This window comes from Prevotella lacticifex, from assembly GCF_019973375.1.
In the GTDB taxonomy this organism is placed as follows: Bacteria; Bacteroidota; Bacteroidia; order Bacteroidales; family Bacteroidaceae; genus Prevotella; species Prevotella lacticifex.
The window spans coordinates 1778661-1836331 of the sequence record NZ_BPTV01000001.1 but is presented as its reverse complement, the minus strand read 5'-3'; the positions used below and the strand labels follow the sequence as shown (position 1 = coordinate 1836331).

36 protein-coding genes, 2 tRNA genes, 2 rRNA genes and 1 riboswitch (1 of these 41 only partly in view) are annotated in these 57671 nt (G+C 51.0%); of the genes, 13 read left to right on the top strand and 27 right to left on the bottom strand.

Features of this window, described 5'->3' with window-relative positions; all coding sequences use genetic code 11:
* Both LDN30_RS07205 and LDN30_RS07200 read left to right on the top strand, forming a co-directional pair.
* A protein-coding gene (locus tag LDN30_RS07205; RefSeq protein ID WP_223926064.1) for an aconitate hydratase crosses the window boundary here: on the top strand, positions 1–59 show its end. Its footprint begins 2206 nt before the window's first position; 59 of the gene's 2265 nt are visible here — the last part of the coding sequence; its start codon lies off the left edge, out of view; the stop codon is at positions 57–59.
* A gap of 18 nt (positions 60–77) precedes the next feature.
* Positions 78–1424, top strand: a complete 1347-nt coding sequence (locus LDN30_RS07200; RefSeq protein WP_223926063.1) for a citrate/2-methylcitrate synthase — start codon at positions 78–80, stop codon at positions 1422–1424.
* Between the two features lie 164 nt (positions 1425–1588).
* On the opposite strand, the gene LDN30_RS07195 is transcribed toward LDN30_RS07200, so the two are convergent.
* The 16 genes from LDN30_RS07195 to tilS all read right to left on the bottom strand — a co-directional run bounded on the left by LDN30_RS07195 (position 1589) and on the right by tilS (position 22770).
* A complete protein-coding gene (locus tag LDN30_RS07195) occupies positions 1589–2272 on the bottom strand; it encodes a thiamine diphosphokinase (RefSeq protein WP_223926062.1) in 684 nt (227 codons plus the stop codon).
* Positions 2269–2886: a nicotinamide riboside transporter PnuC gene (gene pnuC, locus LDN30_RS07190; protein ID WP_223926061.1), complete on the bottom strand. Its 618-nt coding sequence runs from the start codon at positions 2884–2886 to the stop codon at positions 2269–2271. The genes LDN30_RS07195 and pnuC overlap by 4 nt, the downstream gene beginning before the upstream one ends.
* Entirely contained in the window at positions 2886–5234 is a 2349-nt protein-coding gene (locus LDN30_RS07185; protein WP_223926060.1) for a TonB-dependent receptor, read from the bottom strand. Before LDN30_RS07185 ends, pnuC begins: the two co-directional genes overlap by 1 nt.
* A gap of 30 nt (positions 5235–5264) precedes the next feature.
* A riboswitch (TPP riboswitch) is annotated at positions 5265–5363 on the bottom strand.
* A gap of 965 nt (positions 5364–6328) precedes the next feature.
* The gene (locus LDN30_RS07180; RefSeq protein WP_223926059.1) at positions 6329–6760 is read right to left on the bottom strand and encodes a BRO-N domain-containing protein; all 432 of its coding nucleotides are present in this window, start codon (positions 6758–6760) and stop codon (positions 6329–6331) included.
* Positions 6761–6831: 71 nt separating this feature from the next.
* Complete coding sequence (locus LDN30_RS07175; protein WP_223929105.1) at positions 6832–7509, bottom strand: hypothetical protein; 678 nt, start codon at positions 7507–7509, stop codon at positions 6832–6834.
* Positions 7510–7515: 6 nt separating this feature from the next.
* The gene (locus LDN30_RS07170) at positions 7516–9522 is read right to left on the bottom strand and encodes an NAD(+) synthase (protein WP_223926057.1); all 2007 of its coding nucleotides are present in this window, start codon (positions 9520–9522) and stop codon (positions 7516–7518) included.
* Between the two features lie 3 nt (positions 9523–9525).
* The gene (locus LDN30_RS07165) at positions 9526–10734 is read right to left on the bottom strand and encodes a DUF2027 domain-containing protein (protein ID WP_223929104.1); all 1209 of its coding nucleotides are present in this window, start codon (positions 10732–10734) and stop codon (positions 9526–9528) included.
* Between the two features lie 36 nt (positions 10735–10770).
* On the bottom strand, positions 10771–12036 hold the full coding sequence (locus LDN30_RS07160; protein ID WP_223929103.1) for an S-adenosylmethionine:tRNA ribosyltransferase-isomerase: 1266 nt from the start codon (positions 12034–12036) through the stop codon (positions 10771–10773).
* Between the two features lie 62 nt (positions 12037–12098).
* Positions 12099–12794 (bottom strand): phosphatase PAP2 family protein, encoded by a 696-nt coding sequence (locus tag LDN30_RS07155; protein WP_223929102.1) that lies wholly within the window; start codon positions 12792–12794, stop codon positions 12099–12101.
* 5 nt (positions 12795–12799) lie between these two features.
* The gene (locus LDN30_RS07150; protein ID WP_223929101.1) at positions 12800–15358 is read right to left on the bottom strand and encodes a BatD family protein; all 2559 of its coding nucleotides are present in this window, start codon (positions 15356–15358) and stop codon (positions 12800–12802) included.
* A gap of 41 nt (positions 15359–15399) precedes the next feature.
* Positions 15400–17124 (bottom strand): tetratricopeptide repeat protein, encoded by a 1725-nt coding sequence (locus tag LDN30_RS07145; RefSeq protein WP_223929100.1) that lies wholly within the window; start codon positions 17122–17124, stop codon positions 15400–15402.
* Positions 17125–17135: 11 nt separating this feature from the next.
* Positions 17136–18134 (bottom strand): vWA domain-containing protein, encoded by a 999-nt coding sequence (locus LDN30_RS07140; RefSeq protein ID WP_223926051.1) that lies wholly within the window; start codon positions 18132–18134, stop codon positions 17136–17138.
* A 1-nt stretch (position 18135) separates the two neighbouring features.
* Positions 18136–19194 carry a BatD family protein gene (locus tag LDN30_RS07135; protein ID WP_223929099.1) on the bottom strand — a complete coding sequence of 353 codons (1059 nt, stop codon included), beginning with the start codon at positions 19192–19194 and terminating at the stop codon, positions 18136–18138.
* 120 nt (positions 19195–19314) lie between these two features.
* Positions 19315–20187: a DUF58 domain-containing protein gene (locus LDN30_RS07130; protein ID WP_223926049.1), complete on the bottom strand. Its 873-nt coding sequence runs from the start codon at positions 20185–20187 to the stop codon at positions 19315–19317.
* Between the two features lie 106 nt (positions 20188–20293).
* On the bottom strand, positions 20294–21289 hold the full coding sequence (locus tag LDN30_RS07125) for an AAA family ATPase (protein WP_223929098.1): 996 nt from the start codon (positions 21287–21289) through the stop codon (positions 20294–20296).
* Between the two features lie 125 nt (positions 21290–21414).
* Positions 21415–22770, bottom strand: coding sequence for a tRNA lysidine(34) synthetase TilS (tilS, locus tag LDN30_RS07120; RefSeq protein WP_223929097.1), 1356 nt, complete (start codon positions 22768–22770; stop codon positions 21415–21417).
* 706 nt (positions 22771–23476) lie between these two features.
* On the opposite strand from tilS, the gene LDN30_RS07115 reads away from it, so the two are divergent.
* The gene (locus LDN30_RS07115) at positions 23477–24076 is read left to right on the top strand and encodes a porin family protein (protein WP_223929096.1); all 600 of its coding nucleotides are present in this window, start codon (positions 23477–23479) and stop codon (positions 24074–24076) included.
* A 181-nt stretch (positions 24077–24257) separates the two neighbouring features.
* Positions 24258–24905, top strand: a complete 648-nt coding sequence (gene nth / locus LDN30_RS07110) for an endonuclease III (protein WP_223929095.1) — start codon at positions 24258–24260, stop codon at positions 24903–24905.
* Positions 24906–24913: 8 nt separating this feature from the next.
* On the opposite strand, the gene LDN30_RS07105 is transcribed toward nth, so the two are convergent.
* The 3 genes from LDN30_RS07105 to LDN30_RS07095 all read right to left on the bottom strand — a co-directional run bounded on the left by LDN30_RS07105 (position 24914) and on the right by LDN30_RS07095 (position 29700).
* The gene (locus tag LDN30_RS07105) at positions 24914–25624 is read right to left on the bottom strand and encodes a DUF2461 domain-containing protein (protein ID WP_223929094.1); all 711 of its coding nucleotides are present in this window, start codon (positions 25622–25624) and stop codon (positions 24914–24916) included.
* 18 nt (positions 25625–25642) lie between these two features.
* A complete protein-coding gene (locus LDN30_RS07100) occupies positions 25643–26755 on the bottom strand; it encodes a clostripain-related cysteine peptidase (protein ID WP_223929093.1) in 1113 nt (370 codons plus the stop codon).
* A gap of 239 nt (positions 26756–26994) precedes the next feature.
* The gene (locus LDN30_RS07095) at positions 26995–29700 is read right to left on the bottom strand and encodes a valine--tRNA ligase (RefSeq protein WP_223926042.1); all 2706 of its coding nucleotides are present in this window, start codon (positions 29698–29700) and stop codon (positions 26995–26997) included.
* A 107-nt stretch (positions 29701–29807) separates the two neighbouring features.
* On the opposite strand from LDN30_RS07095, the gene mazG reads away from it, so the two are divergent.
* The 3 genes from mazG to LDN30_RS07080 are packed head-to-tail and all read left to right on the top strand — an operon-like array spanning position 29808 to position 32216.
* Complete coding sequence (gene mazG, locus LDN30_RS07090; RefSeq protein ID WP_223929092.1) at positions 29808–30716, top strand: nucleoside triphosphate pyrophosphohydrolase; 909 nt, start codon at positions 29808–29810, stop codon at positions 30714–30716.
* 7 nt (positions 30717–30723) lie between these two features.
* Positions 30724–31290: a lipocalin-like domain-containing protein gene (locus tag LDN30_RS07085; protein ID WP_223929091.1), complete on the top strand. Its 567-nt coding sequence runs from the start codon at positions 30724–30726 to the stop codon at positions 31288–31290.
* A gap of 11 nt (positions 31291–31301) precedes the next feature.
* On the top strand, positions 31302–32216 hold the full coding sequence (locus LDN30_RS07080; RefSeq protein ID WP_223929090.1) for a ribonuclease Z: 915 nt from the start codon (positions 31302–31304) through the stop codon (positions 32214–32216).
* 140 nt (positions 32217–32356) lie between these two features.
* Here the strand turns inward: LDN30_RS07080 and LDN30_RS07075 are convergent, their stop codons facing one another.
* The 6 genes from LDN30_RS07075 to hflX form a co-directional block, all read right to left on the bottom strand.
* Positions 32357–33100, bottom strand: coding sequence for a YebC/PmpR family DNA-binding transcriptional regulator (locus LDN30_RS07075; RefSeq protein ID WP_223926038.1), 744 nt, complete (start codon positions 33098–33100; stop codon positions 32357–32359).
* A gap of 122 nt (positions 33101–33222) precedes the next feature.
* A complete protein-coding gene (gene pheT / locus LDN30_RS07070) occupies positions 33223–35691 on the bottom strand; it encodes a phenylalanine--tRNA ligase subunit beta (protein WP_223929089.1) in 2469 nt (822 codons plus the stop codon).
* A gap of 639 nt (positions 35692–36330) precedes the next feature.
* Positions 36331–37989 carry a fumarate hydratase gene (locus LDN30_RS07065; protein WP_223929088.1) on the bottom strand — a complete coding sequence of 553 codons (1659 nt, stop codon included), beginning with the start codon at positions 37987–37989 and terminating at the stop codon, positions 36331–36333.
* Between the two features lie 116 nt (positions 37990–38105).
* On the bottom strand, positions 38106–41015 hold the full coding sequence (locus LDN30_RS07060; RefSeq protein WP_223926035.1) for a M16 family metallopeptidase: 2910 nt from the start codon (positions 41013–41015) through the stop codon (positions 38106–38108).
* A 62-nt stretch (positions 41016–41077) separates the two neighbouring features.
* On the bottom strand, positions 41078–42922 hold the full coding sequence (locus LDN30_RS07055; RefSeq protein ID WP_223926948.1) for a DUF4954 family protein: 1845 nt from the start codon (positions 42920–42922) through the stop codon (positions 41078–41080).
* A gap of 111 nt (positions 42923–43033) precedes the next feature.
* The gene (gene hflX / locus LDN30_RS07050) at positions 43034–44278 is read right to left on the bottom strand and encodes a GTPase HflX (RefSeq protein ID WP_223926034.1); all 1245 of its coding nucleotides are present in this window, start codon (positions 44276–44278) and stop codon (positions 43034–43036) included.
* A 372-nt stretch (positions 44279–44650) separates the two neighbouring features.
* On the opposite strand from hflX, the gene LDN30_RS07045 reads away from it, so the two are divergent.
* Positions 44651–45466 carry an SGNH/GDSL hydrolase family protein gene (locus LDN30_RS07045; protein WP_223926033.1) on the top strand — a complete coding sequence of 272 codons (816 nt, stop codon included), beginning with the start codon at positions 44651–44653 and terminating at the stop codon, positions 45464–45466.
* Between the two features lie 1578 nt (positions 45467–47044).
* Here the strand turns inward: LDN30_RS07045 and LDN30_RS07040 are convergent.
* On the bottom strand, positions 47045–47608 hold the full coding sequence (locus LDN30_RS07040) for an energy transducer TonB (protein WP_223926032.1): 564 nt from the start codon (positions 47606–47608) through the stop codon (positions 47045–47047).
* A 23-nt stretch (positions 47609–47631) separates the two neighbouring features.
* Entirely contained in the window at positions 47632–49794 is a 2163-nt protein-coding gene (locus LDN30_RS07035; protein ID WP_223926031.1) for a Tex family protein, read from the bottom strand.
* 172 nt (positions 49795–49966) lie between these two features.
* Here LDN30_RS07035 and LDN30_RS07030 point away from each other — a divergent pair, with 172 nt between their 5' ends.
* The 5 genes from LDN30_RS07030 (at position 49967) to LDN30_RS07010 (ending at position 57671) form a co-directional block, all read left to right on the top strand.
* The gene (locus LDN30_RS07030) at positions 49967–52273 is read left to right on the top strand and encodes a transglycosylase domain-containing protein (RefSeq protein WP_223926030.1); all 2307 of its coding nucleotides are present in this window, start codon (positions 49967–49969) and stop codon (positions 52271–52273) included.
* Positions 52274–52701: 428 nt separating this feature from the next.
* Positions 52702–54232 (top strand): 16S ribosomal RNA (locus LDN30_RS07025).
* Positions 54233–54410: 178 nt separating this feature from the next.
* Positions 54411–54484, top strand: a tRNA-Ile gene (locus tag LDN30_RS07020).
* Between the two features lie 64 nt (positions 54485–54548).
* A tRNA-Ala gene (locus LDN30_RS07015) sits at positions 54549–54622 on the top strand.
* Positions 54623–54865: 243 nt separating this feature from the next.
* Positions 54866–57671 (top strand): 23S ribosomal RNA (locus LDN30_RS07010).
* The 16S and 23S rRNA genes sit together here with 2 tRNA genes alongside, the layout of an rRNA operon.

The window sequence follows — 57671 nt, the reverse complement described above, 5'->3', positions numbered from 1 at the left end:
AGATAGAATGGTTCAAGGCTGGTTCGGCACTGAACTACGCCAAGGAGCACATGAAATAGAAACAGAAAGGGATAACAATGAACAAGGAATATCTTATATACAAACTCTCCGACGAAGTAAAGAACTCCTGCAAGATACCAAAAGAGGCCTTTACGCAGTACGGCGTCAAGCGTGGACTGCGTAACGAGGACGGCTCCGGAGTGCTTGTCGGACTGACGAATATCGGTAATGTCGTGGGCTATGAGCGCGACGACAAAGGACAGCTGCACCCATGCGAGGGAAAGCTCTACTACCGTGGCTATGAGCTCAACGACCTCGTGGAGCCACTGCTGAAGGAGAAACGTTTCGGATTTGAGGAGATAGCTTATCTGCTCCTCTCCGGACAGCTCCCCGACAAGGAGGAGCTCCAGGCCTTCACCGAGCTGCTCAACGACAATATGCCTCTCGACCACCGCACCATCGTGCACATCATTGACCTCGAGGGATCGAACATCATGAACATCCTCGCGCGCTGTGTGCTCGAGATGTACACCTTCGACCCCAATCCCGACGATATCAGCCGCGACAATCTCATGCGGCAGTCGATAGAGCTGATAGCCAAGTTCCCGACAATCATCGCCTACGCTTACAACATCTACCGCCACAGCGTACAGGGCCGCAGTCTGCACATCCGTCATCCTAAGGAGAACCTCAGCATTGCCGAGAACTTCCTCTACATGATTAAGCACTACGACTACACCGAGCTCGACGCGCGGATGCTCGACCTGCTGATGATTGTCCAGGCTGAGCATGGCGGTGGTAACAACTCGACGTTCACCGTCCGTGTGACATCATCGACGCGCACCGACACCTACTCGTCCATAGCCGCCGGCATCGGATCGCTCAAGGGACCGCTCCATGGTGGTGCCAACATCAAGTGTATCAACATGTTCCATCACCTCAAGGAGGCTATCAAGGACTGGACCAACGTCGATGAGCTCGACACTTATCTCAACCGAATGCTCGCTAAGGAAGCTTACGACCACACAGGACTCATCTATGGCATCGGCCACGCCGTCTACACCCTCAGCGACCCACGCGCCATGGAGCTCAAGCGGCTTGCCGGACTCCTGGCCAAAGAGAAGGGTAGGGAAGAGGAGTACAACTTTCTCCGTCTCATCGAGGAGGAGGGAATAAAGTGCCTTATGGCTCACCGAAAGTCGGACAAGCCCGCTTGTGCCAACCTCGACTTCTACAGCGGATTCATCTACGAGATGATTGGACTGCCGCAGGAAATATATACTCCTATCTTCGCCATGAGTCGTATCGTCGGTTGGACTGCCCACCGCATCGAGGAACTCAACTTCGAGGGACGGCGCATCATCCGACCAGCATACAAGAATATCCTCGGACAGAAAGAGTATATTCCCATCGACAACCGATGAGGCAACTGATGTGAAAACCGCTGTGGCGGACTGAATAAAAAAGCACCATTCCCAAGTGTCTTTGGGAGTGGTGCTTTTTCTGTTGTCTTTGTTAATCTACTTCCCGGCCACGTTCCCAAAATGGGAATCCGCTTTATGACCAGATGCCGAGAATGAGCGGGAGTCTACTTGGCGTAGGTTTTCTTGTCGAACGTGCGGTAGACGAGATAGTCGCCGTCGCCGTTGATGGAGAAAGCATTGCCCGTGGCTTCGTTGAGAGTGCCCTGCCACAGCGAGTTGAAGGGATAGATGTTCCATTTCAAACCTTTTGACGACAGATGCCTGCAACCACCATTGAAGACGCTCACCTGCTGCCCCTCGAAAGACTCGAAGTCGGTGGCTCCGCGTGCGGCTACGAACCATCCGTAATCGGTAATCATACAGGGGCTGATGCCGAGCTGGTCCGTGTAGTACATCATCAGCGCAATATTGCCGATAGTGTGGTCCTCGCGTTTCCCCGTGGCTCCGATATAGGCTATTGTCTTGGAGCGGTAGTTGTCGACGGCAAACCGCGTGGCCTTTGTCAGGTCGTTGTAGTCCTGCTCCTCCACGTGGTGCCAGAGGGTGCTGTATTGCTCCTTGAGTGCCGATGGCAGACTGTCGCCGTCACCGACAACGGCTGTTGGCCGCAGCTGGCGGTTGGCGGTGCTGTGGCTGTTGTAGTCGACAATCTCCTTCAGCGCGCTGTCGCAGGCTATCAGCGTCGTTGCTGTGTGCAACAGCGTCAGTGCCGGCTCGCTCTGTGGGAAGTCGCCGGCAGCGAGAATGACAGCGTCGAAAGTACTGTCCTTGGTGATAATCTTGTTCATGGCCGGCACGTCGTTTCGTTGTCAGCAGCTTCGGCCATCATCATCTCCCGCCACTTGAAGTATCCTGCCACGGCAATGACCGTGTAGAGGGCGTAGAGTCCGGCTGTGAAAGGAATATCCTTGTAGACGTAGAGGGCCGCGAGCTCAGCGTCGACGACAATCCACACTATCCACTGCTCAATGTATTTCCTTGCGAGCCACCACAGTCCGATGATGCTCAGGGCATTGCCGAAACTGTCGAGAACGGGCACCGTAGAGTTTGTCCACTGCTTGAGAATGACGAATATTGCGCCCCACGCTACGGCGAATACAGCCACCGACAGGGCCGCCGTCCGTGCGCTGACCCCCGTTATGGGCATTTCCTTCGCCTCCTTGCCGTGGGTTCTGCCGAGCATCCAACTGACGAATCCGTATGCAGCGGCGAGGGCATAGTAAACCTGCATCCCCATGTCGGCATAGAGTCCGGCATCGAGATAAACAAAAATATAGACCACCGGCATTATTACGCCGGTGATCCATAGTAAGATGCTCGCCTTATATTCCTGGTAGACATAGACGAGGCCGATGATGGTCCCGAGAATGTCGAGCCAGTGGTCGGACAGGAACTGCTCCATCAGAATCGGAGAGTGATATTACCCATCATCGTGAATCCGGCCGCGGGTATGAAACCAATCTGATAGTAGCGTGGGTCGCTGTCCTTCATGTTCTTCTTGTCGTAGGCCGAGTAGACCCATCCTGATGTGGCATAGTGACGGTCGAAGATGTTGAACAGGTCGACACCGAATACAGCCTCTTTCATGCCGATGAACTTGCGGCCGACGTTGAGGGTGTAGTTCAGGCTGACATTGGTCTGCGTGAACCAGGGCAGCGAGCGGTCGTCGTTCTTTGTGTTGTCGAGATACTGACTGCTGACGTAGTTGGTGTGCCACAGACCGCGGAAGCCCTTGTAGTGAACGTCGAGGAATCCGTTGAGGATTGCTGCCGGCGAGAAAGCAAGGTCGGAGTTGCTGTAGTGGATGGTGCGGTAGCCGTTGTCGGCATTCCAGTCCTCGGCATATTCGGTGAAGTCCTTGATCTTATTCTTCGACAGGGCTGCGTTGCCGGCGATGGTCATCCACGACAGCGGGCTCCAGTCGGCGGTAATCTCGGCACCGAGGCGGTAGCTGTTGTCGATGTTTGTCGTGAGGTACTCGCCGATGTCACTCTTCATTCCCGTCTGCACGAACTGTCCCGTGTAGTCCATATAGTAGAGGTTGGCTCCTGCGTGCCAGTTGCTGCCGGTGTACTGGTATCCCATTTCGATGTCCATGAGTCGTTCTGGGCTTGGAGCGGGATAGTTGCCGTTGTCGGTGAAGTTGTTGCGCTCCGGCTCACGGTTGGCGTAGGCGATGGAAGCGTAGGCCTTGTGGCCGTCCTTGTGGAAACTCATTCCGGCCTTCGGGTTGACGAAGAAGTAGTTCTTGTTTATCTTCAGCATCTGATTGCTGTAGCTGCCGTCGGCGTTGGCAACGAACTTGTCGTTGTAGCCGTCGGTCTTGTAGCGCACGTAGCGGAACTGCACGTCGGCAAAGGCGTCGAAGTATTCGTTAAGGTGCTGTGTGGCCTTGAGGAACGCACTGTAGTCGTCCTTGTGGGCATCCGAGTTGTAGTACATATAGTTCTTGTCGTTGGGACGGAACTTCTGGTCGACGGCCTCGTTGGCGATGTATGTCAGATAGCCGAAGTGGTTGCCGCGGAACTGCTGGAGGTTCAGACCCCCGATGACATCCCAGTTCTCGTCCTTGTAGTTGGCGTTGTACACCAGTCCGTAGGTGTGCTGGCTCAGACCCTTCTTGCGGATGAAGTCGGTGCGCTTGACCTTGTTGCCGTCGGCATCGCTGAAGGTGAGTCCGAACTTCGCAAGCTTGTAGTTCGGCCGGAACTCATTGTAGTAGCCGTAGCCGTAGGTGTAGTGGATGGCCACATTGTGCGACCAGTGGTCGGTCGGGCGCCACACTGCCGAGAGAATGTTGTGGTCTTGATAGAAGTTGTCGGTGGTCTTCCGCCACAGGCTGCCGTCGCGCAGCTGATAGCGGTGGGTGTTGACCTTTCCGTTGTCGTCGATGTCCATACCCTCATAGAGCGAGTTGAACTTTCCGAGTCCCATCTTGTACATATCCTCATAGGTGCGCACGCCGTAGCTCATCAGCGATACGTCGTCGTTGCCCGCCGTCACACCGTTCCAGGCTTGTCCTGTCTTCTCGAAGTTGCCGACGTTCTTGTAGCTCACCTCGAACTTGTCGCCGTAGTATGTCAGTGCACCGAGATATGATCCGCTCCGGCCCTCAGTGCCGTGGACGTAGCCGTCGGTGGCTGTCTCGTGGTATGCACCGTCGAACACCCAGTGATCCTTCAGCAGTCCCGTCGAGAAACTTGCTCCGGCGTTGTAGGTGTTGAAACTGCCGTAGCTGCCCGTGAGCTCGAGGCTCGGTTTCAGACTCGGCGTTGCCGTTGCCAGCGAGATACTGCCGCCGAAGGCACCGTCACCGTTTGTCGACGAGCCGATACCCCTCTGCACCTGAACTGAGCCGAGCAGGGCAGCGTAAGAGTTCATGTTCGCCCAGAACACCGTCTGGTCCTCCGGTGAGTTCAGAGCAACACCGTCGAGGGTGACGTTGATTCGTGAGCCTGCCGCACCACGGATGCGCATGTAGGCTGTACCGGTGCCAAGGCCGTTCTCGCCCCACGCCAGCACACCCGGTGTGCGCGCAAGGAGGTAAGGCAGCTCAAGACCCGACTTCGAGAAACTCTGCAGGTCGCTGAGCTTGATGTTCGCCACTGCGAATGGGGCATTCTCCGGAGCACGCACAGCCTTGACGACAACCTCGTTGAGCTTCTGAGCCTTCAATGTGTCGACGTTCTCCTGAGCGTTAGCTCCCGCAGCACATGCCAATGCTGCCGTTAAGAGTACAATCTTTTTCATTGTTACCTTAAAAATTTTAATAAGACTTTTAAAGGGATTTCCTTCCTTCCCTACGCCGGCATTACCCGGATCAGGTTCGAGGGTATATTCTCAGCAAGGCCAATGGACCAAGCACCCCTTAGTTAGCCATCGCGCTAACCAAATGCAAAGTTACCTAAAAAAATCATAACAGCAAAAATCTTATCGCCATTTTTTCTCTCGCTGCTGAGTCGATTGAACACGGGGGGACTGAGTGGAATCGTAGGAAGGTGTAGGCGTGTAGGAAACTATAGAAGCTATAGAAACTATAGAAGCTATAGAGGCTATAGAAGTTATAGAAACTATATTTGTGTTTCTTAATCGACAAAACTTCAGAAAAACCGCCTCTTATTCGACAAAATTTCCACCACGAGGACGTTTTTGCGTTTCTTATTCGACAAAACTTCAGAATTCTTTATTGCTATCCGACGAAATTGCCTGACTCCTGCGACTCCTCAAAGGTGTCGCTGATTCGATGGTCCCTATCTCCTCCATCTAATGCTGTAAGTAGAGCACCGCACCGTTCCACATTTTATCTCCTCAGTCTAATGCTGTAAGTAGAGCACCGCACCGTTCCACATTTTATCTCCTCCATCTAATGCTGTAAGGAGAGGATAGCAAACTCCCCAGTACTATATCCCCATGTCGCCATATCCCCCTGCAACGACTCCACAAAGTTATAACATCCTTTTTGCTTTTCCAAATTTCAGCCGTCTATTGCCGTTAAAATCCGTTAACGGCAGCCCGAAATCATCATTTTCCTCCTTATTGCCCTTATAGCGGCTGCCGGTCATGCGGTTATCCTATTGCTGTCTATAATTTCCTATGATTTCCTATTTAGTCCTATGATTTCCTATTTAGTCCTATGGTTTCCTATCGAGTCCTATGGCTCCCTATAGTTTCCTATGGTTTCCTATAGTTTCCTATGATTTCCTATAGGGCGGGATTTATCCCCGTCCTACCAACAGCGGACAAGATACAAAGCAAAGACACCGCAGCAGCGAGGGTGGGGATAACCCCTACCCCTACTGATTGAGTGCTGCAAGCGTCTTAACATCAGATGGTTACGCAGAATATTAGACATGGTTGTGCGTCGGAAATAAATGCAGAGATTCGGTCTGGCGACCGACCGGACGGCCATAAAGGCCGCCCCTGCAAGTGGATAGGTGCAGCACAAGTAATGATGCCAAACTCCGGATGCGCGATGTGATGTGCTTCATGGTGGGAGTCGTGACGTAGGCTCCGTGGCATCGGATGGTGGGCAGCACCTCTGCGGTTATCCAATGCTTGAACTGCTTTGCCTGCGGCAGCTTAGAGGAGAGGACGAGGGAGTAGAGGCCCGACTCGTTGATGATGATCATTTCTTGTTTTCCAGAGGGTGTTTCCATTTTGGAAACACCTCGGTCTTCATCGTCAACCTTCTTAGAAACAGCTGCTCTTGGGCTTTCATATCCCAAAGCCACAGCCACGTCCTTTCCCACGAACCACGGCTCGCCGTCATTACGCAACTGCGGGGGCAGGGATAAACCACATTCCCCTGCGGATATGTGCAAGATGCTAATTGTCAATGTGTTGTCCTTTATTTTATCCTCATGACATAGATATCGTCCCAGATGATGAAATCGACGATGACGTTAACGTCGGACCGTGAGAAACGCAGCACATTCGTTTGTCCGGCGACGTTGCTCATCCGGAATCCCATCTGCCGCAGCTGAGCCGCAAAATGTCGGTAGTAGCCTTTCCACCAGAAGACATACATTGCGGGGCTGTCGGGTTGCACGCCGTCGATGACCGCAAAGCTGTAGAGGTCGTGATGTGAGAAACGCCGGTAGGGCTGCGCGACTGTGGTGCGGGTAGTGTCGATGGCCACATGATAGCCCCACAGCTTTACGTTTGCATCGTGGGCGGCTATCGGCCGCAAGCCATACTTGCGGAAAGGCGCAAAGGCACTGCCCCTCGTCGTTTTCACCCGCTGATACTGCAACAGTGCCGTGACGGGAATCTGAAGAGCCGTTGTCGGCGGTAGGTCGTATGGTGAGTCCCAGTCGCCCGGAACTTTGCCGACAGCCACTGTCAGTCCGCTATAGCAAGTCACTGACAACCCACTGCCGATAGCCGTTGTCATTCCACTGCCAACAGCCACTGTCGCTCCGCTGCCACCTAATGCCGGTCCGCTGCCTACAGTCATTCCGCTGCCGACAGCCGGTGCCGCAAAGAGGGCCATGAGGATTACGATTACTGCCTTTGCTTTCATCATGCTGGTTTACTTCCCGATAGCGTCGCACTCAGAGAGCCATTCAGAGCAGACTGAGTCGGACGACATTCGCCAGTCGCCGCGCGGTGACAGCGAGACGCTGCCCACCTTCGGTCCGTCGGGCAGACAGCTGCGCTTGAACTGCTGGGCGAAGAACCGGTAGAGGAAGGTGTGGAGCCAGTGCTTGATGACTCCATCGGCATACTTCCCGCCGAAGGCTGCCTTGGCGAGGAGCATAATCTTGGCCGGATGGAAACCGAAGCGCAGGAAGTAGTAGAGGAAGAAGTCGTGGAGCTCATAGGGTCCCACAAGGTCCTCAGTCTTCTGAGCTATTTCGCCGTTGTCGTCGGCCGGTGTGAGCTCCGGCGAGATTGGTGTGTCGATGATGTCGAGCAGCACTCGTGTTATTACATCCTGACGGTCATCACCGTCACCATTGTCAGCAGTCTTTGCCGTTGCGCTGTTGGCCACAGACAGATGTCCCGTTGTGGCTACATACCTCACGAGATGGCGTATGAGTGTCTTTGGTATGCTCACGTTGACGCCGTACATCGACATGTGGTCGCCGTTGTATGTGCACCATCCGAGGGCCAGCTCGCTGAGGTCGCCGGTGCCGATGACGAGTCCTCCCACCTGGTTGCTGATGTCCATGAGAATCTGCGTGCGCTCTCGGGCCTGCGAGTTCTCGTAGGTGACATCGTGGACGGCCGCGTCGTGACCGATGTCACGGAAGTGCTGTCTGACGGCCTCGGCAATGTTTATCTCGCGGATGGTGATGCCGAGTTCGCGCATGAGCGTCATGGCGTTGTTGTAGGTGCGGTCGGTAGTTCCGAATCCCGGCATGGTGACCCCTACGATGCCTCGTCGGTCAAGGCCGAGGAGATCGAAGGTGCGCACGCATACCAACAGTGCGAGTGTGGAGTCGAGTCCGCCGCTGATGCCCACGACGACATGCTTTGCGTGGGTATGGTCGAGGCGCTTGGCGAGTCCCATGACCTGGATGGAGAATATCTCCTCGCAGCTTGCCGACATATCGCCGGTGGCTGGAATGAACGGATGAGGGTCGACGGTGCGCAGCAGTTTCCATTCCTTCTCGGGGTTGCTGGGCACCTTGGCATCGACGAGGCGCGGCTCTCCGGCCACCATCCGCGGGCTTTGAGCGTTGACGTAGGTCGAATTTGTCCGGCGCTCCGAGCGCAGCCGCTCTACATCAATCTGACTGATGACGAGCTGGGAGGTGAGACTGAACCTCCGTGACGTGGCCAGTGTCTTTCCGTTCTCGAAAATCATCGCGTTGCCGCCGAAGACCATATCCTGCGTGCTCTCGCCGAAACCGCATCCTGCATAGACATATCCGCTGATGGTGCGTGCGCTCTGCTGGGTGAGCAGCTGGCGCAGATAGTTGTGCTTGCCGATGAGCTCATCGCTTGCCGAGAGGTTGAAGATGATGTCGGCACCGGCGAGGGCCAGCCTTGTGCTTGGCGGTTCGGGCGACCACACATCCTCACAAATCTCGATGCCGAAGCGTGCACCACCGGGGAGCCTGAAGAGTTGCGGGTCGGGGGTGACGACGACATTCTTTCCGGCGTAGCGGATGGTTGTCGTGTGGAGGTCCTGCGACGATGCGAACCACCTCTGCTCGTAGTACTCGCTGTAGTTTGGCAGGAACGTCTTGGCCACGACACCGAGGATGTCGCCGCTCTGGATGACTACGGCGCAGTTGAGCAGCAGTGATCCCACGGCTATCGGTGCTCCGACGATGGCTACGATGTCGAGCTGACGGGTGAACTCGAGGAGCCGGAGGACACCGCTCTCGGCGGCATCGATGAGAGTATCCTGGCGGAAGAGGTCCTGACAGGTGTATCCGGTGAGACTGAGTTCGGGGAAGACGATGACCTCAACGCCCTTTCCGTCGGCCTCGGCCACAGCCGACTCGATGTTGAGGAGGTTGAAGCCCACGTCGGCAACCTTGACCGACGGTATGGCAGCGGCTACTGTGATGAATCCGTATTTCATTATTTATCTTATTGTTACCTGCGTAGCACCATAGCCATACTCCTGGAAGCTGGCATCCTGATACTGGCAGTTCTTGTATTTGTAGTTGAGCTCGTGGATGATGGCGTGGCGCAGCACACCCTCGCCCTTTCCGTGGATGAAGATGAGTTTCTGTCCCTTGCGGTCCTTATACTGCTCGATGGTATGGCGGAAGACATCAAGCTGGTATTCGAGGATGTCGCCACTCGACATTCCGGCTGTGGTGTCGAGAATCTCGTCGGCATGGAGGTCAATGACAATCTTGTCGCCCTGGAGCACTTGTTTCACCTTGTGGCTCTTGCTCTGCGCGTTGTCGTAGCGGCGCACGAGAGGCTGTCGCTGAGCCGACGGTGTGCGCGCCGGCGACTTGCTGCCCGTAGCCGGTTCCTCCTTGGGGGCATACATCTCGGCCTTGAGCTTTTCGGGGTCGACGGCGAGGGGATGAACGGGCTTATCGTTCTCGATGATGGGGTAGAGCAGGGCGGGTACGTCGAAGAAGTCGGTGTCGCGGAAGGCATGTAGCTTGAAGAATTTCACTGCGTCTATGCGGAACCTCACGTCGACGGCCGGTTTGATGATGAACGACTTCTCGCGCTTGAAAGCTATGAGCTGCATGGCTGCGTGGGCGATGTCGTTGAACTGTGCGAATCCTATACGCTCGACGAAGAGTTTCGTGTTCGGCTCAATCTCACCCGCTGCCCTCAGAGTCCAGTTGTTGTTCTCGGCCGTGAGGTAGGTGTAGGTGATGAAATAGTTGGAGTCGTTGACGATGTAGGTCTCGAACTGCGTGTTCGAGAGATTTTTAATGTCCATGGGCACGAAAGCGAGGTAGACGGAGAGTTTGTCGCCGTCCTTGCGTTCCTTCGGTTTCGGATTGAAATTGACCGATGGGTCGTTGGCAGCGCTGTTGTCGTCGTCGGAGTCGGTATCATCGGTTGTGTCGTCGTCGGTTGCCGACAGCCGTTGGCGGATGCTGGTGTTGTCGGGAGTGTCGTTTGTCTCGGCCGACTTCATGGTCTCGACGAGGTGAGCCGAACTGTAGTCATCATCGGTGACGACGACAACCTCGTTGATTGGTGTTGGAATCTCGAATCCGTCCTCGTCCTCGACGAGAACTATATTGTTGCCTTTGAAACCGGAGATGCGTCCGCCGCCGGTCTCGCTGAGGAATCTTACTTTATCTCCTATTTTCATACTGATTATTCTGTTTCTATGTTGTGGTGTTTCGGGTTATGGCATGATGAGATTGCAGTCGCCGTAGCTGAGGAAGCGGAATCCGTGGCCGAGGGCATAGTCGTAGATTCGGCGCCAGTCGCCGTGGACGAACGCGCTGACGAGGAGCAGCAGTGTGGACTGCGGCTGATGGAAGTTTGTGACGAGAATCTTCACAATCTTGTATGTGTAGCCCGGTGCGATGATTATCTGCGTGCTGCTGTGGAGAGCCTCGAGATTATCGCGGTCGAGATAGTCGAGGATATTCTGTATGCTCTGTCTGACGCTCACGGGTTTTCCGTCGACGATGACGAGTCCCTCGTCGTTGTGCGGCAGGTCGTAGGGTTCCCACTGATTGACGTGCAGTTCCTCTTCGGTGGCATCGGGATTGGTGACGAGCTTCACCCCCATGTAGTAGAGGCTCTCGAGAGTGCGCACCGATGTTGTGCCGACGGCAATGGCCTTGCAGTCGTGGGCCAGCAGGCGCTCGAAGGTGTGGCGGTGTACGACGATATACTCGGTGTGCATATTGTGGCCCGAAATCTCCTCACTCTTGACGGGCTTGAACGTCCCGGCACCCACGTGGAGGGTGAGCTCGTCGCGCTGGATGCCGTAGTCGTCGATGTCGTGGAGCACTTTCTCGGTGAAGTGGAGTCCGGCCGTAGGTGCTGCCACAGAGCCTTTAATCTTCGAGTAGACGGTCTGATAGGTTGTCTTGTCGCTGTCCTCGGTCTTGCGGTTCAAGTATGGCGGTATTGGCAGTTCGCCGACGGCATCGAGAATCTCGGCGAAGGATACTGAGGGGTTGTCCCAGTCGAAGTTGACCCAGTAGTTAGTTCCTCCGCTCTTCTCCGTTGTACGGCTTCGGTCCATGGTGACGGTGAGTGTGAGCTTTTGACCGTGAATCTCGAAGTCGCGCTCCAATGGTCCGTCCTTCCACTTCTTGAGGTTCCCGACCATGCAGAGCCAAGCGCAGTGGCCGGTAGTCTGGAACATCAGCTCGTAGTCGGTGGGGTCGGCAGGCTCCATGAGAAACACCTCGATGAGTGCTCCCGTCGACTTGCGGAAGTGGATGCGGGCCTGGATAACCCTTGTGTTGTTGAAGATCATGAGGGCTCCCTTTGGCAGGTGCTTGGTAATGTTGTAGAAGATGTCCTCGCTCACCTGTCCGTGGTTGTAGATGAGCAGCTTTGAGTGGTCGCGTTCCTTGAGTGGGAACTTTGCTATGCGCTCATCAGGGAGGTTGTAGTCGAAGTCGGAGATGTGTATGTTTTTTGTATCCATTATGTTTTTTGTTTGTTTCGATTTTGATTTGCGGGGTGAGAGTTATGTTTGTGGGGGTCCGTCTACCGTGCCCAGAGACATGAGAGCATGATAAGGACGACGACGGTGATGACAAGGACGGAGAGTACCATGTCGATGTCGGCCAGGCTATATCCCGAACGCGTGTACTGACTGGAGATGAAGTGGAGCCGAGGACTGACCTTGTAGTATAATCGTCGGTAAACGGCGTAGGCTATGGCTCCGGCGCAACAGCCCCAGATTATACCGACGACGATATCCGACATGTAGTGTGCTCCGAGGTAGAGGCGTGTCCAACAGTTGCCCACAGCCCACAGGAACATGAATGTCGAAAACGTGGTGTTGCGTATAATCAGCGTCAGGAGCATGGCCAGGGCGAAGGTGTTGGCAGCATGTGCCGAGAAGAAGCTGTAGCCCGAGGGGTGATAGCCGTTAACGACGTTGACGACGGAAGCCATCGACGGGTCGTTGACAGGGCGCAGACGGCCTACGAGAGGCTTGACGATGCCGTCGGCGAGTCCGTCGGAGAGCAGAAAGCCAAGGGCGACGGCCCCGATGAGGAGCATCACCTGCGATGTCTTCTCGTTGTTCTTCACCACGAGGATGATGAGTGCAATGAAGAGCGGCACCCATGCCACGGTGTTGGTGAAGAGTAGGGCGAACTCGTCGAGGAACATCGAGTGGCTGCCGTTGAACAGGGTTAGGAAAAATCTGTCTATACTGTCAATCGTCTGAGGCATAAATGTTAAATTTCTTCAAGTTGTTTTGTTGTTATCCATCCCTCGCGTCCGTCGGCAAGGCGGATGGATCGCCAGTTGGCCAGCGACTTGTCGATGATGTCGACGCGTGTGCCCTCGTGGATGACGAATGCTGAGCCAGCGTTTGCCGAGGGGCCGTTCTTCACTGTCACCGCAGGGGAGGTGATGATGGCTCCGGTGCGGTTGATGAGAAGATCGCGCTGTTCGAAGGCGAAGATATTGGCCAGGATGAAGATGACGATAAAGGTTATGGAGGCATAGAATCCTCCGGCCCTCACCTTGTCGTTGCCGTGGAAGAGATAGAAGAGCATGGCGATGATGGCTATGAGCAGCGACAGACAAGCGGTGTAGGCCCATCCGTCGACACTCATGAGATTGACCAGTGCCTTATACCAGGTGACGAAGAACATCTCGGACTGCGGCGTAATCTTGTCGATGGTCTTCGACCGCGCCATCTCGAGGTTGAACCTAATGTCGGCATCGCCCGGCGACAGCAGATGTGCCCTTTCGTAAGCCAACAGCGCCTGGGTTATGTTGTCGGTGCGATAGTAGGCGTTGCCGAGATTATAGTATATGTCGGCCGAGACTCCGTCCTTGAGAAGCTCCTGGTAGTCGGCGATGGCCTGGGTGTAGTTCTTCTTTGCATACTCGTTGTCGGCGTTCTGCTTGGTGATGGCTCCGGCGCTGAGGGGCAGCAGCATCATTGCGGCCACGAGCATCAGCATCAGCGCTGAGCCGCTGCCTGCATGTTGCTGGGCTTTCGTCCGCTCGTTGAGTGAGTTTTCTATTTCCATGATAGCAGTCATTGCGCTTTCCATGGTGCGGTCCATGTTGCCCTTGGTATCGCCGGGGGCATAACGCTCGAACTCGCACTCGTGGAGAGCTCCTGTGAACTTATTTATCGTATTGTCGTCGACACCGAGGGTGCTCAGTTTCTCGCTGATATTATCGCTGCTGAGGTGCTCGACGGGGATGCTGAGCTTGTCGCTGACGTAGCCCCAGAGGGCTCTCATCACCTCGTCGTAGAACTCGCTGCTCTTGCCCTTGAGCATCAGCTCGTCGGCACGGCGCAGACGGCGGGTGGCTATCTTGTTGGCGTTGTTGCGCTTCATTCCGACGATGTCGGAGCGCATGAGGACGGTCTTTCGGAAACTGTAGAACAGAAAAGCGAAGACGGCTAAGAGCACGATGATTATAGCCCAGTAGGCTACGGAGCCGAAGAAAAAGTCGCCAATCTTGTGCACCGAGGTGTTGCCGGTCTTTATCGGTCGAATGTCCTTGTTCTCGTCGCTGTCGAAGTCGCTCATGCCACCATTGCCGTTGCCTTTGTCCACCTTGATGGTGAAGGGCTGTGTGGTGATGGTCTTGTAGCTGTTGCTGCCTGTATCGTAGTAGGTGAAGCGGATGGCAGGGATGGTGTATGTCCCCTCCTTACGCGCCACGAAGAGATAGTCGTAAATCATGTTTCCCTCGACACCGGCTTCCGAGAGCTTTGTCTTGTCGGTGATCTTAGTGTCGTATTTGTCGAAGTCGGAAGGAATTTGAACAGCAGGCTCCTTGACGAGCTTGAGGTTTCCCGTTCCGCTGAGTACAAGACGGAGATTTATAGGGTCGCCGGCGCGCACCTCTGTCTTCGCGAGTTGGGCCGAGATATTGAATTTTCCGACACCTCCGGAGAAGTCCTTCGGTTTTGCCGGCAGTGGATCGACTTGTATTGTTATGCCCGGGGCAGTGACGTCGCGCGGCACTTCCTTATAGCCTCCACCGGTGAAGAAAGCGTCCTCACTGCGGTCCTCCTCCATGACGATGCCGTGATAGGTTATCGACGGAATCTTCAGTGATCCGGTCATTTGCGGGTACATTATATATTGGCTCCACGTGACGGTGTTGTAAGTCTTGCCGCGGAAAGTCTCCATGTGGAAGTTCTTTTGCTGGGGGAGCTTCACTTCCTGAGTGTGGAATCCCTTGAGATCGGGCATGGCTCCGTTGAGCTGAGTGAGGTTGAGGGTGGTGTAGACTTTATACGTAAGCATCACGGGCTCCTGCTCGTGCACATGGGTCTTGCTTGCGCTTACGAGGATGAAAAGGTCGCCGTGACCTGGATTGCCCACGGTCTTCTCTTCTCTGCCTCCGCCACGCGACTGTGCTGTTGCTGCTGCCGGTGCTGAGCCGTTGACGCGCACACGCATGCTCTCGGTGCTCATCCGTCGGCCGTTGGCAACGACCATAGCGGGGGGGATGGTGAAGTTGCCGCCGCGTGTGGCCATGGCGACATACGATACGGTGACGGTGGTGGAACCGCTGAGATGGCCGTTGACATACTGATAGCTCGACACCTCCGACTGGTTGGGACCGTAGAGAATCTCTATGCCCTCGGGGATGTTACCCAACCGAAAGGCTGAGACATCGGATGCGTCAATGACATATTCTATCTGGAACTTGCTGCCGACCTCCACCGACCTTGGGGCACTACAATGGACGCGCTGGGCGCTGATAGTTGTAGTGACCAGTAGAAATATGTAAAGTATGTATTGTCTTAATCTCATAAACTCGAGTGTTTTGTTTCTTCAGCTGATTAATGAATGCGTTACCAGTTTTTGTCGAGGTTTCGGTTCGACGGTTGCTGCATGGCTTTTTTGAGCTTGGCCTCCGTTTGGTTCTCCTCGTTCATGGCAGCCTGGAGAAGTTGTTCGGCGTTCTCCTTGCTCATCTCGCCGCTTTGCTGCTGGTTGTTGTTCTGTTGCTGGTTATTGTCGTTCTTGTTTTTATTCTGATTATTGTTCTGTCCGTTTTTATTCTTGTTCTTGTCTTTGTCCTTGTTGTCGTTCTTGTTCTTCTTGTCGTTTCCGTTCTTTCCTCCGTTCTGTTTCTGCTTCTTCTGCATCTGCTTGCAGAGGACGTAGTTGTAGCGAGCGTTGGAATGGTTGGGGTTCAGACGCAGACAATTTTTATAAGCTTCGATGGCATTGTCATAGTTTTTCAACGTCTGCCAAGCCACCCCCATATTATAATAGCCCTGTGAACGGATGGTTTTGTTGGGCTCCGTTTTCACGGCTTGCTCATACTGCTTTATGGCATCGCTGTCGCGGTGCTCCTTCTGTAGTGCGCAGCCGAGGTTATACTGTGCCCGGGCGTTGCCCGGATTTGTGGCCAATGCCTTGCGGTAGGCCACCTCAGCCTCAGCATATTTGTGGGTGTTATAGAGGTTGTTGCCCTGACGAATGAGGTCGCGGTCGGTTTGTGCGTTGGCTCCCTGTGCAGCGATTATGGCGAGGAGCAGAACGACGGTGTGGCGCTTGTGCAGCAGCCAGTGGCCGCGGTTGCTCTTGCCCTTGGTCTTAGAAATCAGCACTTCGGCGATGAGCAGGAGCAGAACAATGATGGCAACGGCCTGGAACTGTTCGTCGAAGTCGCTGTAAACCACATTGTTTATCTCTCCTTTCTGTAGTTTGTCGAGTTCGCTGTTGAGGCGCTCCTCAGCTATTCCGCTGTTGTCGACGTGGATGTAAACACCTTTGCCGGCAGCGGCTATCTGCTTACACATATTCTCGTTGAGGGCTGTCATCACGGTGTTGCCGCTCTTGTCCTTCAAGTATTGTCCGTTGCCGAGAGGAATGGGTGCTCCCTTGGGGTCACCGATGCCGAGGATATAAACGTTCATCCCCGCTTCGTTGGCTTTCTTAGCCATTTCCTCAGCTCCGCCCTCATGGTCCTCGCCGTCGGTGATGACGATGATGGCTTTTCCCGTCTTGCTGTCCTGGGTAAAACTGTGCATGGCTAAGTTGATGGCTCCGCCGATGTCGGTGCCCTGAGTCTGGATGAGCGACGGATCAATGTTCTGAAGGAACATCTTAGCCGATACAAAGTCGCTGGTGATAGGCAGTTGCACGAAGGCGTCGCCGGCGAAAACGATGAGTCCAATCTTGTCGTCGTTGAAATGGTCGACAAGGTTCTCCACCATCATCTTGCTCTTTTCGAGTCGCGACGGTGCCACGTCCTGAGCGAGCATCGAATTGCTGATGTCGAGGGCGATGATTGTTTCTATTCCTTCCCGCTTGTTGTTGCTGATGTCGCGTCCCATCTGCGGACGCGCCACCATGACGATGATAAGGGCGAGGGCAGCCATGAGCAGCCAGAACTTCACCTCGGGACGCACCTTCGAGACGTTTGGCGCGAGTTGGGCTACGAGCTGCGGATTGCCGAAACGCCGGATGTTCTTTCTCTTCGCTCTGAGGGCAAAGATGCGGACTATCGCCAACAGAGGTATCAGCAACAGCAGCCAGAGGTATGTAGGATCTTGAAATCTGAACATTTTTTCTTTCTTTATGGTATTCTACGGAACACGGTCATACGGAGCAGAATCTCAAGGAGAAGTGAGATGAGCGCCGCAAAAGCAAACGGCTGATATATGTCGTAAAGCTTTGAATAGGAGGATGTTGAGAGCTTGCTCTTCTCCAGTTTGTCGATGTCGTTGTAGATATTCGACAGCTCAGCGCGGCTCGATGCACGATAGAAGTTGCCGTTGGTCATCGTGGCGATGTCCTTCAGGGTTTTATAGTCGATTTCACCCTGCTGTTGGACGTATTGCTTTTGTCCGTTGACGATCACCGGAACGCGTGCCATCTGATTCGTGCCGAAGCCGATAGTGTAGATTCTTATGCCGAAGGTCTTGGCCATCTGAGCGGCGGTCATCGGCGAAATGTCACCGACATTGTTGCTGCCGTCGGTGAGGAGGATGATTATGCGGCTCTTGGCCTTGGAGTCTTTCAGCCTCGAGATGGAATTCGACAGTCCCATTCCTATTGCTGTTCCGTCCTGAATCAGTCCGCTCATGACGAGGTTGGGGTTGACGTTGCGCATGAGATTGAGGAGCGAGGCGTGGTCGGTGGTCATAGGGCACTGCGTGAAAGCTTCACCGGCGAAGATTGTCAGTCCGATGTTGTCATTGGGCCGGTCGCTGACGAAGTCGGCAGCCACATCGCGTGCCACCTCAAGCCGGTCGGGCTCTACATCTTCCGAGAGCATACTGTAGGAGATGTCCATACACAGCATGATGTCGATGCCTTCGGTCTCCGACTTGTTCCAAGCGTTGTAGCTCTGTGGACGCGCCAAGCAAATGACGATGAGTGTGTAGGTGAGACACCGCAGCAGCATCGGCACATTGATGAGGCGCACGCGCAGACTTGTGGGTGCGAACTCGTAAGCCCGCGTGTCGCTCATGCGCATTGTCGGCTCTCCCTTCTTCCGATAGAGGAAATACCATAGAACGTATGGTACAAGGAGGAGAAGCAACAACAGATATCCTTTGTTTGCAAATTCCATATTATCCAATTATTTCAATTACCCTCCAGAGGATGTAAGCCAAGATTGCAGCTGCTGTAATAACGAGTAACGCTATCGACAGTCTGACGCCCTTGCGCTTACGCATCTTCGTGCGGTCCTTCTCTGAGAGTTTCGTCCCCACCTTCTCAACGGTCGGAGCATTTTCCTCTTTCGTGCTATCGATGAACTTTACGACACTCGTAAGGTAGAGGTCGTTGATATTGTTCTGAACCGAGTACTTTGCGAACTTCACGAGGTCGGCTGTCTCAAAAACTTGTCGGAGCTCCTCAATCTTCGACTTGTCCTCTTCGTTCTCCAGTCTGTAGAGTATCTCCGAGCTCGTCATCTCCTTGGCCCTGATGCCGAAACGGTCGTTGAGATACTGCCGTAGGGTGTCGGTGAGGGCTGTGTAATATTCCTTTTGATCGGTGCTCTCGTCGAGATGCTCCGACTTTATTTTTTCTATCTGCTGTAAAGCTTTTTCGTGAGGCAGTAGACGACGGATGAAGCGAACACGCGAGATGATTGGTTTGCCCGCTCTCAGCCGCACGTAGAGATAATATATAATCACAAGAATGATTATCACCACAATGCTCAGCCAGAACAGCGGACTCCACTCGCTCCAATCGTAGGGGTTGCCCACGACTCCATGCATTGGCTTTATGCTGTCGGCATGTGCCGTATCCACCTTTATGGTGTTCACTTTCAGGGGAATGTAGTTGGTCTTGAAGTCCTTTCCTGCAACCTTCACGTCGAGCGACGGAACGTTGTATTTTCCCTCGTCCCAAGCCGTGAGATAATAGATGCAGCTTATCTCGGCCGATGTTGTGTCGCCCTCGGTGCGCACTACCTCTATGCCGGGAGCCATCTCCGTCTCATCCTTGAACTGGGGAAATTTCACTCCTTCGCCCCACGACACTCCGCGGACGGTGACTGTGAGCCGCGTCTGACTGCCAACGAGAATCTGCGTGGAGTCCAAACGCGCGTCAACCGACACCTGAGCCAAGCACGAGGCCGTGATGGCGATCATAAAGCATATTATAGATAAGAAACGTTTCACAATCTTGAGTTGTATTTCTTTAAAGTTTTTCCTCCTTACGGATTCGTTCTGTCCTCAGCCGCTGGTACGGAAGCCATCCCCCGTCAATCCTATGGATGCGAGAAATGTCCTGTACTTTCGTTATCGCTCCCTGTTCTTGAAGAAAATCATCAATTTTCTGACGAAATCCTCATTGGTCGAAATTGACACCGTGTCGACATTACTCTTGGTGAATATCTCCTTCAGCATGTACTGCCGCTGCATGAAATAGGTCTTGTGGGCCATTCGCAGGCGCTTGTCGCTGGTGTCGATGTACATTTCATGTCCCGATTCGGCGTCGACAACCCTCATGATTCCAACATTGGGGAGCTCCTTGGCACACTGGTCATAAACTTGTATTGCTCCCACGTCGTGTTTGTGGTTGCATATCGTGAGAGCGTTCTCAAAGTCGGGTTTCGTGAAGAAGTCGCTGAGAATGAACGCCGTACAGTGGCGCTTCATGACTCTTGTGAGGAACTCTATGGCCATCTTCAAGTCGGTGCGCTTGCTCTTCGGCTGAAATTTGAGCATCTCCCTGATAATGAAGAGGATATGTTTGCGGCCACTCTTCGGAGGAATGTACTTCTCAATGCGGTCGGAGAAGAAGATAACCCCGATTTTATCGTTGTTCTGAATGGCCGAGAAAGCCAAGGTTGCGGCAATCTCAGCCACAAGGTCTTTCTTCATCTGACGCTGCGTACCGAAGTCGAGCGACCCCGAGATGTCGATGAGCAGCATAACCGTGAGCTCGCGTTCCTCTTCGAAAACTTTCACGTAGGGACGGTGAAAACGTGCCGTAACGTTCCAGTCGATGTCGCGGATGTTGTCGCCATACTGATACTCGCGCACCTCCGAGAACGCCATTCCGCGCCCTTTGAACGCAGAATGGTATTGGCCGGCGAAGATGTTCTGACTCAGTCCGCGGCTTTTAATCTCTATTTTCCTGACCTTTTTAATTAAATCGGATGATTCCATTGTCGTTAATTAGGTCGCAATGACGCGATTATTTATTTAGAAAATTGAATGCCTGTTCATCAGTAGAACGTGACATTGTCTGTAGTGTCGTCTGAGCACCAACGCTTTATGGCACCTGAACCTTGTTCAGGATCTGCGATATTATCTGCTCGCTCGTGACATTGCTGGCCTCTGCCTCATAGCTCAGTCCTATGCGGTGGCGAAGCACATCGTGGGCCACGGCACGCACATCCTCAGGAACCACGTATCCGCGGCGCTTGATGAAGGCGTAGGAACGGCTGGCCTTAGCGAGGTTGATGCTTGCTCGCGGACTACCGCCGAAGGTAATCATCTGGCGCAGTTCGGGCAGCTGGTAGCGTTCGGGATAACGTGTGGCGAAGATGATGTCGGCAATGTACTGCTCAATCTTCTCGTCGATGTAAACATTGTTGACCACTTTGCGGGCGTTGATAATCTCGTCAACGTTAGTCACCGGTTTCACTTTCGGCATCGACGGTGCGAGATTCTCACGGATGATGGCTTTCTCCTCTTCCATGGTAGGATAGCTGAGGACAACCTTCAGCATGAATCTATCGACCTGAGCCTCAGGAAGTTGATAGGTTCCCTCCTGTTCGATAGGGTTCTGTGTGGCCATGACGAGGAAAGGATTCGGAAGACTGAACGTCTTGTCGCCGATTGTTACGACGTGCTCTTGCATGGCCTCGAGCAGTGCACTCTGTACCTTTGCCGGTGCACGGTTAATCTCGTCGGCGAGGACAAAGTTGGCGAAGACCGGTCCTTTCTTTACGTTGAAGTTCTCGTCTTTCTGCGAATATATCATCGTTCCCACCACATCGGCCGGGAGAAGGTCCGGAGTAAACTGAATACGGCTGAATTTAGAGTCGATGAGTTCCGACAGAGTCTTGATGGCCAAGGTCTTGGCAAGACCCGGAACGCCCTCAAGGAGCACGTGGCCGTCGCTGAGCAGACCTATGAGCAAGGCCTCGACAAGATGTTTCTGACCGACAATCACCTGGTTCATACCAGTGGTGAGGTCGGTGACGAAAGCACTCTGTTGTTCTATTAATTCATTAAGTTCACGAATGTCCAATGGTTCTGCCATAATATTGTAATTCTATTTATTTTCCTTTTTCGTTCTAAATTTTTCGCAAAATTACAATATTAATGGCATTATGGAACAAGAGTCCCACATAAATAATATTAAAAAAGTTTTTTAGTATATAAGTTTTAGTTTTTTTTGAACGATATTGCCATACATTCCTTTGTGTCCGTGGTAATCCGGAATCTGTTGTCGGGACGTCGTCCCACCACCCAGAGTATTCTCCCCGTGGCATCGCAGAGCACCATTTGCTGTCGCTTTTCCATCAACGACACCTTCTGGTCGGTGAGAAAATCGCTGACGAGTTTGCTCCCTTTCATGCCAAAGGGCACGAAGCGGTCGCCACGGCGCAGACTGCGCATTGTCAGAGGAAAACGGATCGCTGCGCTGTCGAGACATATTGAGTTGCTGCTGTGGGGAATAGCCATTGTCGTGTACCACGGTTTCCTGACTATCGAAATCTTGAATCCCCGAGACGACGAGTAATTGCCTTCCTCAGGAAAACGCATCTCAAAATCGGCGTTTTCATCGTTCTTTCCTACGATAATATCGCCTCTGTCGAGTAGGGCTCTGTGGCTCTTGCTTGTCCATTCCTTGCCCTGACCGTGTGCAGTCGGAGAACTTTCGCAGCCCTCACGACTGCTGCTGATATGCCGTATAATATCCTCAATCTGCGGGCCGTTGAATCCATATGGATTGAGGATCTCGAAGAGTACAGCCTCGGGCGCAATCTCTTCAAGTAATGCTTTAACGTCGATATGTAAATACTTGTCCTTTGAAGTGATTCTCTTTTTACTCCTATCTACACTTGAATCGTAAATTTCAGCCACCTCTTGGAGCCGATCAGCAGCCTTTGCAATGTTCTCCACAGCCGACGGATTGATTTTCTCAATCATAGGAATGATGTTGAGCCGGAACTTGTTTCGGGTGGCCTCATCCTCAAAGTTCGTGCTGTCGTCGACCCATCCTTGACCTCTCTGCCGCAGATACTCTTCTATCCACTGACGGCTTTTCGTGAGCAGAGGGCGGTAGATGGCTACATCGTTGCCACGGAATTCGACGTGGGTCACGGGTTTCATCCCCGACAGTCCGTGTATTCCCGCACCGCGGATGAGCTTCATGAGCACAGTCTCGGCCTGGTCGTTGCGGTTGTGGGCCACGCAGATGCCGGCAGCATCGAGGTCGCCGACGAGTTGGAAGAAGTAGTTATACCGCAGGTTCCTGGCTGCTGTCTCTATGCTCTCCTGGTGCATTGCCGCATAGCTCACGGTGTCGAAGTGAGCTATGTGGAGCTTCACTCCATTATCGTCGCACAACTTCTGACAGAAACGTTCGTCGCGGTCGCTCTCTTCGCCACGCAGATGGAAGTTGCAGTGGACGGCCTCAACCTTATAACCTTTTTCTATCAGGAGCAACAACAGTGCCGTGCTGTCGGCTCCTCCCGATAATGCGCTTAAATATAACCTGCTCTTGTCTAAAATCATATTGCCAGTGTCGGCTACTCATTTTGCTGCGAATACAACGCCCCATTGATGGATTCTGCTTGTTATCCAGCTCCTCGTAGCACATATTTTTTGGCAAAGGTATTAAAAAAGTCAGAATAATAATAGAAAAGAACCGGAAACTTCGCGCTCCATAATGAATCGACTGTGGAATTTGTTTCAACGGTTCAAATTCATGACATTATATTTACACGATTCCGATATGTACCATTTGGCGTTGCAAAACGGCCCGTTTCGCACTCTGAAACGGGCCGTTTCGCGAGCTAAAACGGGCTATTTTGCAACTCCATTTGGCATGTATTTGCAACCGCATGATAATCAACCGTTTGCAAAGATACATCTTGCAACGGCAGTGTTTGAATAATATTTACAAGCTGTTTGTTGCAGTCATCGAATAATTTGGTTGAAGAAACAATGATGTCCGATACGTTTTCAGATGTCGGAGAATGTACCTGATCAATTGAAACAAATGGTTGATTAGTATGTTGTTCATTCAAATTTTATGCTGTACAACATATTTTGATGGTTGTAATAAAGAATTATTGTATGAAAACGGCAAATTAAGTAAAAAATATTTGTAGATATTAAGTATTATCCATATCTTTGCAGCAGAAGTAAAGCCATCATGGATGGTGGCAGAATTATAGATTTAACAAACGATAATAGATAACCAATAATTACTATCAAGATGAAGAAGTTATTATTAATGGCAGCAGTGCTGCTCGCTTCAGTAAGTGCTTATGCACAGCACGCAGTTGGTTCTTTCACTCTTCAGCCTCGCGTAGGTCTGAATGTGGCTAATTTCACCGATAATGATGATGCTGATCCGCGTGTCGGATTTGCCGGTGGTGTCGAGGGTGAGTATCAGGTTTCTGACATCTTCTCTGTAAGTGCCGGTGTCCTCTATTCAATGCAGGGCAGCAAGTACAGCGAGAGCGGTTCTGACGTTACTGCTAAGTTCGACTACGTCAACGTGCCAATCATGGCCAATGTGTATGTTGTCAAGGGTCTTGCCGTAAAGCTCGGTATCCAGCCTGGTTTCAACGTGAACAACGAGTATACGGTTAAGGCCGGCGGTCATAGCATTAGCGTAGATGGCGGTGAGAGTGGTCTGCCAGAGGCTAAGACTGTTGACTTCTCGATTCCTGTTGGCTTGAGCTACGAGTTCCCGACAGTTCCTATTGTCATCGATGCCCGCTACAACTGGGGTCTGACAAAGGTTGTCGACGGTGGTGACTCGAAGAACAGCGTATTCCAGTTCACTCTTGGATACAAGTTCGACCTCTAAACCTACACATTAATAAATAAGGGCTGTCAATTGGCAGCCCTTTTATCATATTTCAGCGTCAGTATTGTTGCTGATTCTATATCGTGAAGATTAGTGCCTCGACCTTTACGGTAATGATTTTTCGGTATTGTAATAGTCTGATTATCTGGAGGCAAATATTTAAACCCGATTATTTTCTCTCATGACTCGCAAGGAACGTTACGAACATATTCTCGACTGGTTCAGGAAGAACGAAGGCCACAAGACTACGGAACTGAATTTTTCCACCCCGTTCCAGTTGCTCTGTGCCACGTTGCTCAGCGCCCAATGCACCGATAAGCGTATCAACGAAGTCACTCCCGAACTCTTCCGCCATTATCCCGACTCAGCGTCGATGGCTAAGGCCGAACCGGAGGACATCTTCGAGTTTGTGCGGTCGGTGAGCTATCCCAACGCCAAGTCGAGGCATCTTGTTGAGATGGCACGCAAATTAGTGGCTGATTTTGGTGGCGAGGTGCCCTCGACGACTGAGGAGCTCGTGACTCTGCCAGGTGTGGGGCGCAAGACTGCTAACGTGTTGCAGGGAGTGTGGTTCGGGAAACCCGTCATTGCCGTCGACACACACGTCTATCGTGTTGCCCACAGACTGGGGCTTGTTCCTCCTACTGCCAATACCCCGTTGAAGGTAGAGACTTGTCTCGAGAAGAATATTCCCGATGCCGATATGGCTGATGCCCACCACTGGCTTCTGCTTCACGGTCGCTACATCTGCAAGAGTGCGCGGCCGATGTGCGAGAAGTGTCCATTTGATGACTTCTGTCCGAAACTGTTGAAGGACAGTAAGTTATAAATCGTAGTCTAAATATAATCGTCGACGACGTTATTTATGAAGTCCATCATCGGCTTGGCGGTCTTGGCTATGCCGGCAAGTCGCTGGATGAAGTCGGGCTGTTTGAAAAAGTCCTCGTCCAAAGCCACCCAGCAGCAGTAGTCCTTCATCTTCAGATAGTCGATGAATTCGTAGTCCTTGGGGAATCCTTTTGGACATGTTTTCAGTGCTGTCAGTCCGAATCCTTTTGGCGAGACGCTGTCGTCGTCCCAGTGTCCGGTGTTTGGACGCCCGAACATGTCAACGAATTTCTTGCTCTCCACAATCTTTCTCCAGTCGCTGATGTTGCCCATTATCTCGTTGCGGGTAGCCGTGAGGATGTTTGTCGGCAGCCAGTAGCATCCGAATCCTATCAGACAGTGGCCTGGCTGAATGTGGATGTAGTAGCCGCCACGCAGCGACTTTTTTCCGTCGGAGCAGATGTAAGCCCCGAAATGGCGCTTGTAGGGACTCTTGTCGGGTGAGAAACGTATGTCGCGGTAGAACCGATAGCAGCAGTCTTTGGCCTGGAGATTGCCTATCTCGGGGTCGAACTTAGTGAATTCAGTGATGATGTCGGTAACCGTCTGCTCTAAATCCTTGCGGCAGGCTGTAAACTCATCTTTATGCTCCTGCATCCACTGGCGGTCGTTGTTGGCTGCTACGGCCTTCAGGAAATTTATTTCTCGTGTGATATTCATCTGTTATTGTCAATAATTTTAATGTGTGGCCTTCCACCACTTGGTCTTTTTCTTGATGTTCATTGCTGACGCATTCTCCGTCGGGTCGCTTGTGGAGATTCCTGAGAATGTTCTAACCTTGTAGCTGTAGCCCCCCTGATAGACGGTGTAGAGGCTTGGTGTAGTGAACTTGTATGGTACCAGACTCTTCAACTCATTGTAAACCTGCTGGTTACCAGTGGTGTCGCTCCCGCAAAGAGTGTTGATATACGCTCCCATATCATAGTAAACGTGCGACCGGAAGCCGTCGAGGGCCTGAATGGTGCTTAGGTCGTAGTCCCATCCTTCATACTTCTTGTTCAGTGCTTTCATAAGTTCAGCCATTTTGTCTGTCTTAGAGCAGTCGATTGCAGCAAGGGCTCCGTAGGGATAATCGTAGTTGGTGTAGAAAGCGCCAAAGGCATCGATGACTTTCGAATAGTCAACATTCGTTGACGACAGATATCTCCACACGGTAGAGTAGGGTAGTCCGATGTCCATAACCTCGCTCGTCGACGCTACCAGCCAATTGGTTGCGTTGCGCAGAGAATAGGCTGTCTCGATGCTTGCCATATAACAATCGTCGAAACAGACGTATTGCATCTTGCCGATTTTTGAGCTTGTTATGGCATCGGCAAGGGTGTCGACTTCCATCTGTGTAGCCGCGCTGGTGCCTCCGAAAGCCCGTGACTCAGCGGGCTGACTGCCTGCCGGTAGCCATCCATTGCCATGTGAGCCGATGAGCATTGAGTAGGTAGCCGTAGGCGAGTAGGCTGCTACCTTGTTGAGGAGCGTCCTAAGAGCGGCGGTTGTGGTTATGTAGCCATGAGGATATTCCTCTATTTTCCGAGTCGTTCCGTCGCCCTTGATCTCGAAGAGGGTACTGTGGACGGTTGTGTCGGCAAAGAGAACAATTGTCCGTGTGGCTTTGTCGCTGTTGCCTTTCTTCGTTTCAGTCTGAATATCGTGGATATTTTGCTGAATGACCTTTGTCAGACTTCCGTAAGAACTGCTCTGGCTGCCTGTCCACGGCATATATATAAACACGGTATTGGTGCAGTTGCGCTGCTCGCTGGGGTCGTCGGAATCGTCGCTGTGACATGAGGTTAACAACAGCGGAAACAGGCAACTCGCAAGGAACAGGCCTGCCGAAAGAAGCGTTCTCTTTGCTTTCCTGCTTGCTGAAACCGGCAAACGGAGGACCGAAATGATGCTTGTGGACATTCTCATAGTGCTATATCGTTTTCCCCCTTCTTCTCTCTCTTGCGAGGAAAAGAAGGGGGATGATTAATCTGATGCAGTCGTGACGCGGCTGTAGCGGCCACGGCTGTTAGTGATTATTGTACAAAAAATTACTTCTTTTTAAGCTCTTCGATGCTTGCCTTCAGAGCTGCAATCTTCTCTTCGGCATCGCTCTTCTTTTTACGCTCGCGCTCAACCACGGCTTCCGGGGCGTGGGCGACGAAGTTTTCGTTGGAGAGTTTTTTCTCAACGCCAGTGAGGAATCCTTCAAGATGCTTCAGCTCTTTCTCGGCTTTCTCTATTTCAGCCTTTACGTCAATAAGGTCGCCGACGGGAACAGCGAACTCGTCGACACCCACCATGAATGCGCTGGCATCGGCAGCTTTTTCGTCTACAACGCTGATATCCTTGAGGTTAGCAATCTTGACGATTACGCTGTTGAAGGCTTCGAAAGCATTCTGCTTGACGGCATCGAGCTCGAGCTGTACCTTCGGAGCAATGTTCTTCTGGTTGCGGACGGCTCGTACTCCGGCAACAACTTCCTTGACATTCTCGAAGGTGCTGACAAATTTTTCGTCGTCGGCATCTGGAGCGGCAATTTGAAGCTCTGCTTTCATGATGCTTTCGCCCTCGGCACGCTCATAAAGATGCTGCCACAACTCCTCAGTGATGAAGGGCATGAAGGGGTGAAGCATCTTCAACAGGGTGTCGAAGAATCCTAATGTAGCCTCGTAAGTGGCTTTGTCGATAGGCTGCTGCTGTCCGTCGACGTATGCTGGCTTCACCATCTCGAGGTACCAAGCCGAGAACTCGTCCCAGAAAAGACGGTAAACGGTCATCAGAGCCTCGGAGATGCGGTACTGCTTGAACTGCTCCTCAATTTCCTTGTTGACGACTTTCAGCTTTGCCTCAAACCATTTCACGGCAATCTTGTTAACCTCTGGCTGGGCTACATCAGCGGTGTGCCATCCCTGAACGAGACGGAAAGCGTTCCAAATCTTGTTGTTGAAGTTTCGTCCCTGCTCACAGAGACTCTCGTCGAAGAGGATATCGTTTCCGGCTGGAGCCGAAAGCATCATTCCCATGCGCACTCCGTCGGCACCATACTTATTGATAAGCATGATGGGGTCGGGCGAATTTCCGAGCGATTTACTCATCTTGCGGCCGAGCTTATCGCGCACAATACCAGTGAAATAGACGTGCTTGAATGGGAATGTGTGGCGGTACTCGTATCCGGCCATGATCATTCTTGCCACCCAGAAGAAAATAATGTCCGGGCCGGTAACCAAATCTGATGTCGGATAGTAATACTTAATGTCGGGATTGTCGGGATTATTGATTCCGTCGAACACCGAGATAGGCCACAGCCACGATGAGAACCATGTGTCGAGGCAGTCGCTCTCCTGCTCTAAGTCGGAGGCGGTGACATCGGCGTTCACTTTCTTTGCCATTTCAAGAGCCTTGGCTGCATCCTCGGCAACGACAAACTGACGGCGACCGTCCTTGTCGTTGAAGTAGTAGGCCGGTATGCGGTGACCCCACCAGAGCTGGCGGCTGATACACCAGTCCTTGATATTCTCAAGCCAGTGGCGGTATGTATTTTTGTATTTCTTGGGATAGAACTCTATCTCGTCGTTCATGACCGGGGGTAGAGCGATATCTGCGAAATGCTGCATCTTGAGAAACCACTGCGTAGAGAGCTTTGGCTCGATAGGCACATTGGTGCGCTCAGAGAATCCTACCTTATTGTCATAGTCCTCGACTTTCTCCATTAGAGCGGCATTCTCGAGGTCTATGGCAATCTGCTTACGCACGTCCATACGGTCCTGACCGACGTAGAGACCGGCGGCTTCGGATATTGTGCCATCGTCGTTGAAGATGTCGATAGTCTCCAAATGGTGCTTGAGACCGAGAGCATGGTCGTTGACGTCGTGAGCTGGTGTGACCTTCAGGCATCCGGTACCGAACTGAATATCAACGTATGAGTCCTCGATGACGGGAATAACGCGTCCCACCAACGGCACAATGACATGAAGGCCCTTGAGCCATGTGTTCTTCACATCCTCTGGATTGATGCACATTGCCGAGTCGCCCATGATGGTCTCCGGACGTGTTGTGGCCACAACGGCATAATAGCCCTTGTCGTCCTTGTGGATGATATTGCCCTCGTCCTTGCGGCTGACCTTTGGCTGGTCGGCCTCGCTGACGTAGTATTTGAGATAATAGAGCTTGGAATGCTCATCCTTATATATCACTTCCTCGTCGGAAAGGGCTGTCTGTGCTTTCGGGTCCCAGTTCACCATACGTGCGCCACGGTAGATATAGCCTTTGTTGTAGAGGTCGACAAACACCTTGATGACTCCCTTTGAGCGGGTCTCGTCCATAGTGAAGGCAGTGCGATCCCAGTCGCATGAGCATCCTAACTTACGGAGCTGCTTGAGGATAATGCCTCCGTGCTCGCGGGTCCAGTCCCATGCATGGTTGAGAAACTCCTCACGGCTGAGGTCGGTCTTTTTTATTCCTTGCTCGGCAAGCTTGCCGACGACTTTGGCCTCAGTGGCGATAGAGGCATGGTCGGTGCCCGGAACCCAACATGCGTTCTTGCCTTCCATACGGGCACGGCGAACAAGAATGTCCTGAATAGTATTGTTGAGCATGTGCCCCATGTGGAGTACTCCCGTCACGTTTGGTGGGGGAATGACGATAGTGTAAGGTTCACGTCCGTCCGGCTTCGAAGAGAACATCTTATGGTCGAGCCAGTACTGATACCATTTCGACTCCACTGCTTGTGGGTCATACTTGCTTGCTAATTCCATATCTTATGTAGTATATATACTATATTAGTTTCCAAAATCGTTGCAAAATTACAAAAAAAATATGTACTAAGAGGTTTAAAACCAAATAAAATAGTATCTTTGCACGTATGAAGCACACGAAAGACGATAAACTGAAGGCATTCGGCCGTTTGCTCGATGTTCAGCAGCGGCTACGCAACGAATGTCCATGGGATAGAAAACAGACGTTCAGCAGTCTCCGGGCGAATACTATAGAGGAGGTTTTTGAACTTGCTGATGCCCTGATGAACAACGATTATGCGGAGATCTGCAAGGAGCTCGGCGATGTCATGGAGCATGTGGTGCTCTATTCTATTATGGGTGAAGAAACGGGTGAGTTTGATATTGCTGATGTTTGTAATCATCAGAGTGACAAGCTGATGTTCCGTCACGACTTCATCGACTGGAGCTCTTCTACGGCTTCAGGCGAGGAGCCAATGTGGTATGTCACCGATTCTAACCTTACAATAAACGGCAAGGGACAAGTCGTATATAAGGATGAAACTGAGGATGACGCTGTCGATGTGCCTACAACGGCATCTGAAGTGGAGAGCTCGTGGGAAAAACGGAAGCAAAAGGAGCGTGATGGCAACAAGACGGTGCTTGCCGGGGTGCCGAAGGCTCTGCCATCAATGATAAAGGCTTACCGCATTCAGGAGAAAGCCCACAATGTGGGATTCGACTGGGATAAACCTGAGGATGTGTGGGGAAAAGTGATGGAGGAATACAATGAGCTACAGGCTGAACTGAAAAATGGGAATAAGGAAAAAGCCACAGGTGAACTCGGTGACCTTATCTTCTCTATTATCAACGCTGCAAGACTGTATCATCTTAATCCTGATGATGCCTTGGAGAGCACAAACAGTAAATTCATAAAGCGTTTCACATATATTGAACAGCAGGCGAAGAAGCAGGGACGGCAGATAGCCGACTTGTCACTCGCCGATATGGACAATCTATGGAATGAGGCAAAACAGAACGAGAAAACAAAAGAGTAGAATAAATATGAGAAAATTATCAATAATTGCTGCCTTTGTAGTGGCCGTAGCCGTAATCTTCGGCTGTAAACCATCGGCACAGAACAATGAGAAGGATGCTGAAACTGCTGATTCTACGGCAATGTCTGGCAGTGAAGAGCAGACAGATTCGACGATGTATGGAACTTACGTTGATGGCGGAATGAGTGCTTTTGATATGAAGTGCGACGATGACAGCGTTCGTAACTTCGTAATAGAGCAGGATTCTGGGGTCGTATTTGGCGGATTCGCCCAAGGCGACCAGTTGGCCGTCGACTACAAAAAGAACGGACTCGGAGAGAATATCGTTACGAAGGTCATAAATCTGACAACGCTCCAGGCTACATGGACAAGCCTCGACAGAAACTTCGAAATTCAGAAAGGTGGTACGGTGCAGTCACATCAGCAGGGCGAAAAACAGCCCTGGACAGCTTGGCGAATATTCAACGGAAAACTTGTCCTGAACAAAGATACGTTCGACATTGACCGTCTTGACGGAGATTCGCTGCTGCTCGAGAATCGAGATGGCATATATGCCTATGCCAGAGCTAAGTAGCAGAGTAGAGAATGGAACCTTTCAAAATTCATATCCTCGGATGTGGCAGCGCATTGCCTACGCTGCGGCATAATGCATCGTCGCAGATTGTTGAGATTCGGGGAAAGATGTTTATGGTGGATTGTGCCGAAGGTACACAGATGCAGCTGCGGCGCAGCAAAATAAACTTCCAGCGAATACAGGCCGTCTTTATCAGTCACATGCATGGCGATCACTGTTTTGGCCTCATTGGAATGATTTCCACCTTCGGGCTAATGGGACGTACTGCACCGCTCGATGTATATGCCACCAAGGAGCTGGGCCCCGTATTGGATATGCTGATGAAGTCGTTCTGCAACGACTATAGTTTTGAAGTGCGTTTCCATGCTATCGACACAAAGCAAAATGCAGTCATCTATGACGACCGCAGTCTGACGGTCGAGACCATACCTCTACAGCACAGAGTGCCTTGTTGTGGTTTTCTTTTCCGGGAAAAACCGACACTGCCGCATATCCGCCGCGATATGATCGACTATTTGGAAATTCCATTCAGCCAGATAAATAACATTAAGGCCGGTGCCGACTGGGTCACTCCTGATGGTAAGGTGATACCGAATAGCCGGCTGGTAACGCCATCTGACAATACGCGCAGCTATGCTTATTGTTCCGACACAAGATATATACCGGATTTATGGAAACTCGTTAATGGTGCGACCGTATTGTATCATGAAAGTACTTATGCCAGCGACTGTGAGGACCGTGCACGTACTTACTGGCACAGCACAGCACGTCAGGCTGCTATGGTAGCCCGGGATGCTAATGTGGGAAAGTTATTGCTTGGGCATTACAGCGCACGCTACAACGACGAAAGTAAAATTTTAGACGAGGCAAAGGCTGTATTCCCAAAATCTTTCCTCACCAATGAGGGTATGACGGTGTTTGTATAACTTGGTTCCGTGATACACTTCCGGCCTCTAAGTGCTTGATACATTGATGATTCCCTATGAGTTACATAAACTCTTTGGAATACCGAAAGAATATAAAAAAGGAGTCTCAATATTGAGGCTCCTTTTTGCTTAGTGGGTGTTTATTCTTCTGCAGGTTTCATGTTGGTGTAGACATTCTGCACATCATCGAAATCCTCGAGTTTCTCGACCATCTTGTCGATAGTCTCGCGCTGCTCAGGTGTGACATCCTTGAGGTCGGTAGGAATGCGTGTGAACTCAGCCGACTCAATCTCGAATCCCTTGTCCTCGAGGAATTTCTGAATGTCGCCGAAACTCTTAGGATCACCGTAGATGGTGATTTCGTCGTCGCCGGTATCCTCGTTGACTTCTTCGTCGAACTCGTCGTCCACTCCGTAGTCGATAAGGTCGAGGATGAGTTCATCCATGTCTGTATCGGCTTTTTTCTTGAAAGTGAACACGCACTTGTGGTCGAAGAGGAAACTCAACGAGCCCTGTGTGCCGAGGTTGCCGTTGAACTTGTTGAATACTGAGCGGACATCAGCCACTGTTCGTGTGGTGTTGTCGGTAAGCGTGTCAACAAAAATGGCAATCCCGTGCGGTCCATAGCCCTCGTAAGGAACCTCCTTGTACTCGCTCTGGTCTTTACCCATTGCGTTTTTGATAGCGCGCTGGATGTTGTCCTTAGGCATATTCTCGCGTTTGCAGGTAGCGATGATAGCACGCAGACGCGGGTTGTTCTCTGGTTCAGGACCACCGGCCTTCACGGCGATGGATATTTCCTTACCTAACTTTGTGAATGTGCGGGCCATGTGTCCCCATCTCTTCAGCTTCGTAGCTTTACGATATTCAAATGCTCTTCCCATAAAAATAGGCTTCTGCAAGTCTTGTCAGACTATCCCTCCGCTGTGGGCAGGAATAGTTTGAGTGCGACTTTGTTTTTATTGATGAATTATTATTTTGTTTATAAATATTCTCTTGTAGCCAATCAGCGCAGCTCAGCTCCGAGTTTTGTGGTGAGCTGATGTATCAGTTTCTTCATGATGGCGTCTATGGCCTTGTCGTTGAGGGTCTTATTCTCGTCCTGAAGAATGAAGTTGACCGCGTAGCTCTTCTTTCCGGCAGGGAGATTCTTGCCTGTGTAGACATCGAAGAGCTCTACCCGCTTGAGGAGTTTCTTCTCGGTCTGTCGCGCTATCTTCTCGATGTCGGCGAACTTCACGTTGTCGTCGATGAGCAGTGCGAGGTCGCGGCTGACGGCAGGATATTTGCTTAATTCCTTAAATTCGAGCTTTATCTTGTGCGACATCTTCATGAGTGCCTGCCAGTCGATGTCGGCGTAGAATACATGCTGGTCGATATCGAAATCCTTTAGAATCTTGTGGTTTACGATACCGAGCTCTGCTATTGTCTTGCCACCGTGGTTTTCGATAGTCAGTGCCTTGTCGAAGATGTTGTTGTCGGACGGTTCCTCAACAAGCATTTCCCTTGTTATACCAACACGACGGAAGATATTGTCGACATAGGCTTTCAGCTCGTAGAACGATGAGTCCTCGTCGGCATGTGCCCATGATCCCTCAACGCGCTTTCCTGTCACCCACAGAGCCATGTGATAGTCTTGGGCGTAAGCCTTGATAGGCGATTCGGGGGTATGTTTCTCAGCATTGAACCAATAGCAGTTGCCAACCTCGAAGAACTTGAGATTCTTGGCCTTGCGGTTGATATTGCGGACGATGCTCTCGAGTCCTCCGAAGAGGAGCGTCTGGCGCATGACACCAAGGTCGGCTGATAATGGGTTCATTACCTTCACGGTCTTGTCCCATGTGTACTTGTTGAGTTCGTTTTTCTCGTAGTATGATGTCTTAGTGAGTGAATTGTTGAGAATCTCGTTAAATCCCTCGCCAACAAGCTGTTCGCTGACGATATTCTCACGCTTATAGTCCTTGTCGGCATCACCTGCAATGGTCAACGATGACTTCAGCTCAGAAGGTATCTCCACATTATTATATCCGTAGATACGGAGAATATCCTCCACCACGTCGCATGGACGCTGAACGTCGACACGGTAGGCCGGAACAAGCAGATCGATGCCTTCCTCGTCCTCTTTCGTAATTTTCATTTCAAGGCTTTCGGCAATGGCTTTTATTGTATCATGGCCGAGTTGCTTGCCAATGAGCCGGTCGCAATACTCGTAGTTCAGTCGAACGGGGAAGTCGTTCATCTTTGTTGGATACTCATCACGAATCTCCATCGATACTTTTCCTCCTGCAAGTTCCTGACAGAGGATTGCGGCTTGTTTCAGGGCGTAGATGGTTCCGTTAGGATCGACACCGCGCTCGAAACGGAAGCTTGCATCGGTTGACAGTCCGTGGCGCCGTGCGCTCTTTCTTATCCATGTGGGATGGAAGTAGGCACTTTCGAGCACGACGTTCTTTGTAGTTTCGTATGTGCCGGATCCTTTACCTCCGAATACTCCTGCTATGCACATCGGCTCTTCCTCGTTGCATATTGCGAGGTCGTGCTGGCCGAGGGTGTGCTCTACGCCGTCGAGCGTAACAAATTTCTTTCCCTCGTTCTTGTCCTTGACAATGATGTGATGACCCGTAACCATGTCGGCATCGAAACAATGCATTGGCTGTCCATAAGCCATCATAATGTAGTTCGTTATGTCAACAATGTTGTTTATTGGGCGCAATCCGATGACGTTCAGCTTGTCTTTCAGCCACTGCGGGCTTTCCTTCACCTCGCAGTCCTTGATGCTCAGACAAGCATAGCGACGGCAAGCATCTGTGTTCTCAATGGTCACGTCAATGGGCATGTCATGATTGTCGACGTGGAACTTTGAGCAGTCGGGACGGTGCAATGTAGATGGTTTGCCGTGGCGCATGAGCCAAGCGTTGAGGTCGCGTGCTACGCCATAGTGGCTGAGCGCATCGGCGCGGTTGGCTGTGATGTCGATGTCGATCACCCAGTCGCTTTCGAGATGATAGTATTCAGCGGCAGGCTGTCCCACCGGAGCGTCGTCGGGGAGAACGATGATTCCCGCGTGATCGGTGCCGACACCTATCTCGTCCTCAGCGCAAATCATGCCGAAGGAGTCGACACCGCGCAGACGTGACTTCTTGATAGTGAATTCCTTATCGCCGTCGTAGAGCACGCAGCCAAGGTCGGCAACGATGACTTTCTGTCCTGCTGCTACATTGGGAGCACCGCAAACGATTTGCTGTGGTTCGCCTTTGCCCAGGTCTACAGTTGTAACATGCAGATGGTCTGAATTAGGGTGGGGCTCACATGTAAGGACTTTTCCAACGAAAAGCCCTTTGAGTCCACCGCGGATAGTTTCTACTTCGTCTAAAGAGTCAACTTCAAGTCCTGTTGATGTCAGCGCGTCCGCTGTCTCTTGAGGTGTGAGGTCGAAATCGACGTATTCCTTAAGCCACTTGTAAGATATCTTCATTATATGTAAATTATTTCTTTTAAAAGCATTTGCAAAGGTACTGCTTTTCTTGAAAAGTCCAAAGATTAAGATTGAGTTTTTTGCATAAGAAGTATTTAGAAGGTGCCAGAACAGTGCAACAGGTTAATAAAATCAGGCCATGGACTACAGCTCTTTAGTCAAATTTCCGACTGACATGGCATGATTTATTGCATAATCTCCGTCTTTTCGCGGGAATTCTTTGGACGCAGAGATTAATCTACAGCACTGCCTTTCCGTAATCCTTCTTATGGTTTGAAAAGGGCAAAGCGAAAATAAGCCGATGCTGAAATATATTTACATCATTCTGAAACGTATCATTTCGGCTTGCGAAACGGTCCATTTCAGCTTGCGAAACGGACCGTTTTGCGTCCTAAAACGGACCGTTTTGCATTGTCAAATGATATGTATTAGTAACTCGTTGATTATCAACGCTATACAAAGATGGAGCGGAATGTGACGCATTATGAATTACTTTTACATACTATTGACGGCATTCTCTTACCAATCTGTGCTTCTTGATAATGTCAAAATATTGTATGATGAAATAACAAACAAGCCGTACACCGGACTCTTTTCGAGTCGTGGCGCGCGGCTTGCTGCTAATATTCTATCAGTTCTTTATTCCTTGCATGAGGAGCATGGGGCCCATGGCTTGAGCTCCTTGAAGAAGTCGTGGCCCTTATCGTCGACGAGGATGAAGGCAGGGAAGTCCTTGACAGTAATCTTCCATATTGCCTCCATACCGAGTTCGGGATATTCGACACATTCGATGCTTGTTATGCACTCTTTCGAAAGGACTGCTGCTATGCCTCCGATGGTACCGAGGTAGAAGCCTCCATGTTTCTTGCAAGCGTCGGTGACGACCTGCGTGCGGTTGCCCTTGGCAATCATTACGAGTGAGCCTCCGTGGTCCTGGAATTCGTCAACGTATGGATCCATGCGGTTTGCCGTTGTCGGACCCATAGAACCGCAAGGATATCCCTCCGGAGTCTTGGCCGGTCCTGCATAGAGTATAGGATGATCCTTGAAGTACTGCGGCAGGTCCTCGCCGGCATCGAGACGTGCCTTCAGCTTTGCGTGGGCAATGTCGCGAGCCACGATGATAGTTCCGTTAAGGCTGACGCGTGTTGAAACCGGATATTTGGTGAGCTCAGCACGGACGGCATCAATGCCTTTGTCGAGGTCAATGACGATGCCTTTGCCGCCTTCTCCCGGCTTTCTGTATTCCTCTGGGATAAGCTCGCCGGGGTTATCGTCCATCTTCTCGACCCATATTCCGTCCTTGTTTATCTTTGCCTTGATGTTTCTGTCGGCCGAGCAGCTTACTCCCATTCCTATCGGACAGCTGGCTCCGTGGCGTGGCAAGCGGATGACGCGGATGTCGTGCGCCAAATACTTGCCTCCGAACTGTGCGCCGAGTCCAATCTTGTGTGCCTCTTCGAGCAACTTGGCCTCAAGGTCGAGGTCGCGGAAAGCGCGTCCGGTCTCGTCGCCTGTGGTAGGCAGATTGTCGTAGTATTTAATGCTTCCGAGTTTCACGGTGAGCAGGTTCTTCTCGGCAGAGGTGCCTCCGATGACGAAGCAGATGTGGTATGGAGGACAAGCAGCTGTTCCCAGACTCTTCATTTTCTCGACGAGGAAAGGAAGAAGTGTGCCTTCGTTTTGGATTGTTGCCTTCGTCATGGGGTAGAAATATGTCTTGTTGGCAGAGCCGCCACCCTTGGCCACCATGACGAAACGATACTCAGCCCCCTCTGTAGCCTCGATGTCAATCTGGGCAGGAAGGTTGCAGCGAGTGTTCACCTCGTCATACATGTTCAGCGGAGCGTTCTGCGAGTAGCGCAGGTTGTCCTGTGTGTAGGTGTTGAACACGCCTAACGACAGAGCCTCCTCGTCATCGAATCCTGTCCAGACTTGCTGTCCTTTCTCACCGTGGATAATAGCTGTACCGGTATCCTGGCAGAAGGGGAGGATGCCTTTGACGGCAGTCTCGGCATTGCGGAGGAACTGGAGGGCCACATACTTGTCGTTCTCTGATGCTTCGGGGTCCTTGAGGATAGCGGCTACCTGCTTGTTGTGGGCACGGCGGAGCATGAACTCACAGTCGTGGAAAGCCTGCTGGGCCAGAAGAGTAAGTGCCTCCTTAGAGACCTTCAGGATTTCCTTGCCTTCAAAATTACCGACGCTGACACCTTCCTTTGAGATAAGGCGGTACTCGGTATCGTCCTTTCCGGTCTGGAACATGGGCGCATACTTGAATTCAACTTTGTTACTCATTGTCTTTGATTTTATGGTGTTATAATAATATTCTATTGAAATTATGTCTTTATTCCGTGACAGCTATCGAGAGAATATAGTATCTGTCGGGTGTCTCACTTCATGAAAACTGATGACTAATATCCGAAGATGTCCTCTGTCGACAGTTTCGTTATAGGTGCAATCTTCTGCAAGCTCTTCATGTCGAGATTCTCTTCTTTGCCGAGAATGACGTATTTATATGTCTTGTCGGCAATGTTCTCCTTGGCGAATTTGATGACATCACTGAGCTGCATCGATGGTAGGGCATCGTAGACGATTTTTCGTGTGTCGACGTCAATGCCTAATTTCTTGGCTTCCATGTACCGCTCAAGAACTGCAAACTTGGTAGTGCGGGCCGAGGCCAGCGACTTTTGGAGACTCTGTTTGGCGAGATTGAATCCAGCCTCACGCTCTGGTGTGTTGTTCAGCAGACTGTTGAACTCTGTAATGCAGTCCATCATTTTGTCGCTCTGGCATATAATGAATGTCATGAAATGCTCGCTGTCGCTGAGTTTTGTGGGGGTATAATATCTCGCTCCGGCCGAATAAGCCAATCCGCGGGCCTCACGTAGCTCCTGAAAGACTATGGCATTCATGCCCGAACCGAAGTATTGGTTGAAGAGGGCGACTATCGGCAGACGGCTGATGGAGAACGGGTGCTGCTCGTTGAAGTATTGAACCATGTAGATGTTTGGTGCGTCGTAGGGTGCAAGAAGTACCTCTTTCTTATCTGTTGTTTCCCGCTTGAAAGGCTTGGCTGCGGGCATCGGCGCGAAATGCTTTGGCGTTTTAACTGTCTTTCCGATAAGCGCGCTCACATCATTTAATGTCGATGGTCCGTAGTAAAGCACTGTCTGCTTGTAGTTTGGCAGACTCTTTATCAAGTCGAGAAGCGACTGTGAATCTGTATTTTTCAGCGTTTCTTCCGATGGTATGCTCCTCATGGGGTTGTAAGATCCGTAAACGGCATAGCTCTCCAGCCTGTTGAAGTTTTCGTCCTGGTCAGATTTCGAATCGGCGCGGCTTTTCATTATCTGTCCCAAATACTTTGTATATGCATCCTTGTCCGGCTTGGCGTTCATCATTAAGTCGTTCAGGAGCCTCAGTGCCTGGGGCATATTGGAGTTGAGACCCGTAAGAGTTATGGTCGTTTCGTCGACATCCTCACTGATGTAGTAGTCGCAAGCGAGCTCGTAGAACTGCTGTTTTATCTCCTCTGCCGTCATCTTGCTGGTACCGAGATAGTTGAGATAGCCGGCGGCATAGCTTATAAGCGGATTGCTTTCGGCTCCGAACGGAATACGGAAAGATAGGGTGAAGAGGTCGTTGTCGGTATTCTGCTTGTATACTATTGGCAAGCCCTTGCCCGTTGTTGATGCCGTCAGGTCCTTCTTGAAGTCAACAAACGATGGCTGGATCGGTGTAGGCTTGGCACTGACAACAGCCTCGAGAAATTCGCTGTGCTTGTCGTTATTTGTCGGAATGGGGGTTATATGGGGCTTCTCCACCTTCTTCAGCGTGGTGTCATTGCCCTGAATCTTGAATACACAGGCATAGCCGTCGGTAAAATACCGGTTGGCGAAGGCAACGATGTCGCTTTTCGTTATCTTCTCCATACGCGCGATCTTGTTCACTTGCTGCCGCCAGTCGATTTCGTTGATGAAAGCATTGACGAAAGCATCGGCGCGGAAGTCGTTGTGGTCAAGTTGCTCATAGTAGTGGCGTTTGTAATTGTTCATGACCGCTTTGATGAGCTTTTCGTCGAAATCGCCTTTCTTTAGCTTGTCTATATCGTTGAGTATCAGATGCCTGACGTTGTCAAGGGTCTGACCTTCTTTAGGCATCGCCATTATGAGGTAGAACGAATAATCGTGCATGGGCTCAAAGTACGTGCGCACATCCTGAATCTTCATCTTCTGGATAAGGTCGAGATCGAAGAGCCCGGCATTGCCGTTCCAGAGCATATTATTGATTATATCGAGGGTGTCGCCCTGCAGAGTATTGCCGCGGTCGAACCGCCATCCCATCATCAGACGTTCCGATTCTTGTCCTATGACGGTAGTGTCCTGAGGCGTAGTAAATACCGGTTGTGGTGCGTATTGCGGCACGTCAATGGCTCCATAGCCCTTCCATGAACCGAAATATTTATTGATTGTGGCCACGGTCTTGTCGTAATCCAAGTCGCCCGACATACATATTGCGATATTATTCGGCTCGTAATATTTGTGGAAGTAGTTTTTGATGTTGGTTATCGACGGATTCTTGAGATGCTCCTGGGTACCAATTGTCGATTGAGTGCCGTAAGGATGTGAGGGACAGAGCTTTTTAAGGAAAGCGGTGTATGTCTTTGTTCCGTCGGATGCCATATTAATATTGTACTCCTCGTAGACAGCCTCCAACTCGGTGTGGAATCCGCGGATGACCATATTCTGGAATCTGTCGCCCTGCACTTTGGCCCATGTGTCAATCTCGTTCGATGGGATATTCTCCTCATAGCAGGTAACATCGTTGGATGTATACGCGTTGGAGCCTTCGGAACCTATTGCCGACATCATTTTGTCGTATTCGTTCGGTATATTATATTTGGCTGCCAATTGCGATATCGAATCTATTTGCTGATAGTAAGCCTTACGTGCAGCGGGGTCCTTTATGGTGCGGTAAACCTCAAATCTGTGCTCGATGGAGTCGAGCAGAGGCTGCTCTGCTTTAAGGTTCGACGTACCGAAATGTGTTGTTCCCTTGAACATGAGGTGCTCAAGGTAGTGCGCAAGTCCGGTAGTCTCGTGCGGATCGTTGCGTGATCCCGTTCTAACGGCGATATATGTCTGTATTCTTGGCTTTTCGGTGTTGCGGCTGAGGTAAATCTTCAAGCCGTTATCGAGAGTGTAAATGCGTGCTCCAATAGGGTCGTTGGCCACGGTTTCGTATTTGAAAGTCTGTGCCAGAGCCGTTGCGGTCACCGTCAGCAACAGGGCAATAATGAGCGATTTTTTCGGCAGGTTCATTGTTCTCTTGTTCTATTCGTTGTTTTTGTTGATTTTATCTTTTATGATTTCCGGTAGTCTGATTACTCCTCCTGACTCGGAATCTTGGCTAAGAAGCCGTCAAGAGTATCCCTCGGTACGTCGCCGAGTCGGAATTCCTTCTCAGCATCGGCCTTTATTGCGGCAAGCCATTCAGCGTGGGCTGCGCTGCTGTCGGCATCTATCCGTTTTTCATCGTCCTCGGTAATGGATTTTATTCCATAGTACTCTAAAATCATTCTGTAGGCCCAAGCCCATTCATATCGCGAATAGTTGGCTTCTATCTCCTTGAAACGGTCAATTACATCGTCGATAGTCTCGATGTTGCCTTCCTTGATATCGTCGCTAAGCCGTTGCTCCTCAGCCAATGGCAGCAGCTGTCCGGCGAGGTCTTCCCATCTGCCGAGCCCCGTCTGCCATGTGGGTTTACCGTCGAATCCGTTCTTCTTGGCCTTTTCCATCACTTCGCCCATGAACATCTTCAGTGCCAAATCGTAGTAGTGGAGACCGTGCTTCAGCGATGATGCTTTTATGCACATGCCGTGGTAGTGGTATTCGGCGACATCATCACCATTGACTTTCACGATGTTTTCAAGAATTTTCTTGCCCCGGAGAATCTCGCCAACGGTCATCGGCGACAGCCAGTCGAAGTCGATGATACTCTTCTGGTTGTCCTCGGAGCGCATATCGCGCTGAGGCCATTTCTTTATGTCGCGGTATAATCCTACTGTTACGATGTTGTGGCCTGGAACGAGCCATGTGCTTCCGTTCTCCCCAATGATATATGAGAAAGGCAGTCCCTTGGTGTTGGGGTGCCCTGCAAGTTTTCCCATTACCACCGTGAATGCGCCAATCTGTGCCGGCCACAGCAGATGCGTGCCACTTGCCGTCTTCGAGCCGCGCTCCAAGGTGCCCCAGTGGATTGGCCCCATTTTGTAAGCGTGGTTTGAGAAATTCGTTGCCGAGCCCGCGTTATAGAATGAATATTCGCCCCCGATGAGCAGCGAACTCTTATGATGTGAGGCGCAGAACGGCCCGCAGAAAGCGGCACACGCTTCTCCGTTCGACATGAATGTGTTGGCAAAGAATACGCTTTGGCTTGCCGTGAATCCGCTTGTCAGCTGACAGGCCTCACCCACAAAACAGTCCTGAAGCCGTGCACCGTCGGTTATCGACGATCCGTCGGCAACTATTGAGTTCTCGATAATGGTGTTAGAACCAATGAAAACGCTTGAGTTGCGGTTGCTTTTTATCGTACAGTCGCTGAGCCGAGTAGCTCCACTTATCTCACATCCGTCTTCTATCACCGAATTTACTATCTCTACCGTGTTGACAATCTTCACATTGCTGCCAATGCATCCGCGGTCGGGCTGCGTGCGGACGACCTCCTCGTTGATGAGGCGGATGACAGCGTGCCGCAGGTCGGCATCATCGGAATGGCGGACCATAAATGCTGCTAACTGACTGTTGAGGTCGCGGAAGACCATGATGTTGCCATTGCCGGCCTCGTCGAGCACCGATATGACATTGCCGTTGCCGTAGCTGGCTCCTTCTGTGGTCTCCACGGTGGCTACGTTGGCTATATAGCATTCATCACCGATGGTATAGTCGTTGATGTAGTTGCCTATGTGCTTGATTAGACAGTCGTTACCGACGGTGACATTCCTTAGCGTAGCATCGTCGATACCCGAATGACAGAAAAATCCTTTCGTTATCTCAATGCTCTTCCGTGTAGCTCCTAATAGGACATTGCCGTAAAAACTGACCCGATGAATGAATTTCGGGTCGAATCCTTCGGCGCTCACCATCACTCCGTTCCAGTCCTCAGCCTTGCAGCCGTTGCTCTCGAGTGTGGCCGTCTCTTCAGGCGTCAGATGCCGGTAGTTAATCTCTGTCGTGTTCACTCCGAAGGAATTATCCTCCGGATTTTGATTTGGGTAAGACGATATTTCGCTCATTGTTGTCGGTTATTTTATGGTTCGACGGCTTATAATCCGATTTTATAATTCAGGATAGAGGAAGTCGTTGTATGGGTATTTCTGCACGTGTAGCTCACGCACCTTATTATATAAGATGTTCTTCAACTCGTCAATATTCTCCTTTTGCTTTGCCGATATGAATATGCAGTCCTCGTTGGCACGCGCAATCCATGTGTGTTTTAACTCGTCGAGGGTGATATTCTCTTTAGTCGGGGGCGTGAGGTCGTCGGGATCCTTGTCGACCCAATGGTAGTTGTCAATCTTGTTGAAGACGATCATCGTCGGTTTGTCCGACGCTCCCAACTCTTTAAGTGTCTGATTTACAACTTGTATCTGCTCCTCAAAGTCGGGATGCGAGATGTCGACAACGTGAACGAGCATGTCGGCTTCCCTCACCTCATCGAGGGTTGACTTGAAAGAATCGACGAGATCAGTGGGTAATTTACGAATGAACCCTACGGTATCGGCCAACAGGAACGGCAGATTCCTTATCACCACCTTTCTCACAGTAGTGTCGAGAGTGGCGAACAGTTTGTTCTCGGCGAAGACCTCGCTCTTTGCCAACAGGTTCATTATCGTCGATTTTCCTACGTTAGTATAGCCTACAAGTGCCACACGGATGAGTCGTCCGCGGTTCTTGCGCTGTGTCGATTTCTGTTTGTCAATCTCGGCCAGGCGTTTCTTCAGCAGGCTCATACGCTGAAGGATTATTCGGCGGTCCATCTCGAGCTGGGTCTCACCAGGACCTCGCAGTCCCACAGAGCCTTTGCCGCCACCCGAACCGGAGCCACCTCCCTGACGCTCAAGGTGAGTCCACAGACGCTGAAGCCGGGGAAGCATGTATCGGTACTGCGCCAACTCTACTTGCGTCTTGGCATTGGCCGTCTGAGCGCGCATGGCAAAGATATCGAGAATGAGCGATGTGCGGTCGAGAATCTTCACCTGCAGCTCCTTCTCGATGTTGCGTAACTGCTGAGCCGACAGCTCATCGTCGAAGATGACCATACCAATAGGGTCGTCCTCGTCGTCTTTCTGCTTTATGTATTCCTTTATTTCCTCAAGCTTGCCTTTTCCGACATAGGAGGTCATATTCGGACCACCCACGCGCTGGGTGAACCGCTTGACGGTGACTGCTCCGGCAGTGTCGGCGAGAAACTCGAGCTCGTCGAGATACTCTTTCGTCTTGGCCTCATTCTGGTTGGGAGTGATAAGGCCCACGAGAACCGCGGTTTCAGCTTTAGCTTCGGAAATTACAAATTCCTTCATGTGTTAAAAATCTATTATTATATAATCTCTGCAAAGTTATAAAAAAAATATGAGTTATTGTTTTTAAGCTTTTAGAAAGTCCTGCGTTTATAATTTATTAAATGTCCGATACCTAAAAATTGTAAACGTTTACGTAGTTATTTCAAAATTATTTGCCATTAGTTTTGATTTATATCAATTAAATAACTACCTTTGCAATCGTTTGAACAAAGAAATGATTTCCGAATAACAATTAACTACATAAGACTCAAACTGCTGAAACATTCAAAAATCTGATGGAATTAGCCCCGGCGTGATGTCGGGGCTTTTCTTTTTTAGGGCTGTCTTAGGTGGACTGAATATTTTTTTGTACCTTTGCACGCTGAAAATCAAGTGAATACAATCAAGATAGTCATATTGTACCTATTGTTGGCACTCACCGGTTCGGTAAGTGCCCAGGACAGCAATTGGACTGACCACATGTCGACCTTGAAGCCCGACACGTTGCCTCCGAGAGCAAAAGCCGACCATAACAATGGCTCCGCCCCAAAGCTTATCGACATTGGTCGCGGGCTTGGAACAGACGACGATTTCTATACTTCTTCGTCATGGAATGGCACCGGTGTCGACACCGCTCACCAGACAATTCTGCTCATCGGCGATTCTATGCTCGATGGACTTGGCAGCCGTTTCGTCGATTATGCTGCCGAGAATGGAGATGAGTTTCACGCCGTGATATGGTATGGAAGCAACACCATGCATTGGGCAACAACACGAGATCTTGAGTATCAGATAGAGCGGGTGCATCCGACATTTATCATTCTTAGCTTGGGCTACAACGACTTAGGCTATTACAACTACGAGAAACGAGTGCGATGGGTTGACGATATTATTCGCAAGTTTGGCAATATACCCTTCGTATGGATAGGTCCGCTACCGCGTCGTGGATTCCGCGACCGCCGCATCGTTGATATTATTCGCGAACGGGTAGGTGAGAACCGTTTCTTCGACAGTAGCCATACTGTCTGCGCCCGCATCGACGGCAATCATCCCACGATGGCCGCTGCTGCCAAATGGGTGGACAACATTGCCGGATGGATGAGCACGCCGGGGCTCACCGCTCATCCTATACGTATGGACCGTCCTACAATCAATGTTGCGTTCCATGCCGACGAGAAGCATAATGTGCGCTATCACGGAAGAAATTAACAGCACCGTGGAATCGGTTTACAGACAGTTGCTTAGCATAGTTTCCAGTTTCTCTCCTCATCGTGAATAGCATTCCGTTTTATCATGTTTGCCTCTTCCCGAAACATTTTTCAACCACAAGAACTCTGCCATCGTAGCCTTCATGATGTATTCTGTTGCTTACGATTTGATGTAGAGATACTGGTTCCAGCATCACGTCTTCGGATCTGTATCGTTTATTTGTAAATATTATTTGCCTAAAAAACTGTTCTCAAAAAGTGATGAGATAGAGACTGCGAAAGGCTTTATATGGTAGTAAAAACTGACGAATATGGGTTAGATTTGCGATAAAGACTGTTTCGCATTGCAAAACATACCGTTTCGCAATGCCAAATGGACTGTTTCAGAATGCAATAAGGCCTCGTTTATGAGCGTAAATAATGGCAAAATGGGACTTATTGATTTGTAAATAAATTACAACAGTTTGATAAACAGGAACTTACTTCTGTCTCAAAAATTGGTTATTTCAGTCCACATGTTGTTACGGTTGCCGCTACGCGAATATGAGAAGATACTTTGTCAATATGTTTCGCATTCTGCTATAGCAATATAAAAAGCCTTTCCGAGTTATAAACACGATTCGCCTAAATTCATCACTTTTCAATAAAACATAAATTTCTATTCTGATTATCAGCTCATTATAGTTTATCAATGATGATTTTGGGTGACGCATTGGCAGTGTAACCCCCTTGAACGAAGAACGGTTAAAGAGACAATCATAAATTAAGACCAAAACCAATAAAACCCTGTTGTCAGTGCCAAGAGCTTTCGCCCTTTGCCATTTGGGGTTTGAGTGCTTGTGAGAGGCTGGGCCTCTCACCGCCCTCAAACCCCAAATGGCAGATCCTCCTCCGTCGGATCTTGGTGCTGACACAAAGGAAAACCTTCAAAACAGACTAACGCGACATAGATTCGGTCTTACGACCGACCGGACGGCTCAAGCCCTGCCTATCCGCACCCTACAAATGAGCAACGTTTATGCCCGTTGTTCTTGTATATCGGGCGTGCGTTAATGATTCCTTTGCAGGGGCTGCTCTTGTGGCCGTCCGTTCGCTATTAAGACCGAATCCATTATTTCTTAGACGACCCCTAACCATGCGTACCCGCACCTGCAAACGACCATCGTTTATTGGTTGGTTCGGGTGGCTATAAACCCAACCTAATTCCAAGGCTCGTGTAGATTTGCGGCATCAGCGGTTTTGTCGGTTTTACTTGCGATTGCAAGCCTGAGGCACGAAGGCTGTTTCTTCTCCATCGCCGGCTTGCCGAAGCTTGCTTCGGAGCAAGTCGGTGACGGAGAAGAAACAATGGGCGAAGCCCTTGCAAGCGCAAGTGGTTTTATTTGTTTTTTTTCAGAAGAGAATGCGCTTTCCTGCCATCGTACTTACTTATGAACATCAATCGCATCAGCTATGCGCTATAATTTTGGGTGACGCATTGACGAAGTCAGGAAAAGCCTTTCCGGGTCATAAACACGATTCGGAAAGGCTTTGATGTTTTATTTAATCAATATCAGATAAGTATCCGAATATCTGATAATTACTTCTTTATTTCTGGCAATTGGAACCAGAAATCGAGTATGCACGACATATAACCATTACGCTCGTTGAAGTGAGCTGGCTTCCATGCCGGCATTATGCCGAGCAATCGCATAGCCTCCTTAGCAATGAGTTCGTTCGGTTGGTTGACAAACTGCGGATTGATGGCATGGCCTGTTGGGTCGATGAGGCATGCTATCGAGACAACTCCCTGGATGCGTTTCTTGATGGCTTTCTTGGGGTATACGATATTCTGGCTTACCCAGTCCTTGAAATTGCCGGGGAACTTGGCGTAGTCCTCAATCAGTTGACCGTCGAATTTGCCGTAAAGAGCATTGTGTCGGTACTCCATGTCGGCCTTCTTGTAGAGGATAAACCTTGACGAGCGGTTGATGTCATTGGCGTCGGCAAACAGCGAATCGCCCAACGAATATACTTCACCCATTCCGGCAGGGGCTTCCTTGGTAAGGTTCAGCTTGTTCTTTTCCAGTGTCTGAGCCGATAGTGGCATAGCTAAGACTGCGGTCAATGCCACTACGAGCATGATAAGCTTTCTTCTATTCATGATGATATTGTCGTTGTTAATTATTATTTCTGTGCTACGCCTTTCATCGACAGACTAATGCGGTGGCGTCGTTCGTCGACTTCTATAACCCTGACTCTCACGTGCTGGTGCAGATGCACAACGTCGGCGGGGTTGCTGACAAATTTATCCGCTATCTGCGAGATGTGGACGAGTCCGTCCTGATGTACTCCAATGTCGACAAAAGCACCGAAATTAGTGATGTTTGTGACTATTCCGGGCAGCTCCATTCCCTCGGTGAGGTCCTCGATTGTGTGGACATTTTTGTCGAAACTGAACTCTTCCATCACCCCACGCGGGTCGCGCCCGGGTTTGTCAAGCTCTTGCATGATGTCGGTCAGGGTAGGGATGCCGGTATCTTTTGTAACATACCGCTTGATGTCAATCTTCTTCTGCATGCCCTTGTCTTTAATGAGCTCTGCCACGGTACAGCCATTGTCGTGAGCCATAGCCTCCACGACATGATAGCTTTCGGGGTGGACGGCCGAGTCGTCGAGCGGATTGGCAGCCCCATGGATTCTGAGGAAGCCTGCACACTGCTCGTAAGCCACTGAGCCAAGGCGAGGTACCTTGCGCAACTGGGCTCTGGAGGTGAATGCTCCGTGCTCTCTGCGGTACTCTACAATATTCTTGGCCAACTGCGGACCGAGACCGCTGACATATCTCAGGAGGTGGGGCGAGGCCGTGTTGAGGTCGACACCTACCTGGTTGACGCAGCTCTCCACAGTCATGTCGAGTCGGTGCTTGAGCTCCTTCTGGTCGACATCGTGCTGATATTGGCCTATGCCCAGACTCTTGGGGTCTATCTTTACGAGCTCGGCAAGAGGGTCCATGAGCCGGCGGCCGATGCTCACGGCTCCTCGGGTGGTCACATCCTCATCGGGAAACTCATCGCGGGCGGTCTGAGAGGCAGAGTAAATGCTCGCTCCATCCTCCGAAACGACATATACGGCAGGGGCTTCCACATTATTATATTGGCGCTTGTACTCGCTGAGGGCATCATTGACGAAATCTTGAGTCTCGCGGCTGGCAGTGCCGTTGCCTATCGAGATGGCCTCAATCTTGTAGTCGTGAACCATGCGCATGAGGGATATCGTGGCCTGGGCATAGTAACGCTTGGGCGGATGGGGGTAGATAATCTCGTGGTGGATGAGGTTGCCCTGAGCGTCGAGACACGCTATCTTGCATCCGTTGGCATAGCCGGGGTCGATGGCCATGGTGCGCTTCTGACCCAAGGGCGGGGAGAGCAGAAGCTGACGGAGATTGTCCTCAAAGACGTTTATGGCCTCCTCGTCGGCAACTTCTTTGCTGCTGACGGCAAATTCGTTCTCTATCGAAGGTGCTATCAGCCGCTTGAATGCATCTTCGGTGGCCTCACCGACAATTTTCTGGCATGGTCCATGACCTCTGACGAACTGCCGCTTAAGCCGGTAGACGCATTCCTCGTCGTCGGACGAAATCTTTATCCTCAGCACTCCTGCCGACTCGCCGCGGCGCATAGCAAGCAGCTGATGTGACGATACGCGTTTCAAGGGCTTGGAGAAGTCGAAATAGCTTTGGAATTTCAGAGCATCTTCATCGTCGGCCCTCTTCTTCACAACCTTTGAAGTTATGACAGCGTTGCGGCGGTATTCCGCGCGGATAGTGTTGCGGGCCTGCTCGTTCTCCGAAATCTGCTCTGCTATGATGTCCTTGGCACCGTCAATGGCATCACTCACACTGCTGACATCATCAGTGACAAAGCGGGCTGCAGCCTGCTCCGGATGCTGCTCACGCTGAAGCAGGATGATGGTGGCCAGCGGCTCGAGGCCTTTCTGTCGGGCAATCTCGGCGCGGGTGTGACGCTTGGGCTTGAAAGGAAGGTAGATATCTTCCAGCTCGGTGAGGTTCCAGACGCTCTTTATCCTTTTCTCCAGCTCCGGGGTGAGCTTGTCCTGGTCGCTGATTGATTTTATTATGGTGTCCTTACGTTTCTGAATCTCTTTCAGCCGCTCATATTGGTCAGCTATCTGAGCTATCTGTATCTCGTTGAGATTGCCGGTGCGCTCCTTTCTGTAGCGCGAGATGAACGGAATGGTGCACCCCTCATCAAGAAGCGCGATGGTAGCCTTGACGCTCTGCTCGGCAATGTTTGTTAATTTTGATATTAATTGTGGAAATATATCCATAGGTTTTAATTGTTTTTGTTGTGCAAAAATAATATTTTTCCCTCTATAAGCCAAATTTTTCTGCTTTTTATTGCTTGCTGCTCATGATTGGCGGAAGAAAAGAAAATCAATATTTCTTTTGTCATGTCGGCCGATTGCATTATCTTTGCACATAATTTACATTAAACGATATATGCGTAGAACATTTGTGCACTTTCTTTGGGGAGCTCTCGTTTCCATCTTGCTTTTCTCAGCAGTGTTCTTCATTGCTGTATGGTTCGGGTGGATAGGTTATATGCCCGATATGGACGACTTGGCTAATCCTATTGACAAGTATGCCTCACAAGTATATTCATCCGACGGTAAACTTATAGGCACCTGGAACCTCGACAAGGCTAACCGCGTGGCCGTCGACTATAATAATCTGTCGCCCCATTTGGTCCACGCCCTTGTGGCTACCGAGGATGAGCGCTTCTATGAGCATTCGGGAATTGATTTCATTGCCTTGGGACGAGCCATAATCAAGCGCGGAATCATGGGACATGCCAGCGCCGGAGGTGGATCGACTATCACACAGCAGCTGGCAAAGCAGTTGTACTCTGAAAAGGCCCATAATACTATCGAGCGTTTATTGCAGAAACCTATCGAGTGGGTTATAGCCATAAAGCTTGAGCGCCACTTCACGAAAGAGGAGATAATAGCTATGTACTTCAACTATTTCGACTTCCTCAACAATGCAGTGGGTATCAAGCATGCAGCTAATACATATTTTAATAAGGAGCCTCGCAATCTCACCGTGACCGAGGCCGCTACATTGGTCGGTATGTGTAAGAATCCGTCAATGTTCAATCCTCACAGACATCCGGAAAGATGCTTGCAGCGGCGGAATGTCGTTCTGCAGCAGATGAGAAAATCGGGATATCTGACGCAGGCAGAATATGAGGATTATTCGGCAAAACCACTCGACGTTCCGGAACATCTGTTCACGGCTAAGGCCGTCGACGGCTCTGCTGCTTACTTCCGCGAGTTCTTGCGACAGTATATGATGGCCAAGGAACCATCGCGCGACGACTATCCGTCATGGAATATGCGCCAGTTTACTATCGACTCCATAGCATGGGCGCAAGACCCGCTCTATGGATGGTGCAACAAGAATTTCAAGCGGAATGGCGATCCATATAATATATATACTGACGGACTGCGTATCTTCACGACTATCGACACGAGAATGCAGAAGTATGCCGAAAATGCTGTCAGAAAGTATGTTGGCGGTTATCTGCAGGAACAGTTCAACCTGAATATGCAGTACAAGAAGAATGCACCGTTCTCGTCATCGCTGTCACATCAACAGATTAAGGATATCCTCAACAGGACCATACGGCAGACGACACGCTATCTGACTCTTAAAGAGCAGGGAGCCTCAATCGATGAGATAAGGCGTTCCTTCCGCACTCCGGTTGAGATGACGCTGTTCTCGTATCATGGTGACATTGACACTACTATGACACCTATCGATTCCATACTATATTATAAGAGCTTCCTGAGGGCTGCCTTCTGTAGCATGGATTCAAAGACAGGAGCCGTTAAGGCTTATGTGGGCGGAATAGACTTCGATCATTTCAAATATGATATGGTGATGATGGGACGGCGTCAGGTGGGTTCCACCATAAAACCGTTCCTCTATGCTCTTGCCATGCAGAATGGAATGACACCATGCACAACAATCCAAAATATACAACGGCGATACGGAAACTGGATGCCACGCAACAGTAGCCGCGCTCGCTATGGGGCTATGGTACCGTTGCTGTGGGGTCTGCAACACTCGAACAACTGGGTGTCGGCGGCACTCATCAACCAGCTCGGACCGTCGCAGTTTGTCAATATCTTACACGATTTCGGACTTAACAACCCGGATATCGACAAGAATGCCACACCGGTATTGTGCCTCGGACCATGTGAGGTGTCGGTGGGGGAGATGGTTTCTGCTTATACGGCTTTTGCCAACCACGGCATCAGATGTGCGCCAATGTTCGTAACGCGAATTGAGGACAGCCGGGGAAATGTCATAGCACAGTTCCAGCCGCTCATGAATGAGGTTATCAGTGAGGAAGATTCCTATCAGATGATTGATATGCTGAGGGCCGTTGTAAATGGAGGAACAGCAGGGCGCATTCGCAGTTATGGACTCGATGGCGATATTGCCGGAAAGACAGGTACAACTAATAATAACTCCGATGGATGGTTTATGGGCGTTGTGCCGCAGCTCGTCAGCGGATGTTGGGTCGGCGGTGAGGACCGCGATATTCATTTCGACTCGGGTAGCCTCGGACAGGGTGCAACCATGGCACTACCAGTTTGGGCTTATTATATGCAGCAGATCTACGCTGATAAGACATTGCCTTACGATCCGAAGGCTCTTTTCGACATTCCAAAGGGATTCGATTTCTGCGCGTCAAGCGATAATGATGATACTAATGGAATAGAAGAGGAATTTCAGTAATAAACTTGATATAAGTCAAATATAGTGCAAAAATAGGGGTTTTTCAAAAAATAATTCTCAAAACATTTGCGGGAATGAAAATAAACCCCTACCTTTGCACTCGCTTTTCGGGAAACAATCAATAACACTTAGTTTTTGAGACGCAACGGAAGCCGGGCAGCCAACTCGGAAGAGGACGGGCCGCCAAAAAAAGAAAGAGTTCTTTGAAAGGATTACATAAGAGACAGAGAGTAGTACAAGAAAAGAAACGAGCCGTTCAATTTCTGTCCTGTACATTATTTATATGGTGCACGGGCTGATGCCTATACATTATTATATATACTGGAAGGGATGAGTTGAAAAAGATAACAGGTTATCGGATCTCAATAAAACGAACGTTCCTGACTCGGACAGACTAATGTAGGCCTTAGGGTCTATAAAGATATTATACAATGGAGAGTTTGATCCTGGCTCAGGATGAACGCTAGCTACAGGCTTAACACATGCAAGTCGAGGGGTAACGACAGCGAAAGCTTGCTTTTGCTGGGCGACGACCGGCGAATGGGTGAGTAACGCGTATCCAACCTGCCGCAAAGTAGGGCACAGCCTTGCGAAAGTAAGATTAATGCCCTATGTGCTGTGATGAGGACATCTGAATTGCAGTAAAGGTTTACCGCTTTGCGATGGGGATGCGTCTGATTAGGTTGTTGGCGGGGTAACGGCCCACCAAGCCCGCGATCAGTAGGGGTTCTGAGAGGAAGGTCCCCCACATTGGAACTGAGACACGGTCCAAACTCCTACGGGAGGCAGCAGTGAGGAATATTGGTCAATGGGCGAGAGCCTGAACCAGCCAAGTAGCGTGCGGGACGAAGGCCCTATGGGTTGTAAACCGCTTTTACGGGGGGATAAAGTGAGTGACGTGTCATTCATTGCAGGTACCCCGCGAATAAGGACCGGCTAATTCCGTGCCAGCAGCCGCGGTAATACGGAAGGTCCGGGCGTTATCCGGATTTATTGGGTTTAAAGGGAGCACAGGCCGGCTGTCAAGCGTGTTGTGAAATGTAGGCGCTCAACGCCTGACTTGCAGCGCGAACTGACGGTCTTGAGTGCGCGCAACGTTGGCGGAATTTGTCGTGTAGCGGTGAAATGCTTAGATATGACGAAGAACTCCGATTGCGAAGGCAGCTGACGGGAGCGTTACTGACGCTTAAGCTCGAAAGCGCGGGTATCGAACAGGATTAGATACCCTGGTAGTCCGCGCGGTAAACGATGGATGCCCGCTGTTTGCGTCTAACGTAAGCGGCCAAGTGAAAACGTTAAGCATCCCACCTGGGGAGTACGCCGGCAACGGTGAAACTCAAAGGAATTGACGGGGGCCCGCACAAGCGGAGGAACATGTGGTTTAATTCGATGATACGCGAGGAACCTTACCCGGGCTTGAATTGCTGAGGAAAGATCCAGAGATGGTGATGCCCTTCGGGGCCTCAGTGAAGGTGCTGCATGGTTGTCGTCAGCTCGTGCCGTGAGGTGTCGGCTTAAGTGCCATAACGAGCGCAACCCCTCTCTTCAGTTGCCATCAGGCTATGCTGGGCACTCTGGAGACACTGCCACCGCAAGGTGTGAGGAAGGTGGGGATGACGTCAAATCAGCACGGCCCTTACGTCCGGGGCTACACACGTGTTACAATGGGGGGCACAGAGAGCGGGGTGCGCGCAAGCTTGCCCAAATCCTTAAATCCCCCCACAGTTCGGACTGGGGTCTGCAACCCGACCCCACGAAGCTGGATTCGCTAGTAATCGCGCATCAGCCATGGCGCGGTGAATACGTTCCCGGGCCTTGTACACACCGCCCGTCAAGCCATGAAAGCCGGGGGTGCCTGAAGTCCGTGACCGCAAGGGACGGCCTAGGGCAAAACTGGTAATTGGGGCTAAGTCGTAACAAGGTAGCCGTACCGGAAGGTGCGGCTGGAACACCTCCTTTCTGGAGAGGAGCGTTATGTTTGGTCCGACAGACGTTATCTTATAAGTTAAGGCAACCGGTCTTACTTCTTGTACCTCTCACCCTCTGTCTTTTTTATGATATTAGCGAGAAAGAGGAAGCCGGGCTTTTTGTTGATGCCCAGGTCTTGGACAGAGCCATCCCGGAGTCGTAGAACAACAGTCCTATAGCTCAGTTGGTTAGAGCGCCACACTGATAATGTGGAGGTCGGCAGTTCAAGTCTGCCTGGGACTACATCCGAATTTCTCCTTTAAGAGGCTGAAGTCTTATACATTATATATGTAATGACTGATGTTCCGGGGGATTAGCTCAGCTGGCTAGAGCACCTGCTTTGCAAGCAGGGGGTCAACGGTTCGAATCCGTTATTCTCCACGTAGAGAATCATAAAAATTTCTGCAAAGAGATTTGAAGTTCTCAGAAGATCTTTGACATATTGATACAAGCGAAACTGTAGAAAGAACAATCAACAATGTTCATTTCTGTGGAAATCGTTCCATTGGTGTCGGTGTTACACCGGGACCCCGTGGAAATGACTTCTATAGACAAGACAGCTGAAAGTATGAGCTACATTCACTCTGCCGTCCGTAAGGATGACAGATGAAAGCGACAAGAAAGTAATTAAGGGCGCATGGTGGATGCCTTGGCTCACGCAGGCGATGAAGGACGTGATAAGCTGCGATAAGCTGCGGTGAGGCGCAAATAGCCTTTGACCCGCGGATTTCCGAATGGGACAACCCGGGCGGTAGAAGACCGCTCATCGATAGCACAGGCTATCGAAGCTAACCCTGGGAACTGAAACATCTTAGTACCAGGAGGAAAAGAAAATAAATTAATGATTCCCCCAGTAGTGGCGAGCGACCGGGGAAGAGCCTAAACCGGGAGGGTGGCAACGCTCCCCCGGGGTTGTAGGACTGAGTTGTGGTACGTTTTAGGTGAGCGGAACGGTCTGGAAAGTCCGGCCAGAGCGGGTGAGAGCCCCTTATGCGAAACCGACGGCGGCCTATCAGTATCCTGAGTAACGCGGGGCACGAGAAATCCTGCGCGAATCAGCCGGGACCATCCGGCAAGGCTAAATACTGGCGTGAGACCGATAGTGAACGAGTACCGTGAGGGAAAGGTGAAAAGCACTCCGAGCAGGAGAGTGAAAGAGTTCCTGAAACCATGTGCCTACAAGCGGTCGGAGCATAGATAATATGTGACGGCGTGCCTTTTGCATAATGAACCTACGAGTTGCCATGTCCGGCAAGGTTAAGTGTCTAAGACACCTAGCCGCAGTGAAGGCGAGCCTGAAGAGGGCGAACGAGTCGGATGGGGCAGACGCGAAACCAAGTGATCTACACTTGCCCAGGATGAAGTCCGGGTAACACCGGATGGAGGTCCGCACGAATAAGCGTTGAAAAGCTTCTCGATGAGGTGAGTGTAGGAGTGAAAGGCCAATCAAACTTGGAGATAGCTCGTACTCCCCGAAATGCATTTAGGTGCAGCGTGCCGAGATTAGCGCGAGAGGTAGAGCGACCGATAGGACGCGAGGGCTTCACCGCCTGTCAAGTCCTGACGAACTCCGAATGCTTGCGCTCAGCATCGGTGCAGTAAGGGGGCGGGTGCTAAGGTCCGTCCCCGAGAGGAGAAGAATCCTGACCGCCGTCTAAGGCCCCGGAATACTGCCTGAGTTAGTCTAACGAAGTCTGGCCTCAGTGACAGCTAGGATGTTGGCTTGGAAGCAGCCATTCATTCAAAGAGTGCGTAACAGCTCACTAGTCGAGAGTCCGGGCATGGATAATAATCGGGTATAAGGCAGTTGCCGAAGACGCGGGATAGTAAACAATAAAAGTATCGGTAGGGGAGCATTCCATATCCGTCGAATGGTGTAAGCGATTTATCCTGGAGGATATGGAAAAGCAAATGTAGGTATAAGTAACGATAAAGGGGGTGAGAATCCCCCTCGCCGCAAGACCGAGGTTTCCCGGGCGATGCCAATCAGCCCGGGGTCAGTCGGGACCTAATGCTAAGCCGAACGGTGAGGCAGATGGCAGACACGGTTAATATTCCGTGACTTGCGGCCGGAGCGATGTGGAGACGCGGTAGTGACACCGTCGCGCACATACGGATTTGTGCGTTGAAGGCCGTAGGCAATGAGGGAAGCAGGCAAATCCACTTTCCGAGCTGAACGCCGAAAGTACGGGGACTTCTCCGGAAGTCCCTGACAGCACGGGTAATCAGACCGCCGGGAAAATCCGCTAAGCATATCTGGCCGCAACCCGTACCGCAAACGGACACACGTGGTCGGGTAGAACATACTGAGGCGTTGAGAGATTCATGGTTAAGGAACTAGGCAAACTGACCCTGTAACTTCGGGATAAAGGGTCCTCATAGCAATATGAGGCGCAGAGAATAGGTCCAGGCAACTGTTTAACAAAAACACAGGGCTGTGCGAACTCGAAAGATGAAGTATACAGCCTGACACCTGCCCGGTGCCGGAAGGTTAAGAGGAGATGTCACTCCGCACGGACGAAGCATTGAATTGAAGCCCCGGTAAACGGCGGCCGTAACTATAACGGTCCTAAGGTAGCGAAATTCCTTGTCGGGTAAGTTCCGACCTGCACGAATGGTGTAATGATCCGGACGCTGTCTCAACCATGAGCTCAGTGAAATTGTAGTATCGGTGAAGATGCCGATTACCCGCGATGGGACGAAAAGACCCCGTGAACCTTTACTACAGCTTAGCACTGACCTTGGTCATCCGATGTGTAGGATAGGCCGGAGGCTATGAAGGAGCCACGCCAGTGGTTTTGGAGCCATCCTTGAAATACGGCCCTTTGGCTGTCTGAGGTCTAACGCGCTGTGAGTGCGGACACTGCTTGGCGGGTAGTTTGACTGGGGTGGTCGCCTCCAAAAGTGTAACGGAGGCTTCCAAAGGTGCCCTCGGGCCGATTGGTAACCGGCCTCAAAGAGTGCAATGGCATAAGGGCGCTTGACTGGGAGGGAGACATCCCGAGCAGGCAGGAAACTGGGGCATAGTGATCCGGCGGACGTGTATGGAAACTCCGTCGCTCAAAGGATAAAAGGTACTCCGGGGATAACAGGCTGATCCCCCCCAAGAGCTCATATCGACGGGGTGGTTTGGCACCTCGATGTCGGCTCGTCACATCCTGGGGCTGGAGAAGGTCCCAAGGGTTTGGCTGTTCGCCAATTAAAGTGGCACGCGAGCTGGGTTCAGAACGTCGTGAGACAGTTCGGTCTCTATCTATCGTGGGCGCAGGAGTTTTGAGTGGTGCCGTCACTAGTACGAGAGGACCGTGACGGACAGACCTCCGGTCTACCGGTTGTGCCGCCAGGTGCACCGCCGGGTATCTGAGTCTGGTTTAGGATAAGCGCTGAAAGCATCTAAGCGCGAAGCCATCCGCGAGATTAGAACTCCTTT

Excerpts from the sequence above, each read along its gene's own strand:
- nth (WP_223929095.1), top strand. The coding sequence starts at position 24,258 with ATGACTCGCAAGGAACGTTACGAACATATTCTCGACTGGTTCAGGAAG.
- LDN30_RS07065 (WP_223929088.1), bottom strand. The coding sequence starts at position 37,989 with ATGAGTAACAAAGTTGAATTCAAGTATGCGCCCATGTTCCAGACCGGA.
- LDN30_RS07170 (WP_223926057.1), bottom strand. The coding sequence starts at position 9,522 with ATGAAATACGGATTCATCACAGTAGCCGCTGCCATACCGTCGGTCAAG.
- LDN30_RS07080 (WP_223929090.1), top strand. The coding sequence starts at position 31,302 with ATGGAACCTTTCAAAATTCATATCCTCGGATGTGGCAGCGCATTGCCT.
- LDN30_RS07155 (WP_223929102.1), bottom strand. The coding sequence starts at position 12,794 with ATGCCTCAGACGATTGACAGTATAGACAGATTTTTCCTAACCCTGTTC.
- LDN30_RS07095 (WP_223926042.1), bottom strand. The coding sequence starts at position 29,700 with ATGGAATTAGCAAGCAAGTATGACCCACAAGCAGTGGAGTCGAAATGG.
- mazG (WP_223929092.1), top strand. The coding sequence starts at position 29,808 with ATGAAGCACACGAAAGACGATAAACTGAAGGCATTCGGCCGTTTGCTC.
- LDN30_RS07185 (WP_223926060.1), bottom strand. The coding sequence starts at position 5,234 with ATGAAAAAGATTGTACTCTTAACGGCAGCATTGGCATGTGCTGCGGGA.
- LDN30_RS07140 (WP_223926051.1), bottom strand. The coding sequence starts at position 18,134 with ATGGAATTTGCAAACAAAGGATATCTGTTGTTGCTTCTCCTCCTTGTA.
- LDN30_RS07160 (WP_223929103.1), bottom strand. The coding sequence starts at position 12,036 with ATGGATACAAAAAACATACACATCTCCGACTTCGACTACAACCTCCCT.
- LDN30_RS07150 (WP_223929101.1), bottom strand. The coding sequence starts at position 15,358 with ATGAGATTAAGACAATACATACTTTACATATTTCTACTGGTCACTACA.
- LDN30_RS07075 (WP_223926038.1), bottom strand. The coding sequence starts at position 33,100 with ATGGGAAGAGCATTTGAATATCGTAAAGCTACGAAGCTGAAGAGATGG.
- LDN30_RS07165 (WP_223929104.1), bottom strand. The coding sequence starts at position 10,734 with ATGAAAATAGGAGATAAAGTAAGATTCCTCAGCGAGACCGGCGGCGGA.
- LDN30_RS07105 (WP_223929094.1), bottom strand. The coding sequence starts at position 25,624 with ATGAATATCACACGAGAAATAAATTTCCTGAAGGCCGTAGCAGCCAAC.
- LDN30_RS07175 (WP_223929105.1), bottom strand. The coding sequence starts at position 7,509 with ATGATGAAAGCAAAGGCAGTAATCGTAATCCTCATGGCCCTCTTTGCG.
- LDN30_RS07145 (WP_223929100.1), bottom strand. The coding sequence starts at position 17,124 with ATGTTCAGATTTCAAGATCCTACATACCTCTGGCTGCTGTTGCTGATA.
- LDN30_RS07115 (WP_223929096.1), top strand. The coding sequence starts at position 23,477 with ATGAAGAAGTTATTATTAATGGCAGCAGTGCTGCTCGCTTCAGTAAGT.
- LDN30_RS07195 (WP_223926062.1), bottom strand. The coding sequence starts at position 2,272 with ATGAACAAGATTATCACCAAGGACAGTACTTTCGACGCTGTCATTCTC.
- LDN30_RS07130 (WP_223926049.1), bottom strand. The coding sequence starts at position 20,187 with ATGGAATCATCCGATTTAATTAAAAAGGTCAGGAAAATAGAGATTAAA.
- LDN30_RS07085 (WP_223929091.1), top strand. The coding sequence starts at position 30,724 with ATGAGAAAATTATCAATAATTGCTGCCTTTGTAGTGGCCGTAGCCGTA.
- pnuC (WP_223926061.1), bottom strand. The coding sequence starts at position 2,886 with ATGGAGCAGTTCCTGTCCGACCACTGGCTCGACATTCTCGGGACCATC.
- LDN30_RS07125 (WP_223929098.1), bottom strand. The coding sequence starts at position 21,289 with ATGGCAGAACCATTGGACATTCGTGAACTTAATGAATTAATAGAACAA.
- tilS (WP_223929097.1), bottom strand. The coding sequence starts at position 22,770 with ATGATTTTAGACAAGAGCAGGTTATATTTAAGCGCATTATCGGGAGGA.
- LDN30_RS07040 (WP_223926032.1), bottom strand. The coding sequence starts at position 47,608 with ATGAATAGAAGAAAGCTTATCATGCTCGTAGTGGCATTGACCGCAGTC.
- LDN30_RS07200 (WP_223926063.1), top strand. The coding sequence starts at position 78 with ATGAACAAGGAATATCTTATATACAAACTCTCCGACGAAGTAAAGAAC.
- pheT (WP_223929089.1), bottom strand. The coding sequence starts at position 35,691 with ATGAAGATATCTTACAAGTGGCTTAAGGAATACGTCGATTTCGACCTC.
- hflX (WP_223926034.1), bottom strand. The coding sequence starts at position 44,278 with ATGAAGGAATTTGTAATTTCCGAAGCTAAAGCTGAAACCGCGGTTCTC.
- LDN30_RS07030 (WP_223926030.1), top strand. The coding sequence starts at position 49,967 with ATGCGTAGAACATTTGTGCACTTTCTTTGGGGAGCTCTCGTTTCCATC.
- LDN30_RS07060 (WP_223926035.1), bottom strand. The coding sequence starts at position 41,015 with ATGAACCTGCCGAAAAAATCGCTCATTATTGCCCTGTTGCTGACGGTG.
- LDN30_RS07035 (WP_223926031.1), bottom strand. The coding sequence starts at position 49,794 with ATGGATATATTTCCACAATTAATATCAAAATTAACAAACATTGCCGAG.